The 57671-nt window shown below is 67.3% G+C and carries 49 protein-coding genes (1 of these 49 running past the window's edge); 24 read left to right on the top strand and 25 right to left on the bottom strand.

The window, feature by feature from the left end; all coding sequences use genetic code 11:
• Nucleotides 1–959, top strand: the 3' portion of a protein-coding gene (locus E1263_RS05795) for an aminotransferase class I/II-fold pyridoxal phosphate-dependent enzyme (RefSeq protein WP_132166117.1). The gene continues 373 nt to the left of window position 1, outside the view; 959 of the gene's 1332 nt are visible here — the last part of the coding sequence; the start codon falls outside the window, past its left edge; its stop codon occupies nucleotides 957–959.
• Between the two features lie 16 nt (nucleotides 960–975).
• A complete protein-coding gene (locus tag E1263_RS05790) occupies nucleotides 976–1632 on the top strand; it encodes an HAD family hydrolase (RefSeq protein ID WP_165956493.1) in 657 nt (218 codons plus the stop codon).
• A 2-nt stretch (nucleotides 1633–1634) separates the two neighbouring features.
• Here the strand turns inward: E1263_RS05790 and E1263_RS05785 are convergent, their stop codons facing one another.
• Nucleotides 1635–4307: an AfsR/SARP family transcriptional regulator gene (locus tag E1263_RS05785; RefSeq protein WP_132166115.1), complete on the bottom strand. Its 2673-nt coding sequence runs from the start codon at nucleotides 4305–4307 to the stop codon at nucleotides 1635–1637.
• A gap of 135 nt (nucleotides 4308–4442) precedes the next feature.
• On the bottom strand, nucleotides 4443–5327 hold the full coding sequence (locus E1263_RS05780) for a phosphotransferase family protein (RefSeq protein ID WP_202868730.1): 885 nt from the start codon (nucleotides 5325–5327) through the stop codon (nucleotides 4443–4445).
• Between the two features lie 440 nt (nucleotides 5328–5767).
• Between E1263_RS05780 and E1263_RS05775 the strand changes: the two genes are divergently transcribed.
• Nucleotides 5768–6430 carry an HAD family hydrolase gene (locus E1263_RS05775; RefSeq protein WP_132166114.1) on the top strand — a complete coding sequence of 221 codons (663 nt, stop codon included), beginning with the start codon at nucleotides 5768–5770 and terminating at the stop codon, nucleotides 6428–6430.
• Here the strand turns inward: E1263_RS05775 and E1263_RS05770 are convergent.
• On the bottom strand, nucleotides 6326–8917 hold the full coding sequence (locus E1263_RS05770) for a YfhO family protein (protein ID WP_132166113.1): 2592 nt from the start codon (nucleotides 8915–8917) through the stop codon (nucleotides 6326–6328). The two genes, E1263_RS05775 and E1263_RS05770, sit on opposite strands and share 105 nt — an antisense overlap.
• Before the next feature lie 197 nt (nucleotides 8918–9114).
• Here E1263_RS05770 and E1263_RS05765 point away from each other — a divergent pair, with 197 nt between their 5' ends.
• From E1263_RS05765 to E1263_RS05755, 3 genes are read left to right on the top strand one after another with little or no spacing between them, the layout of a single operon-like run.
• The gene (locus E1263_RS05765) at nucleotides 9115–10275 is read left to right on the top strand and encodes an ROK family transcriptional regulator (RefSeq protein ID WP_132166112.1); all 1161 of its coding nucleotides are present in this window, start codon (nucleotides 9115–9117) and stop codon (nucleotides 10273–10275) included.
• Nucleotides 10272–11114: a sugar phosphate isomerase/epimerase family protein gene (locus E1263_RS05760; RefSeq protein ID WP_132166111.1), complete on the top strand. Its 843-nt coding sequence runs from the start codon at nucleotides 10272–10274 to the stop codon at nucleotides 11112–11114. The genes E1263_RS05765 and E1263_RS05760 overlap by 4 nt, the downstream gene beginning before the upstream one ends.
• 1 nt (nucleotide 11115) lies before the next feature.
• Nucleotides 11116–12171 (top strand): Gfo/Idh/MocA family protein, encoded by a 1056-nt coding sequence (locus E1263_RS05755; RefSeq protein ID WP_132166110.1) that lies wholly within the window; start codon nucleotides 11116–11118, stop codon nucleotides 12169–12171.
• Here E1263_RS05755 and E1263_RS05750 read toward each other — a convergent pair.
• From E1263_RS05750 to E1263_RS05740, 3 genes are all read right to left on the bottom strand, one after another.
• Nucleotides 12168–13739 (bottom strand): DUF8094 domain-containing protein, encoded by a 1572-nt coding sequence (locus tag E1263_RS05750; RefSeq protein ID WP_132166109.1) that lies wholly within the window; start codon nucleotides 13737–13739, stop codon nucleotides 12168–12170. The two genes, E1263_RS05755 and E1263_RS05750, sit on opposite strands and share 4 nt — an antisense overlap.
• Before the next feature lie 91 nt (nucleotides 13740–13830).
• Nucleotides 13831–15429, bottom strand: coding sequence for a DUF8094 domain-containing protein (locus tag E1263_RS05745; RefSeq protein ID WP_132166108.1), 1599 nt, complete (start codon nucleotides 15427–15429; stop codon nucleotides 13831–13833).
• Between the two features lie 164 nt (nucleotides 15430–15593).
• Complete coding sequence (locus E1263_RS05740; RefSeq protein ID WP_132166107.1) at nucleotides 15594–17048, bottom strand: KamA family radical SAM protein; 1455 nt, start codon at nucleotides 17046–17048, stop codon at nucleotides 15594–15596.
• A gap of 174 nt (nucleotides 17049–17222) precedes the next feature.
• Between E1263_RS05740 and E1263_RS05735 the strand changes: the two genes are divergently transcribed.
• The 3 genes from E1263_RS05735 (at nucleotide 17223) to E1263_RS05725 (ending at nucleotide 21519) form a co-directional block, all read left to right on the top strand.
• Entirely contained in the window at nucleotides 17223–18854 is a 1632-nt protein-coding gene (locus E1263_RS05735; RefSeq protein WP_132166106.1) for an amidohydrolase, read from the top strand.
• A 523-nt stretch (nucleotides 18855–19377) separates the two neighbouring features.
• Nucleotides 19378–20955, top strand: a complete 1578-nt coding sequence (gene lnt, locus E1263_RS05730; protein WP_132166105.1) for an apolipoprotein N-acyltransferase — start codon at nucleotides 19378–19380, stop codon at nucleotides 20953–20955.
• Between the two features lie 51 nt (nucleotides 20956–21006).
• Nucleotides 21007–21519 (top strand): FxsA family protein, encoded by a 513-nt coding sequence (locus tag E1263_RS05725; protein WP_132166104.1) that lies wholly within the window; start codon nucleotides 21007–21009, stop codon nucleotides 21517–21519.
• A 917-nt stretch (nucleotides 21520–22436) separates the two neighbouring features.
• On the opposite strand, the gene E1263_RS05720 is transcribed toward E1263_RS05725, so the two are convergent.
• The 4 genes from E1263_RS05720 to E1263_RS05705 form a co-directional block, all read right to left on the bottom strand.
• Complete coding sequence (locus E1263_RS05720) at nucleotides 22437–23003, bottom strand: Uma2 family endonuclease (RefSeq protein WP_132166103.1); 567 nt, start codon at nucleotides 23001–23003, stop codon at nucleotides 22437–22439.
• Nucleotides 23004–23046: 43 nt separating this feature from the next.
• Nucleotides 23047–24213 carry an SGNH/GDSL hydrolase family protein gene (locus E1263_RS05715; RefSeq protein WP_132166102.1) on the bottom strand — a complete coding sequence of 389 codons (1167 nt, stop codon included), beginning with the start codon at nucleotides 24211–24213 and terminating at the stop codon, nucleotides 23047–23049.
• On the bottom strand, nucleotides 24210–24779 hold the full coding sequence (locus tag E1263_RS05710) for a TetR/AcrR family transcriptional regulator (protein ID WP_132166101.1): 570 nt from the start codon (nucleotides 24777–24779) through the stop codon (nucleotides 24210–24212). The genes E1263_RS05715 and E1263_RS05710 overlap by 4 nt, the downstream gene beginning before the upstream one ends.
• Before the next feature lie 91 nt (nucleotides 24780–24870).
• Nucleotides 24871–25242 carry an RNA polymerase-binding protein RbpA gene (locus E1263_RS05705; protein ID WP_132166100.1) on the bottom strand — a complete coding sequence of 124 codons (372 nt, stop codon included), beginning with the start codon at nucleotides 25240–25242 and terminating at the stop codon, nucleotides 24871–24873.
• Nucleotides 25243–25478: 236 nt separating this feature from the next.
• Here E1263_RS05705 and E1263_RS05700 point away from each other — a divergent pair, with 236 nt between their 5' ends.
• The 10 genes from E1263_RS05700 to E1263_RS05655 all read left to right on the top strand — a co-directional run bounded on the left by E1263_RS05700 (nucleotide 25479) and on the right by E1263_RS05655 (nucleotide 36503).
• A complete protein-coding gene (locus E1263_RS05700; protein ID WP_165956492.1) occupies nucleotides 25479–26819 on the top strand; it encodes an efflux RND transporter periplasmic adaptor subunit in 1341 nt (446 codons plus the stop codon).
• The gene (locus E1263_RS05695) at nucleotides 26816–27508 is read left to right on the top strand and encodes an ABC transporter ATP-binding protein (RefSeq protein ID WP_132166098.1); all 693 of its coding nucleotides are present in this window, start codon (nucleotides 26816–26818) and stop codon (nucleotides 27506–27508) included. The genes E1263_RS05700 and E1263_RS05695 overlap by 4 nt, the downstream gene beginning before the upstream one ends.
• On the top strand, nucleotides 27508–28737 hold the full coding sequence (locus E1263_RS05690) for an ABC transporter permease (protein WP_132166097.1): 1230 nt from the start codon (nucleotides 27508–27510) through the stop codon (nucleotides 28735–28737). Before E1263_RS05695 ends, E1263_RS05690 begins: the two co-directional genes overlap by 1 nt.
• 14 nt (nucleotides 28738–28751) lie before the next feature.
• On the top strand, nucleotides 28752–29291 hold the full coding sequence (locus E1263_RS05685) for a hypothetical protein (protein WP_132166096.1): 540 nt from the start codon (nucleotides 28752–28754) through the stop codon (nucleotides 29289–29291).
• 168 nt (nucleotides 29292–29459) lie between these two features.
• Nucleotides 29460–30785: a sugar ABC transporter substrate-binding protein gene (locus E1263_RS05680; protein ID WP_132166095.1), complete on the top strand. Its 1326-nt coding sequence runs from the start codon at nucleotides 29460–29462 to the stop codon at nucleotides 30783–30785.
• Nucleotides 30782–31750, top strand: a complete 969-nt coding sequence (locus E1263_RS05675) for a carbohydrate ABC transporter permease (protein ID WP_132166094.1) — start codon at nucleotides 30782–30784, stop codon at nucleotides 31748–31750. The genes E1263_RS05680 and E1263_RS05675 overlap by 4 nt, the downstream gene beginning before the upstream one ends.
• A 115-nt stretch (nucleotides 31751–31865) precedes the next feature.
• Nucleotides 31866–32732 carry a carbohydrate ABC transporter permease gene (locus tag E1263_RS05670; RefSeq protein WP_132166093.1) on the top strand — a complete coding sequence of 289 codons (867 nt, stop codon included), beginning with the start codon at nucleotides 31866–31868 and terminating at the stop codon, nucleotides 32730–32732.
• A 5-nt stretch (nucleotides 32733–32737) separates the two neighbouring features.
• The gene (locus E1263_RS05665; protein ID WP_132166092.1) at nucleotides 32738–34177 is read left to right on the top strand and encodes a polysaccharide lyase 6 family protein; all 1440 of its coding nucleotides are present in this window, start codon (nucleotides 32738–32740) and stop codon (nucleotides 34175–34177) included.
• Nucleotides 34174–35040 carry an AraC family transcriptional regulator gene (locus tag E1263_RS05660; protein WP_132166091.1) on the top strand — a complete coding sequence of 289 codons (867 nt, stop codon included), beginning with the start codon at nucleotides 34174–34176 and terminating at the stop codon, nucleotides 35038–35040. The genes E1263_RS05665 and E1263_RS05660 overlap by 4 nt, the downstream gene beginning before the upstream one ends.
• An 11-nt stretch (nucleotides 35041–35051) precedes the next feature.
• Complete coding sequence (locus tag E1263_RS05655; protein ID WP_132166089.1) at nucleotides 35052–36503, top strand: polysaccharide lyase 6 family protein; 1452 nt, start codon at nucleotides 35052–35054, stop codon at nucleotides 36501–36503.
• A gap of 22 nt (nucleotides 36504–36525) precedes the next feature.
• Here E1263_RS05655 and E1263_RS05650 read toward each other — a convergent pair whose 3' ends face one another.
• The 7 genes from E1263_RS05650 to E1263_RS05620 all read right to left on the bottom strand — a co-directional run bounded on the left by E1263_RS05650 (nucleotide 36526) and on the right by E1263_RS05620 (nucleotide 42832).
• A complete protein-coding gene (locus E1263_RS05650; protein ID WP_165956491.1) occupies nucleotides 36526–37179 on the bottom strand; it encodes a DUF4241 domain-containing protein in 654 nt (217 codons plus the stop codon).
• A 31-nt stretch (nucleotides 37180–37210) separates the two neighbouring features.
• Nucleotides 37211–37852: an SMI1/KNR4 family protein gene (locus E1263_RS05645; protein WP_165956490.1), complete on the bottom strand. Its 642-nt coding sequence runs from the start codon at nucleotides 37850–37852 to the stop codon at nucleotides 37211–37213.
• Between the two features lie 49 nt (nucleotides 37853–37901).
• A complete protein-coding gene (locus E1263_RS05640) occupies nucleotides 37902–38702 on the bottom strand; it encodes a hypothetical protein (protein WP_132166083.1) in 801 nt (266 codons plus the stop codon).
• 73 nt (nucleotides 38703–38775) lie between these two features.
• Nucleotides 38776–39663 carry a hypothetical protein gene (locus E1263_RS05635; protein WP_132166081.1) on the bottom strand — a complete coding sequence of 296 codons (888 nt, stop codon included), beginning with the start codon at nucleotides 39661–39663 and terminating at the stop codon, nucleotides 38776–38778.
• 280 nt (nucleotides 39664–39943) lie between these two features.
• Nucleotides 39944–41317 carry an MFS transporter gene (locus E1263_RS05630; protein WP_132166079.1) on the bottom strand — a complete coding sequence of 458 codons (1374 nt, stop codon included), beginning with the start codon at nucleotides 41315–41317 and terminating at the stop codon, nucleotides 39944–39946.
• A gap of 41 nt (nucleotides 41318–41358) precedes the next feature.
• Nucleotides 41359–42036, bottom strand: a complete 678-nt coding sequence (locus E1263_RS05625; RefSeq protein ID WP_132166077.1) for a hypothetical protein — start codon at nucleotides 42034–42036, stop codon at nucleotides 41359–41361.
• Nucleotides 42037–42079: 43 nt separating this feature from the next.
• Complete coding sequence (locus E1263_RS05620; protein ID WP_202868729.1) at nucleotides 42080–42832, bottom strand: glycerophosphodiester phosphodiesterase family protein; 753 nt, start codon at nucleotides 42830–42832, stop codon at nucleotides 42080–42082.
• A 26-nt stretch (nucleotides 42833–42858) separates the two neighbouring features.
• Between E1263_RS05620 and E1263_RS05615 the strand changes: the two genes are divergently transcribed.
• Nucleotides 42859–43980 carry an aminotransferase class V-fold PLP-dependent enzyme gene (locus tag E1263_RS05615; protein ID WP_238161088.1) on the top strand — a complete coding sequence of 374 codons (1122 nt, stop codon included), beginning with the start codon at nucleotides 42859–42861 and terminating at the stop codon, nucleotides 43978–43980.
• Nucleotides 43977–44597: a class I SAM-dependent methyltransferase gene (locus tag E1263_RS05610; RefSeq protein WP_132166073.1), complete on the top strand. Its 621-nt coding sequence runs from the start codon at nucleotides 43977–43979 to the stop codon at nucleotides 44595–44597. The genes E1263_RS05615 and E1263_RS05610 overlap by 4 nt, the downstream gene beginning before the upstream one ends.
• Nucleotides 44598–44605: 8 nt before the next feature.
• Here E1263_RS05610 and E1263_RS05605 read toward each other — a convergent pair whose 3' ends face one another.
• On the bottom strand, nucleotides 44606–45397 hold the full coding sequence (locus E1263_RS05605) for an SDR family NAD(P)-dependent oxidoreductase (protein WP_132166071.1): 792 nt from the start codon (nucleotides 45395–45397) through the stop codon (nucleotides 44606–44608).
• Between the two features lie 100 nt (nucleotides 45398–45497).
• On the opposite strand from E1263_RS05605, the gene E1263_RS05600 reads away from it, so the two are divergent.
• Nucleotides 45498–46364, top strand: a complete 867-nt coding sequence (locus E1263_RS05600; protein ID WP_132166069.1) for a helix-turn-helix domain-containing protein — start codon at nucleotides 45498–45500, stop codon at nucleotides 46362–46364.
• On the opposite strand, the gene E1263_RS05595 is transcribed toward E1263_RS05600, so the two are convergent.
• The 4 genes from E1263_RS05595 to E1263_RS05580 are packed head-to-tail and all read right to left on the bottom strand — an operon-like array spanning nucleotide 46344 to nucleotide 52167.
• On the bottom strand, nucleotides 46344–47195 hold the full coding sequence (locus E1263_RS05595) for a carbohydrate ABC transporter permease (RefSeq protein ID WP_132166067.1): 852 nt from the start codon (nucleotides 47193–47195) through the stop codon (nucleotides 46344–46346). The two genes, E1263_RS05600 and E1263_RS05595, sit on opposite strands and share 21 nt — an antisense overlap.
• Entirely contained in the window at nucleotides 47192–48055 is an 864-nt protein-coding gene (locus E1263_RS05590; protein ID WP_132166065.1) for a carbohydrate ABC transporter permease, read from the bottom strand. Before E1263_RS05590 ends, E1263_RS05595 begins: the two co-directional genes overlap by 4 nt.
• Nucleotides 48049–49386 carry an ABC transporter substrate-binding protein gene (locus tag E1263_RS05585; protein ID WP_132166063.1) on the bottom strand — a complete coding sequence of 446 codons (1338 nt, stop codon included), beginning with the start codon at nucleotides 49384–49386 and terminating at the stop codon, nucleotides 48049–48051. The genes E1263_RS05590 and E1263_RS05585 overlap by 7 nt, the downstream gene beginning before the upstream one ends.
• A 27-nt stretch (nucleotides 49387–49413) precedes the next feature.
• Nucleotides 49414–52167 (bottom strand): alpha-L-rhamnosidase, encoded by a 2754-nt coding sequence (locus E1263_RS05580; protein ID WP_132166062.1) that lies wholly within the window; start codon nucleotides 52165–52167, stop codon nucleotides 49414–49416.
• 120 nt (nucleotides 52168–52287) lie between these two features.
• Between E1263_RS05580 and E1263_RS05575 the strand changes: the two genes are divergently transcribed.
• Entirely contained in the window at nucleotides 52288–53184 is an 897-nt protein-coding gene (locus E1263_RS05575) for a helix-turn-helix transcriptional regulator (protein WP_132166060.1), read from the top strand.
• On the opposite strand, the gene E1263_RS05570 is transcribed toward E1263_RS05575, so the two are convergent.
• The gene (locus E1263_RS05570; RefSeq protein WP_132166058.1) at nucleotides 53150–53851 is read right to left on the bottom strand and encodes a TetR/AcrR family transcriptional regulator; all 702 of its coding nucleotides are present in this window, start codon (nucleotides 53849–53851) and stop codon (nucleotides 53150–53152) included. The genes E1263_RS05575 and E1263_RS05570 overlap by 35 nt on opposite strands.
• Nucleotides 53852–53941: 90 nt before the next feature.
• Here E1263_RS05570 and E1263_RS05565 point away from each other — a divergent pair, with 90 nt between their 5' ends.
• The gene (locus E1263_RS05565) at nucleotides 53942–55189 is read left to right on the top strand and encodes an FAD-dependent monooxygenase (protein WP_132166056.1); all 1248 of its coding nucleotides are present in this window, start codon (nucleotides 53942–53944) and stop codon (nucleotides 55187–55189) included.
• Here E1263_RS05565 and E1263_RS05560 read toward each other — a convergent pair.
• Both E1263_RS05560 and E1263_RS05555 read right to left on the bottom strand, forming a co-directional pair.
• Nucleotides 55108–55569, bottom strand: a complete 462-nt coding sequence (locus E1263_RS05560; RefSeq protein ID WP_132166054.1) for a PGPGW domain-containing protein — start codon at nucleotides 55567–55569, stop codon at nucleotides 55108–55110. The genes E1263_RS05565 and E1263_RS05560 overlap by 82 nt on opposite strands.
• A 69-nt stretch (nucleotides 55570–55638) precedes the next feature.
• A partial coding sequence (locus tag E1263_RS05555) for a peptidoglycan DD-metalloendopeptidase family protein (protein ID WP_132166052.1) occupies nucleotides 55639–57671 on the bottom strand: 2033 nt, incomplete at its 5' end.

The raw sequence follows: 57671 nt of genomic DNA, 5'->3' as shown, positions 1-57671 counted from the left end.
TCAACCTTGATGTCAACCTGCTGCCGGGGCTCGTGGACGAGCAGACGACGGCCATCATGGCCGTCCACCTGCACGGGCTGCCCGTGGACATGAAGCCGCTGATGGAGTTCGCCAAGGCCCGCGGCCTGAAGGTGATCGAGGACGTTGCGCACGCTGTCGGCGCGACCTACGACGAGCAGGCGACCGGGACGTTCGGCGACGGCGCGGCGTACAGCTTCCACGGGCAGAAGCTTCCGCAGGGTTCGGACGGTGGAGCCTTCACCTGCGACGACCCCGAGATCGCGCTGGCCGTGCGCATGTTCGCCTACTACGGCGAAGAGCTGCCGGTGCTGAAGCCCGGTGAGGTGGCCACGCACTGGAGCCGCTGGTTCGGGTTCAACCTGCGGATGCATCCGTCCGCGGCGAACTGGGTGCTGCCGCAGCTTCCGCGGGTGCCGCGCTACGTGGAGACCGCGCAGGACAACGCCGAGATTCTCATCAAGGGGATCCAGGACATCCCGGGCTTCGTCCCGCCGCACATTCCGCTGGACCGCACGAGCTCGCACCACCTCGTCCGTATCCTGCTCGATCCTGAGGCGCTGGGTTGGGAGGGTGAGGTCACCGAGCTGCGCGACCGCCTGGTGCAGGCGCTGCAGAAGGAAGGCGTGCACGCCGGCTACTGGCTGACGCACCCGCAGCCCAAGAACCCGGTCTTCCGGCGCGGGGGACCTGTCGCCTGGTCTCCCGGTGCGGTGGACGAACCGCTTGAGCCCTACCGGGCAGCCGACTATGCGGTGACCCAGCACGTCCTGGACAGCTCGATCGTGATCGGGCGTGCACCGCACCCGTTGCAGGTGCAGCCGTCGAAGGTGGCCGAGCACTACAACAATGCGTTCGAGAAGGTCGCCGAGAACATGGATGCGATTTTCTCGATGCCGTTCACGGCGCCGCGTTTCGTTCCCGCGATCTCCGACAACTGAATTAGGAGAACGGACAGTGCCGAAACCTGCGGCAGTTTTCTTCGACATGGACGGAACGATCGTCAGTACTGAACGGCAGGGGCATCAAGCGCGAACCGCGCTCGCCGCCCACCTCGGCGGCGGTTTGACAATGCCTTCCTTCGAAGAAGCGGTGGGCGTGAGTGATTACCACATCATTCGCCGCGCACTGCGCGATCGCGAGCGGCCGGCGGCCACGGCAGAGATTGACGACGCCTTTGCCTGGTTCACTCAGCGGACCGCCCTGCTGCTGAGTGAAAAGCTCGAGATTCTGCCCGGCGCGCTGGAGCTGATCGAGGAGCTGCACGCGGCCGGCATCCCGCTCGGACTTGTCACCAGCACCCGGTGGGATCTGGCGAAGATCGTCATCAACCAGATCGGCCGAATCTGGTGGGACACCGTCGTCTGCGGTGACCACGTCGGCGACCAGTCGAAACCGCATCCCCGGCCGTACCTGCTCGCAGCGCAACGACTCGGGGTCGACCCCGAAGACTGCGTGGCCATCGAGGACTCCCCGAGTGGGATCGCGTCGGCCGAAGCGGCCGGATTCCGGCGAGTGATCGTCGTACCGAGTGATCTTCCGGTGGGGCCCGGGCCCGTCCGGGTCCTGTACGAGTCGCTCAAACAGGTCGGACTGGCAGACGTCGAGTTGTGAAACTACCCAAGCACCTGCTGCCGGGCACTGGCGAGGGCGTGCCGGCTGATGGCCTCGCCCCAGCTGTCACCCAGCGCACGCCGGATGTCGAGAGCTTCCCGGAAGTGCGCGATCGCGTCCTCGTAGTGCCCGGCACGCAGGCAGGACTTCCCGAGCTGATGCAGGCCATGAGCAAGCATGTGCTCGTGGCCGGTCGCCCGGACCAGGGCCACACCGCGCTGCCCTTGCACGATCGCCTCCGGGTGCCGGTCAAGGCTGGAATACACGGACCCGAGGCCGTTGGCGACACTGGCGACGACGAAGGTGCTGCCGTGCGCTTCGGCGATCTTCATCGCGTGTTCGAGCAGCGGCAGGGCATCCAGCTGGCGCCCGAGCATCGAGTAGGCGACCGCGAGGTTGGCCGCGACGGCGGGGTTGTCCTGGTCGTCGAGCGCGGTGAAGATCTTGACCGCGGCCTCGTGCCCGGCGATGGCCTCACGCTGATGGCCGAGGTGGTAGTTGGCCACTCCGCTGTCGTTGTGCAGGCGGCCTTGGGCCATCCGGTCACCGGTTCGCTCAGCGGCGGTCTGCCCGATCGCGATCACGCGCAACCACTCCGGCCAGCGGCTGGTGCAGTGATACAACGCGCCGAGACACGTCACGAGCTGCGTGGCGGACTCGTGGAGCCCACGGACGACGGCCAGCTGCACCATGTCCGCGAGCGTGGGCAGCTCGAGCCCCACCCACGTCACCGCGTCCTTGTAGTCGGCGAAGGATCGCGGCGGGCTCTCAAAAGCAGGCAGTACGACGTCAATCCGCCCCAGGCCCGGGGCGAGCACATCACGAGCCGCCAGGGCCGAGGCCAAGTACCAGTCGATGCTGCGAGTCACGGCCGCGGCCACTTCGGCCGGAGGCTCGTCGGCGAACGCGCAGTCGGCGGCGTAGATCCGGACCAGGTCGTGGAGGCGGTAGCGGTCGCGTGAGACCTGCTCCAGGAGATGCCACTGGATCAGTAGGCCGAGCTGCTGTGCCGCGACTTCGACCGTGGTCCCGAGCAACGCGGCGACCACACCCGTGCTGAAATCCACGCCGGGGTGCAGGCCGAGCAGCCGGAACGTGCGGGCCGCGCACGGTGTCAGGCCGTGGTACGACAAGGACAGCACCGAGCGGATCGCCATCAGCCTGTCGTCGGAGCGTGACAGGAGGTCGAGTCGCTGGTGTTCGACCCGTAGCTCGGTCAGGAAGTCTTCGAGCTCGCCCATCTGGCAGGTGAACTGCTCGGCGGCGATGCGCAGCGCGAGGGGGAGTTGTCCGCACAGGTCGGCCAGCTGCTCGAGTGAGTCGGTGGTGGCGCCGACCTGGTGGGCGGAGAAGATCCGGTGCAGGAGCTCGACGGACTCCTCGTTAGGCAGTACGTCGAGCCGGACGCGGATCGCGCCGTTCACGGCGACCAGGCCGGACAGGCGGTTGCGGCTTGTGACCACGGCAAGCGAGCCCGGCGTACCGGGGAGCAGCGGCCGGACCTGGTCCGCGCTCACTGCGTTGTCGAGAACGAGCAGGACCCGCTTGCCGGCCAGCAGGGAGCGGTAGAGCGCGGACTGCTCGGCAAGGTCGCCTCTGCTGGCGGCCGGATCTGCGCCGAGTGCTCTGAGCAGATGCCCGAGTGCGTCTTCGGTTGCGGTCGGCGAGTGGTGGGGGTCGAAGCCACGGAGGTTGAGGAACAGTTGGCCGTCAGGGAACGAGCCGGCGAGCTCATGCGCGAAGCGGACGGCCAGCGCTGTCTTCCCGACCCCGGCGGCGCCTTCGATCGCAGCGATGATCAGCGAGCGGCTCGCGGCTTCACCGGTGGTGGCCTCGTTGAGTCGCTTCAGTTCGTTCTCGCGGCCGATGAAGTCGGCGACCGCGTGCGGCAACTGAGCAGGTATGGGCCAGGCCGCCCGGGTCGGTGGGGTGAGCTCGTCGCCGGTGAGTACCGAGGTCTGGATCTTGCGGAGCCCTGGGCCGGGCTCGATCCCCAACTGGGTGACGAGCTGGCAGCGGACCCGGCGGTAGGTCTCGAGCGCCTCTGCCTGCCGACCATCCTTGGCGAGGGCGAGCATCAGGAGTTCATGCAGCCGTTCGCGCAGGGGGTACTCCTCGGTCAGCGCCGACAGCGCAGCCACAGCCTGGCTGACTGCTCCGGTCTCTAGCAGGGCGTGGCACCGCAGCTCCTGGAGGTCGACCTTGGCGAGCGCCAGCCGGGCACGCTCCCGCTCGACGAACGGCCCACTTGCACCAGCCAGCGCCGCACCGGACCACCGCGACATGGCCAGCTCGCTCTGATGCAGAGTCCCGGCCAGATCACCCCGGAGCGCGTGCTGCTGCGCACTCTCAGCGGCGCGCTCGAAACCCTCCACGTCGACTGCGTCCGGAGGCAGCACCAAGGTGTAGCCGCGCCGCGTGCCCGCCAGGAGCCTCGGATTGCCGATGGCCTTCCGCAGCCTGGAGACATAGGTGTAGATCGTGCCTTCAGCCGCCGCCGGCGGGGCCTCGCCCCACAGCGCCTCACTGATCTCGCTCTTGGAGACCGTCGTGTTGGCTCGCAGTGCCAGCGCAGCGAAAAGCGACTGCTGTCCAACCGTCCCCAGCGGTATCTTGCTGCCGGCCGCGAACATCCGCACCTCACCGAGCAGGTGGACAGACAACGCAGAACCCATGGCCTCACCCACAGTAATCGCCTGCTTTCATCGAGCCAGCAGTATCACTATGGGGATGGTAAACGGTTCCGCACGGTAGCGGGAGAGCGCTCTCATAATGCTGTGGTCAGCCCGCCAGTCGCTGAGTGTGAGACCTCAGGGTTTGATGCCCAGAGCAGAGAACCGCTGCTCAAGGTCTTCCACCCAAGCGTCGGCAATCCGGCAATCCGGCAGCCCAACACCCGCCTCGCTCCGCCAGAGCGCATCACCTAGCAGCGTCCGCAGATGCCAGGCCATGATCCGGTCGGTATCGAGCGGCGGGGCCGGGTAGTGGCGAAGGGTGCTGGTCAGAAGTTCCAGGCCAGGCCCGGTGCCCGGGAACAGGCGCAGGTCGTACTCGGGGTCGCCGCGACCGGCAGTCTCGAAGTCAACCACCGCGCGGAGCCGGCCGTCGTACCAGATCTGGTTCCCGCCGTGCAGGTCACCGTGCACGAGGACGGGCGATCGGGAGACAGCCAGTACGGCGTCCGCCCAGTCGCACCACTTCAGGATCATCGAGCGCTTCTCGGGGCGAACCCACCGGGGGAAGCCAGCCCGGATCGCGTCGGTCGACGCCGGTTGCAGACCGGCTGGAGGCAGGCCGTCGACAGGGGACTGGTGCAACGACCCCAGGAAGTGCGCCAGTTGCTGACCGGCCGATTCGCGGTCGATCGAGTCCACAACATCGAACAGCACCTGCCCAGGAACCAGCGCAGTCACCAGTAAAACCGGATCGGTGCTACTCGCAACCACCTCCGGCAGGAACGGCACCGACAAAGCCTCGATGACGGCGATCTCGTGGGCCAGCCGAAGCGCGGCCGGCTCCGACCACGCGAACTTGACCACGAACCGTTCCCCGACCACAGCGCTGGCCACCCACCACGTCGGATCGGCCTCAACCCGCATGGGGCGGAACTCGATCGGCAGCTCACCAAGCTTAGGCGCGACCTGCCGCAAAGCCGCTGCCACGACCTCCGGCGTACCGTCATCCAACCAGCGCACAGCGCGAGGCTACCGGCGAGGCCCCCGCAACAGCGGGTTCGGGGAGCAGCGCCGACCGATTCCGGGGCCGAGGAATCCCCAAACCGGTTTAGGCGGGCCCGCCGTACGGCGGTGCCTTGAGCACCCACCGGCCATTCCCACTCGCCCAAACGCGCCAAAGGTGGGTTGGCTGCTCCTTGTGCACGAACCCCCACTTTGAGAACCCACCAACCATTTCTGAGCGCCCTGCGTGGTTGGTGGCTACCCAAAGACGCGCTGCGTGCCCAAAGATCCGCTGCGCCCCCAAAGGTTCCCGTGCGTACGAGACTTCGTAATGTCCGAAAAACCGGAGACCCTGCCTCCGGTCGTTCGGACGTTAGGCGGAACGGGACGGGATGGGTCACCGTCCACGCCGGGCCTTTTCCTGCGCTTGCCGTGACCGGGCGACGTAGGGTCTTGGGATGCGTCGAGTGCTTTTGAGTGATCTGTTCAGCACGTTGATTCCGGGTGGGGACGCCGAGCGGGGTGTGCTGAACGAGGCGATGGCACGGCTGCTCGGGGTCGACACCGCCAGGTTCGTGCGGGAGTTCGATGCGGCTGCTTACGAGCGGTTCACCGGCGTGTACGGCGATCTGGAGACGACTGTCCGCGTGATCGCGGAGCGCTCCGGCGGTGAGCCGACGGACGAGCAGGTGCTGGAGGCAACCAACCTTCGCCGCAGCCTGACCCGCCGACTGATGCAAGCGCCGCCTTCGGCAACGCTCGGCACCCTGGCCAAGCTCCGCGCTGACGGCTGGCGGATCGGCCTGGTCAGCAACATCACCACCGAAACCCAGCTCCAGTGGCGCGACAGCCCTCTGTCGCCGTACTTCGACACCACGGCGTTCTCGTCCGAGCTCGGCGTCGCCAAACCCGAGCCCGCCATCTACCTGGCCGCCTGCGGCGCCCTCGGCGTCACCCCCGCCGAGTGCGTCTACATCGGCGACGGCAACGACAACGAACTCCCCGCCGCAGCCTCGCTAGGCATGCACGCGATCCGTACCCTTGAGCATTCCAACAGCCACCCCGCCTGGCCCGGCGACACCGTCAACACCTTCGCTGAACTCGCCAAGCTCGTCGCCTGACCGCGGCCGGCGCCGCCACGCGACCAGGGCGATCAACAGAAGCAGCCCCAGTACGGCGCCCGCCCCGACCGCGAGGCCCGTGCGGCCACCGGGGAGTTGGTAGCTGCACGCGAGCTCCGAGGCGCCAGCTCGGATCGGGACGGCGACGAGGCCGGCCGCATCGGAGCGAAGCTCTGCCGGGGAGCCGTCGACTGAGCACACCCAGCCATCGATGCCCACGACACCGACAACCGCAGTTGCGGCTGGTCCGGACGGGAGATGCGCCGTGAGCTTGTGGCCACTGACCCTGATGTCGGTCGCAGCGGTCAGCCCGGCGACCGCAGACTCCAGCCGCCCGCGGTCCAAGCAGCCGACGGTGTCTGATGGCAGCCGGCCCGGCTCGGTGAGCTGGAGCGTCACTCGGACCAGTCCGTTCGCATCGGCCGTGCCGACCCGGCGCATTGCGGCGCCGCTGTAGATGCCTGGCCGCTTGCCGCCTGAAATGGGACGCCAGACGCCGTCCACCAGCGCGTTCCCTGGGAAGTCAGGGGCCACGAGGTAGGCGTAGCTGCCCGGCCGGCAGTGCGTGACCAGGTGCACCTCACTGGGCCCCCTCCGGTCGGCCGGTGGCAGCATCCGCACTACGCCGTCGCGGATCGAGACCGAAGCGGTGGATCCGTTGCTGTGGACAAGCTTGGTCATGGTGTAGACGTCAGCGCCGAGAGCGGTCTCCTGCGCTCCGAAGGGCCCGGGGTCCGGCGACTGCCAGAGCTTGGCCGGCCGCAGCGTGACCAGGGGAGCGACATTCGCGTTCTTCACCAGCACAGGACCGCGGCCGACCCGAGCGTGGATGGCGAAGATCGCGTCCACCACTGGGTTCTCCGGATCCTCGAGCGCGCGCCCGTAGGCGGCGTACCCGAAACCCAGCGCCTCCAGAACCTGGGTCGTGCGGTACGGGATGGTGCTGGAGTAGTGCTGCGGACCCTGCCCACCAATCAGCATCGGATCGTTCTGGGTCGTCAGCGCACCAGGTGCGGTCCGATGCCGCGGCCAGTCGTTCACAGACTCCACCAGCTCCCGCGCCACGGCGTGCTCCACACCCCAGGGCCGCGTCCTGCCGAGTAGGTTCGTGCGGTCGAGGACGGCCGCCGTGAGCGTCCCCTCAACCAGCACGGCGCCGATCAGAACAGCCACCGTGCCCCGGCGCAGCCACCGCGGCACCCGCCGTTGCGTCACCAGCCACGCCAGCCCAGCCAGACACAACAGGATCGGTACGGCGACATGCGTCACCGGCGTCGAGTACTCGATGTCCCACGTCCATGTGACCAGCCCGAGCATCAGCGCCATCGGCAGCACCAGCGTGACCACCGAGCCCAACCCCGCACTGGCCGACAGCCACCCAAGGATGACGAGCATCCCCGCGATCACGAAAGCCTGCCGGAACGCATTCCCGTCCGGGGTGTCAAACCCATGCCAGACCCGATGCGTGAACGGGATCTGCAGAGTGGAGGCCGTCAGCACCACCAGCACCGTCCACACCACTCGCTGCCGCAGCGGGATCCGGCGATTCAGCGGGAAGGTCAAGGCGAGGAGGAGCATCAGCGTCCCGACCGTCAACGCCGGTGCATACCCGAGTCCCGACGTACCGGACAGCAGCCGCGCGAGAAACTGCTCCGCCCCGAGCGGGTGAAACTCCCGATCCGGGCTCGGTGTTGCCGCCTTGACCAGCGGGAACGTCGGGATCAGCAGCGGCGCGGTCAGCCCGATGCCCAGGGCAACCGCCAGCGCACACCGCAGCCCGCCGGTCAGTCGCCAGCGCCAAGCCTCTTCTCCCGCGAGCACGCGGGCGAGCGTCACAATCCCCGCAGCGATCGTCGCCATATAGACCGTGTAGAAGTGCGAGGTCCACAGCAGCGCGACGACCAGCGGAGTGACCACCGTCGCCAGCACCGACCTGCGCTGCAGCGTCCACTCGCACAGCAGACAGATCAGCGGGAACGCGATCAGCCCGCTCAACCACAGCGTCATGTATGCGCCCTCGCCGACGGCCCACGCACAAGCGCCGTACGACGCCCCTGCCGTGATCGCGACCCACACCGGACCGCTCGGCCGCAGCATCCGCAGGTACGCCGTCATGGCGCCGGCCGCGAGCCCCATCGCGGCGACCGCGATCAGGTACAGCGCAAGGTCGATCTGCGCGCGCGGGAGGATCAAGGCGATCCAGGACAGCGACGATCCGACATAGGCCATGAAGTCACCGACGAACGGCGTCCCGAAGCCGCTCTGCCAGTTGAAGATCAGGTCACCGTTGCCGCGGCCGGTCACCACATCGCGCAGATAAGCCGCCATCGGGATGAATTGATTGCCGAGGTCGTAGACGTTGCGGGTGCGCTCCCCGAACGGGAACGTGCCACGAACGATGCCCGCAGCAACGAACATCGCCGCCGAAGCCACCCCGGCCAGGAGCGACGGCCAGTGGCTCCGGAACCGGAACAGGAGTGCGCTCATGCCGGGGAGACGTGTGCCGCGGCCCAATAGCTGCACGAAACCGGTAACTGATCGTCACCACTCGGGCTAGCCCGGAATTCGCTGCCCCTCCGTACGGCGCCGGGTACGCAGCGCGAGCCCGAATCATTCCCTTGTCAGGACCAGCGGTCGTCGACTAGCGTGTTTATTAAAGCCGGTTGGATAATTGGTTGGGGTCGATGGAGACTGCACCAGGGACTGCTCATGCCGAGCGGTCGGCGAACCAAGTCGCGTGTCTGCGGTTCCTGGCCGAGGCCGGGGTCGCGCAGACGGTCGGCGTCATCAGCGCCGAGACCGGGCTGTCGCGTCCGACCGTGCACGCCGTACTGGATGATCTCGTCGCGGCCGGTCTGGTGGAGCCCAGCAATGCAGCCTCGGCCGGGCCTGGACGGCCAGCGCGCTCGTTCCGGTTCGTCCGCGAGACCGGACTCGTCGCGGGCGTCGACATCGGTCCCCGCGGCGTGCGGGCAGTGCTCTGCGATCTGGCCGGCGACAGACTCGGGTACGCCGAGCTTGGCCGCGAAGGCCGAGTCGTCGGCGACGTGGTGCGCGCCGCGGTCGAGGCTGCGGCCAAGGCCGCCGGGACCGATCTGGAACGGCTGCGCGCCGTCGGTGTCGCCGTACCGGGTGTGGTCGAAGAGAGTGGTCGACTGCGAGCAAGCCTGGTCCTGCCTGAGGTCGTCGGTGAGCCGGTCGCGGAGATCGTCGCCGCCGAGCTCGAGTGCCTGGTGACCGTCGACAACGACATCAAGCTCGCCGCCCTGGCCGAGCAGCGTGGTGGGGCGGGCCGCGGGCATTCCGACGTTCTCTACCTGCAGGTCGGTAACCGGCTGTCGCTGTCGATCGTCCTCGACGAGGAGATCCGGCAAGGACGCCACCGCCTGGCCGGCGAGCTCGGCGCCCAGCGTGGCATGCGCTGGACCCGGAATGCCGAGCGCGGCCAACTCGTCTGGACGTCACGACCGACCGGAGAGGCCGTGCTTCAGGCGGCCGCCGCCGGTGACGCCGGCGCCAAGGCCGAGATCAAGGATTTCTGCGGGCAGATCGCCGGCCGGATCGCGACCGTACTGCTAGTCGTCGACCCCGATGTCGTCGTCGTGCGCTGCGGCGGTGCCGCCGAGAGCGCGACGCTGCTCGGCCCGCTGGAAGCAGCCGTCGCGAAGGAACTCGTCGTTCCGGAGCGACCACCGTTCGTCGCCGCCGCCTTGGGCCGTGAGGCAGCGGTGCTGGGAGCCGCCGGTCATGCCTTCGACCGCTTCGGCTCCGACATCTACGGCGTACTGAACTACCCGAGTCCGTGGAACAAGCTCACGCAGGACGATGAAAGGAACTACCAGTGAAACTGGGCGTCAGTTCGTACAGCTTCCAAAAGCTCATTGCCAGCGGCGAGATGGACCTGGTCGGGGTCATCGACTGGGTGGCCGACTCACCCGCCGAGCACCTGGAGATCGCCGCCCTCGGTGACGACCTGCTCGAGGACGACAAACTCGTCGAGACCGTCGTCAAGGCCGCCTCCGACCGCGGCGTACCGATCCTGAACTACCTGATCGGCGCCGACCTGCGCGGCGGCGACGCCAAGGAGCTCGACCGCGTTCGCCGCCACATCGACGTCGGCCACCGCCTCGGCGCGCGCCTGTTCCGCCACGACGTCCTGCCGTGGGGCTGGCGCGAGGCGAACCAGGGCGAGTTCGAGCAGGTCTTCCCCGACCTGGTCGCCGGCGCCCAGGTGCTCGCCGACCACGCCGCCGAGCTCGGCATCACCACAACCGTCGAGAACCATGGCATGTCGATGAACGGCAGCGAGCGCGTCGCCCGGCTCGTCCACGCCGTCGACCGGGAGAACTTCCGCGTCACCCTCGACCTCGGCAACGGCCTGTGCGTCGGCGAGGTCCCCGGCCGCACGGTCGCCGGCCTGCTCGACGTCGCGGCCGCCGCCCACGTCAAGGACTTCCACGTACGGCGCTCTGTCCCGGGCGGCGGCTGGCTGAAGACGCTGGCGGGGGAGTACCTGGTCGGCACGATCCCCGGTCACGGCGACCTGGACCTGCGGGCGCTGCTCGCGCTCGTCCAGACCAAGCCCGACCTGCCTGTCACGCTGGAGTTCGAGGGCCTCGAAGCCGCTCCCGGCGCGGTCGAGCTCGGCCTGAAGAACGTACTCGCCCTGGCCGAAGGAGCCTGACATGACCATCAAGATCGCCGTGATCGGTGTCGGCACGATCGCGCAGGAACACATCAAGGCGTACCAGGCGAACCCGGGCGCCGAGGTGGTGGCGCTGTGCGACATCGACATCGAGCGGGTCAAGCAGCGCGGTGAGCAGTTCGGTGTGGCCCGGGTGACCGGCGACCGCGCCGAGATCCTGTCCGACTCCGAGATCGATGCCGTCAGCATCTGCGTCCCGAACAACAAGCACGCCGAGATCGCCGAGGACGCCCTGCGGGCCGGCAAGAACGTGCTGCTCGAGAAGCCGATGAGCGTCTCGGTCGCCGAGGCCGAGGCACTGGTCAAGGCCACCAAGGAGACCGGCAAGTCACTGCAGATCGGCTACGTACGCCGCTACGCCCCGAACGCGCTCGTCGCCAAACGGTTCCTCGACGAGGACGAGTTCGGCAAGATCTACGCCGCCCGGACCACGATCCTGCGCAACGCCGGCAACCCCGGCGGCTGGTTCGGCGACAAGGACGTCGCCGGCGGCGGACCGCTGATCGATCTCGGCGTCCACGTCGTCGACCTGTGCTGGTACCTGATGGGTCAGCCGAAGGCCGTGTCGGTCTCCGGCGCGAGCTTCAACCCGATCGGTGCCCGCGACAACATCCAGCACCTGTCGCGCTACCGGGCCTCCTCCGAGACCCGCGTCAACAACGTCGAGGACTACGCCACCGCGCAGATCCGCTTCGAAGGCGGCGCCATCCTGAACGTCGACGTCTCGTACTCGCTGCACACCCGCAACGAGACAGCCGTCCAGCTGTTCGGGGAGAAGGGCGGCGTCGAGATCGAGCCGGCCCTGCACATGGTCACCGAACGCCACGACACCGTGCTCCACATCGAGCCCCAGATCGACTCACTGGGCTTCGACTTCACCGTCGGCTTCGCCAACGAGATCGAGCACTTCCTGAGCGTCTGCCGCGGCGAGATCGCGGCCGACGCCCCCGCCGAACACGGTCTTGAGATGGCTCGCATGCTGACGGCCATTTATGAGTCCGCGTCGACGGGATCAGAGGTGAAGATCACCCACTAGTACCCGCCGGCCTTGAGTACCTGAGAGGTGAAGGCAACCACTCGTGGGTTGCCTTTGCCCTTGGCGGGTATCGCCAACACGACCGAGTGCAGGGTGGAGGCGGTCAGGCCGCAGCGGTAGCCGCGCGAGGCCGGGCTGAACAGTGTCTCCGCACCCTCGCGCCAGTGGATCGGCGCGCTGCAGTCGGTCGCGGTGACCTGGCTTTCGGTGAGGTTGAAGAAGGCCAGGGCCTCGCCGGAAGTCGTCTGCAACGTCGAGGGCCGAGCCGTCACGGAGAACTGGTCACCGAGCGAGACAATCATCGGCTGGCGAGCTGCCGAGGCCTTGCGACCGGCGCGGTTGGCCAGCAGCGAAGCGACCTCGGGGCTGATCGTGAACGTCTTCGCCTTGGGCGATTTGAGGCCCTCGTTGACGTATTCGGCGAAGCGGGCGGCTGTTGCGGCGGTCGCATCGGAGTTGGCCTCACGAGCGCCGGCGATCGACGGGACTTTCGCGCCGGCACCGACCGGCGCCGCCAACGCCAGCAGCCAGGGTTCACCGGCGGAACGACGATTCCACAGGCCCAACGACTTGCCGGCCGCTGCGAACAGCATCGGATAACTCCCGTACGTCGGCGCCGCGACAACCGCTTGAGCGAAGACATCAGGCGGTGCGGCCGGGCCATTCTGCGCGGTCGCTGCTTGGTACGCCCCTCGGGTCTGATCGAGCCGCGTGTCACCCTCGACCGTGCTGATCGACTTGAGATCGCGGGTGCGAGCGGCCTTCGCAGCAACCTCGTCGTACCGGGTGAGGATCTGCTTGGCAGTGTCGGCGGTGACTGCGGGGCGGCTGAGCGCCGAGACCGTGTTCTGCTCGGGTAGGCCCGAGCACCCGGTGGCCAGTGTCAGCACGGCGACCATGGGCAGCGCCGCACCGGCCTTCACATGCTGCTTCGGAGCGGCCTCCTCCTCCGGAGCAGCCCGCGGCCTGCGGCGAAGCGTCCGCCAGGACAGCGCGAGCAATGCCAGCCCGATCAGCAGCACTGTGAGGGCCGCCAGGAAGGCATGGGGGATCTCGATCCCGAACTCGAGCTGCACGTCCACCGGCGAACCGCCGTCCGCGGGCATCACGACGGCTTGATAGGGACCGTCCTGGATCGGCCAGGCGAGGGACTGCTTGCCGGGGCCGGCGGTCTGGGCCAGCCACCAGTCGAGGCCGACCGGTACGGGCAGCGGCGTCGTGGGGCCGGTGTGAGCTTCGGTACTGAAGGCAACGGGGTACTTCACTTGCACCACTGAGGTGTGGGCGTAGGTCCCGATGTAGCTCGCAACATCGAAGTTGCGTCCCACGCCGAGGAAGACCGGTTTGCCGTCCAGGGAGCGGGCCCGGACGTGGAGCGTCGGGCCGTGCTGATCGATCAGTGTTGGGCTCGTGACGAGCGCACGGCCCTGGACGGCGAGATGCTGCTCGCCGGAGTAGACGGTGTCGTCCGGCCCGATCAGCCAGAAGGCCGCGCCCGCACCCACAATCGTGACGAGCAGACCGAGCACGGCGAGCAGACCGCCGAGGACACCACGAAGAACCCGCACCACAACCCCCAGGAAGAAACAAGAAGGCGTGAGCTTAATGCCTCCGAACACTCCGCACTGACCAAATTGCACGAAGCTGCAGGATCACCCACTAGTATCCGCCGGCCGCGACCATCTGCGACTCGTACGCCGCGACCTTGATCTTTCCCTTCGGAGGAAGAACCAGTACGACGTCGTGCAGGGTCGTGTTCTTCAGCGCACTGGCGTAGTAGGTTTCCGGCGGACTGAACGCCGTCGGATCGCCGCGGTACCAGACGAATTGGTTCTTGAAACCGGCCATGACGAACAGGTACTCCTCGCGGAGCGTTGCCAGCACGAGCGCTTCGCCGCCCTTGGTGACAAATGCCGTGGGCGGCGCAGCGAGGCTGTAGGTACTGCTGATCTTCTGGACCTGCCCCTTGTAGGCCTGGCTGAAGTACTGGCGCTCGCCGGCAAGTTGCTTGAACGAGGCCGCGAACTGCGGCACGACCTCGAACGACGCTCCCTTGGGAGACTTGCCTTCCTTGGTCAGGTACTCGTTCAGCGCCGTGAGCGCTGTGTTCGGTGCCATGGCCAGGTTCTTGCCGTCGGCATCGGTTGCTGGGCGCAGACCATTCAGGTCCGGCAGCTTCGCCGACTTCTGCAAGGTTGCGGCCAAGGTCTGCATCCATGGGCTGCCGGCACTCTCGCGCTGCCAAAGGCCGACCCTCGGGCCCTCGGTCGCCAGGAAGCGCATCGGGTAGCCGCCGTACTCCGGCGCCGCAAAAGTGGGCTTGCCGTAGGTCGGCGGCTTGGGGAGTGGTCGCTTGAGGTTACGGCCGATCGCATAAGTGGCCCGCGTCTGCTTCACCAGCTCACCGCCCTCGACCTGGGCGATCTGCACCTCGTTGCGGGCGCGACCCGCAGCAGTCGCGACCTCGTTGTAGTGCTTGATAACGGCCAGCCCAGCCTCGTTGCTGACTGCCGGGCGGGTCACGCTGGTGACCTTGTCGCGCTGCGGCACCACTGAACACCCAGTGAGCAGACCCAGTACGGCGGTTCCTGCGATCACGCGGTACGTCGTACCGAACTGGGCCGGAGCCGGAGCTGGTACGGCGGGTGCCAGGGCAACCGGCCTGCGGCGGACCACGATCAGCACGATGCCGAGGGCAAGGATCAGCAGCCCGCCGACGAACACCGCCAGCGCGATGAGGAACGCGTTCGGCACCTCGATCCCCAGCCGCACCTGCAGATCAGGCGGGGTCTTCCCGTCGGCGTTCATGATCACCACGTCGTACGGACCGTCCGCGATCGGCCAGGTCAGCGACCCCGTCCCCTTCGCAACCCACCAGTCCAGGCTGCCCGGAGCCGTGAGCGGATCCGCCGCGCCCTTGGACTCCTGGGTGTTCAAAGCGATCGGATACGTCAGCTGCACCAGCTGTGTGTGCGCCACGTCCTTCAGGTAGCTCGCCACATCGAAGTCGCGCCCGACACCGACGAACACCGGCTTCCCGTTCGCCGACCGGGCGTCAACATGCAGGATCGGCCCGTTCAGCTCCAGCAACTCCGGCGTACTGGCGATCGCCAGCCCCTTGCTGACCAGATGCTGATCGCCGGACTGCACGGTGTCGTCCGGCCCGATCACGAAGAACGCGGCGATCCCACCACCGACCGCCAGGACAAGCCCCACCAGAGTCAGCAGCACACCAACAGAAACCCGAACGACCCGCACGCAGAACTCCCCGAACTAGCAACCAACCGGCTCCAGATCGTAGCGGCCGGTTAAGGGCCCAGGGCCCCGAAATCCCGCAGATTGCACGAAGCTGCAGAAACAGAGAGACGCCCCCGGTGCCATCCCCTGCATTGATGGCACCGAAGGCGGTTTGTGGGGCGCGGTCAGATCAGTGGCAGCAGCTTCTGGGCCTCGGCAGCGTTGCGCGACGCGGCGGCGCGGGCCTCGGCGTCGGCCAGCGAGGTGGGAGCGTGCTCGGTCCACCACTTCTGTCCCTCAACCGGCAGCGTGTCGATCGGGTCGTAGTACTCGTAGGTGCGGTTCAACGCGTCCGGGTCCTGCTGCTCGATCCCGGTGCGGTAGTTCTTCTTCCAGTACGAGACACCGCGGACCTCGTCGTACTCCGACAGTTGGTGCACCCACCGCTTGCCGACGTACGGGACGTCGCAGACGATGCGCGGGGTGGCGAAGCCTGGCAGGTAGCCGAGGATGCCGTGCTGCAGGTGCTGGGCTTCCTTGACCGAGACGCGCCAGTGCTCGGAGAACGGGATCATGTCGCACATGTAGAAGTAGTACGGCGTGATGGTCGCACCGTCGAGCAGTGCGAAGCACAGGTCGAGCAGCTCCGGGATGGAGTCGTTGACTCCGCGCATCAGCACGCCCTGGTTGCGGACGTCGCGGAGACCGGCCTCGAACATCGCCTTGGTCGCCTCGGCCACCAGGGGAGTGACGGACTGGGCAGCGTTCACGTGGGTGTGCATCGCGAGCATCACACCGCGCTGGCGCCCCAGCGTGGCAACCCGCTCGATGCCGGCGCGCACATCATCGGACAGCCAGTGCTGCGGCATACCCATCAACGCCTTGGTGGCCAGGCGGATGTCGCGGATGTTCTCGATGTCCAGCAGGCTCATCAGGAACGACTCCAGCCGCGGCCAAGGCATGTTCGCCACGTCGCCACCGGAGACCACGACGTCACGCACACCCGGCGTACGGCGCAGGTAGTCGAGCATGTCCTCGACCCGCGCGTTCGGCTTGGTGACGAACTTCAGCTTCTCGATGACCGGCGTCGAGTTCCCGACCAGGTCCATCCGGGTGCAGTGACCGCAGTACTGCGGACAGGTCGGCAGCAGCTCGGCCAGCACCTTGGTCGGGTAGCGGTGGGTCAGCCCCTCCGTGGCCCACATCTCGTGCTCGTGCAGCGAGTCACGCGTCGCATGCGGGTGCGACGCCCAGTCGGTACGGCGGTCTGTGAACACCGGGAGCATGTAGCGGCGCACCGGGTCGGCGTAGAACGCCTCGGTGTAATCAGCCGCGCCGTGCGGGACGATCGTGTTCAGCATCTGCGGCGGCAGCAGCATCGACATCGTCGCGCGCTCGGCCTGGTCGCGGGTCAGGTCCTCGTAGAACCGCTCGTCGACGAGGTCGCCCATCACGTCCCGCAGCTGCTTGACGTTCTTCACGCAGTGCGAGCGCTGCCACTGGACCGAGCGCCACTCCTCGTCGGTGACGTCCTTCCAGCCGGGCAGCCGGGTCCAGTCCGGCTCGACGAGCTCAGTACGGCGGTAGGCGTACGGCTGCTCGGAACGATCGATCTCTGGGGGGCTGATCAGGTCGGTCACAAGTCCTCCGGAGGTTGGAGCGAAAGTCGTCAAGTGTGAGGATAGCGATAGAACTTCCCCTCAAGGCAACAGTATCCCGCAAGAAATCCTGTGAACATCTGATTTCAGTCGTATTTTGCCTGGTCTCGCACCCTGCCTGAGGCACTCGGAGGCGGCTTGGCGGAGGATGGGTCCGTGCGCACACTGCTGACGAACGGTTCCGTCTACTCACCTGTCGACCCGCATGCGACTGCGATCGCCTTCGACGACGGGGTGGTGACCTGGCTCGGCGACGACACCGGAGCCGCCGCGTACGCCGACGGTGCGGACGAGGTGATCGACCTGGACGGCAAGCTCGTCACCCCGGCCTTCGTCGACGCCCATGTCCACACGGTCGGCATCGGCGTCCTGCTGAACGGCCTCGACCTCACCGGCGCCCGCAACCTCGCCGAGGCGCTGGACCGCCTGGCGGCGCACGCAGCCGGGCTTCCGGAAGGCGCTGTCATCGAGGGCTCCAACTGGGACGAGACTCGCTGGCCCGAACGCCGCCCACCGACAGCCGCCGAGCTGGACCGGGCCGCCGGTGGTCGCCCGGTCTACCTGTCACGGGTCGACGGTCACTCCGGTGTCGTGTCGTCAGCATTCGTCAGTGCGGTGCCGGGACTCACAGCGCGTGAGGGGTACGACGCCAGCGGGCGTGTCGAGCGCGATGCGAACCACGCCGTACGGGACGCGCTGTCGGAAGACTTAGGTGGCGCAGATATCGCAGCTACTCAGGCACGTGCGCTGGAGGATGCGCGAACTGCGGTGCGCGCCATGGCAGCCAAGGGGATCGGTGCGTTCCACGAGATGGCCGCACCGCACATCGGACCGCGCTGGGAACTCCCGCTCGTCCGCCAGGCAGCCGACGAGCTCGGCCTGCACTCCACTCTCTACTGGGGCGAGCCCGGCGCCTTCGAGGTCCTCGACCAGTACGGCGTAGTCGGCCTGGCCGGCGACCTCAACGCCGACGGCGCACTGGGCTCGCGCACCGCCGCACTGCGCGAGGCGTACGCCGACCAGACCGATCACCGCGGCCACGCCTATCTGACAGCAGAGCAGATCGCCGAGCATGTGATCGCCTGCACCGAACGGAACATCCAGGCCGGCTTCCACTGCATCGGCGACCAGGCGCTCGACAACATCGCCCGCGGCTTCGACCTGGCCGCCGAGAAGGTCGGCGTACAGGCTCTCGTGGCGGTGCGGCATCGCCTGGAACACGTCGAGATGCCAAGCCCACAAGCGATTGCGACCTTCGCCCGGTACGGCGTTGCCGCGAGCGTGCAGCCGATGTTCGACGGACTGTGGGGCGGCCCGGACGACATGTACGCCGAGCGCGTGGGGGAGCGGTGGCGCGGCATGAACCCTCTTGCGTCGCTGGCGCGAGAAGGCGTCGTACTGGCGTTCGGTTCGGACTCGCCGGTCACCGAGCTCGGCCCGTGGGAGGCCGTGCGAGCGGCTGCGTTCCATCACACCCCCGAGGAGCGCATTACCGTTCGGGCCGCGTTCCAGGCCCACACGCGGGGTGGCTGGCGAGCGGTCGGCGTCGACGATGCGGGAATGCTCGCACCGAGCTTGCCCGCGACGTACGCGATCTGGCAGAGCGAGGCGGACCTTGTCGTCCAGACGCCGGATCAGCGGGTGGCCGCGTGGTCGACCGACCCTAGGGCCGGCGTACCGGTGCTGCCCGACCTGTCCGACGATGCGCCGGTGCCGACCTGCTTGCGGACCGTGGTCGGTGGCCGCGTGGTGCACGACGTACTGGTTGCTGACGGCACCCAAATTTAAAGGTGTCAAAGGCAACCAACGCGGCTTGTGATCGGGTGCGCAAAGGGGAGTTCCGGCGTACCGGTCGGGTCACGAATAGTTGCCCTGGGTAACGATCACGTAGCGTGCCGAGATGACTCCGAGAGGTGACACCGCTGTAATTTCTGGGCCAGCAGCCGGAAGTGTTACAACGAGCCCAAGGAGCCGGCGGAGAGGTTGACAGCGTCGTCGGCAGCGAGCATCGTTTTGGGAGTCGTCAAACGCCGTTGGACCATTGGTCACACGGAGTTCGGCCACCGGAGATCCCGCGACGCTGACCACGCCAGTGCCAGGCTTGAGTCGACGGGGGCTGAGATCGCCGGTGGTTAGCCCCCCGCGGGGCAGAGGTGGAAGAGGTTCGGAGCCCAGTAGACAACAGCTGTCCGGTTCGCATCCAGTGATCCGGCGGTTGGTCCGAAGGGCACCGAGCCTCTTTCCTCTTTTCTGCCCGATACAGTTATCACCGCCGGTCGCTGCCGGTGGGTGAGGACTGAGGGAGACGGCGTTGAACCGGTTGAAGGCTCTGGGGCGGTTGCTGCCGCGTCTCGTGGTGGCTGTGGCGGCGGGCATCATGCTCGGTTTCGCCTTCGAACCGCACACCCATCCATGGCTCACCGTGATTGCGCTGCCGCTGTTCTTCGCGGCGCTGAACGGCTCGGCCCTGAAAGGTTCGGCACAGTCTTCGAAGGCCGGCTTCCTGATCGGTGCGGCTTTCGGGATCGCGTACTACGCGACGCTCGTCCCGTGGCTCAGCGTCATCGGGGGTGACGCGGCCATCGCCCTGGCGATCCTCGAGGGGCTGTTCTACGCAGTCTTCGGCGCGTTCGCCGTCCGGGTGTTCCGGCACAAGCTGTGGCCGCTGTGGATCCCGTCGCTGTGGGTGGCGACCGAGTTCGCGACGGCATCCGTGCCGTTCGGCGGCTTCCCGTGGGGGCGGCTCGCGTGGGCCTTCTCCGATTCCCCGTTGGGAAGGCTCGCGGCGTACGTCGGAATTCCGGGCCTCAGCTTCATCATCGCGGTACTGGGCCTGCTCGTGTACGTCGTCTTCCGCCAGGCAACGAAGTTCCGCATCCGCGTGCTGGCCGTGCTGGCCGGGGTCGCGATCTTCGGTGGCAGCGCAGTGATCGACCTGCCCACTGACGGCAACGGCAAGACCGTGACCGCGGCGATGGTGCAGGGCAACGTCCCGGGCAAGGGGCTGGAGTTCCTCGGCCGCGCCCGGACCGTCACCAAGAACCACCTGGCCGCGACGCTCGATCTGGAGAAGCGCGTCCAGGCCGGCACCGAGGCGAAGCCGGACGTGGTGATCTGGCCGGAGAACTCGACCGACATCGACCCGTTCAAGGACGACGAGACCCGCGCGGACATCGAGCAAGCGGTCAAGGCAGTCGACGTACCGATCCTGGTCGGCGCAGTCCTCGAGGGCCCCGGCCCGAACGAGCGCCAGACCACCGGCGTCGTCTGGGACCCGCAGACCGGCCCCGGCCAGGTCTACGCCAAGCGGCACCCGGTGCCCTTCGGCGAGTACGTCCCGTTCCGCGAGCAGCTCCTGCCCTACATCAAGCGCCTGGAGATGGTCGGCCGCCAGACCGCACCCGGCAAGACCGTCGGCATCATGCCGATCCGCGGCGTCACCTACGGCGACGTGATCTGCTTCGAGCTCGCCTACGACAACGTCATCGCCGACGTCATGAACGGCGGCGCCCAGGTCCTGATCGTGCAGACCAACAACGCCACGTACGGCGGCACCGGCCAGCCCGAGCAGCAGTTCGCGATCACCCGGATGCGCGCGATCGAAACCGGCCGCACCGTGCTCATCGCCTCCACGAGCGGCATCTCCGGCGTGATCCAGCCCGACGGCAAGGTCGAGCACAAGTCCGGCCAGTTCGTCTCCGACGTGTACGTCGCCAAGGTCCCGGTGCGTGACGGCAAGACGCTGGCAATCCGGCTCGGCGCCTGGCCGCAGTGGATCCTGACCGGTCTCGGCCTGCTCGGCATCCTGCTGGCTCTCGCCTCACGCTCCAAGCCCAAGCCGCAGGCGCCCCCAGCACCGAAGCCCGCGCGCCAGAAGGTTCCCGTCTAGAGCTTTGGCCCGACTCCGTATCCTGGGCAGAAGCAGGAGAAGGGGTTGGACATGGGCTGGTTGGTGGCTGTCGCGCTGCTCTTGGTGCCGATCGTGGAGATCTACGTGATCATCCAGGTCGGCCAGGTGATCGGCGGCTGGCCCACGGTCGCCCTCCTGATCGCCGAAAGCGCCCTCGGCGCCTGGCTCATCAAACGCGAGGGCCGGCGCGCCTGGGCCGCCCTCCAGTCGTCGTTCGAAACCGGCAAGATGCCCGGCCGCGAGCTCGCCGACGGCGCCCTCGTCCTGATCGGCGGCACCCTCCTGCTCACCCCAGGCTTCGTCACCGACATCTTCGGCTTCTTCTTCGTCCTCCCCTTCACCCGGCCGCTGGCCCGCCGCGCCCTGACTGCCTTCCTCGGCCGCCGCGTCACCCAGTTGGGTGCCACTGGTCTGGGCGGCCTCGGTGGTGGCCTAGGTGGACCAGGCCCCGGCTTCGGTGGCTTCGGTCAGAGCCCCAACAGCCCGCGCCCGGCCGACAACGTCGTACAGGGTGAAGTCATCGACCCCGAACCCCCGAGGTAGCGCGCTGTGGCCGGTGGGGATCGGCCGCTGTTGGTACGGCGGGACCGGTTGATCGCCGCTCCGGACAAGCCGGACACGTTGTCTGGGGCTGGTCGCCGCGGCGGCCGCGTTACATAAAGAGCTTGGCTGAGCCCGGCGCGGGGCTGAGGTACTGGCGAGGTCGGCGATCGCGTGACCGTTGCTTGAGCTACCCGCTATGGCTGAGGCCGAAAAGCAGCGCCAAGTGGAAACTCCACGTCGCCATTTGCACAAAACGTTCCACCCAGCTCACCGCGCGGGCTAGTGGGGTGGGGCCGGGGAGCTTTACCCGTCAATCCAGGTCAGTTTCGCTCCCCAACCCACCCGGATACCCGACGAATCAGGCACCGGGGAGTCCCACCGGCATACCCGCCCGCCGATTCGCACTACGCGGGGATTTTTCGGGTCCATACGCCGAAAAACTCACGCGTAATGAGCGCCGCCGAGGCCAGCCGGGCCAACAACCGGGGGCTTGAACAAGAAACAGTGGGCCGAGACAGGTAATTACCTGTTCACGCCCACCACCCGGCCGACAGACCCCCGACAACTGGACAGGCCGCGACGGAAAATAGGCAACCAGCGCGGCGGCCAGGGTCAGCTGGGCACGGCAGCACCCCCGGCCTCCTTGCCAGCGCTTTTCACCACAGCGGCGGGTCACGTTCAAGGCCTCCCCACAACCGGCCGCAACCATAGCGAGCACCTCAATCGGCGCGAGCGCGGTCACCGGCCTCGCCAGTACCTCAACCACCCACCGGGCCCAGCCAAGCTCTTTATGTAACGCGGCCGCCGCGGCGACCAGCCACAGGCAACGTGCCCGGCTTGTCCGGAGCGGCGACCAACCATGCACCGCCGTACCCAACCCGCAGCCGTGCCCGACCGAGAAGCGCCACCGGGCCCAGTCAGAGGACGGCTAGGTCTACCGAGATGTGGAAGGGGACGGCGGCTTTGACTTCGCCGGCGAAGACTTCGGTGTCGCGGTAGGTGCGGCTGGCGGGGTCGAGCACGTAGGTGTAGACGATCGGGAGGCCGGTGACGGCTTGTTCGATGCGCCAGTAGAACGCGATGCCGGCTTGGGCGTACTGGTCGACCTTGACGATGCGGTCGGTGGTCTCTGAGCCGGGGGAGACGACCTCGACGACGAGGAGCACGTGCTCGGGGCGGGTGGGGGAGATGTCGATGGTGTCGGCGCGGTAGACGACCACGTCCGGCCTGCGGTTGGTCAGCGGGCTGTCCTGCAGGCGGACGTCGAAGTCCGTGTCGGCATTCCACTCCGCACCGGCCGCCTGGTCGAGGGCGTTGGCCAGCAGGCGGGCGATGCGGTTATGGCGTTTGGAGGCACTCGGTGCCACAGCGACTATCCCGTCCACGATCTCGATGCCGGCACACTGCTCGGGAGTCCACGAGTCGTACTGCTCGGCAGTGATCTGCGAGTGCATCCAGGCCGGAGCGACCATGTCTACGGCCATGGCCTACCTCCCTCGAATCCGCGACGGAACCGCGCTGCCCTTCTTAGCGTACCTGGGCAGGTGCCGCGAAGGGGCCTTTGCCGGTGAAGGCGAGGGTGCTGAACCGGTCGGCGATGAGGCGGTGGGTGTCGGCGTCGGGGTGCAGGTTGTCGAGCAACGGGTGTGCGGCGGTGTCGGGCTCGCCGTAGAGGTCCAGGCCGTCGAGGTAGTGCAGGTTGGGGTCTTCGGCGGCGCGCTGGGCGACGATCTTGGCCAGTTCGGTGCGGATGACGGCGAGGGTGAGCTTGCCGTCGGCGACCTCGTCGGGGTTGCCGCGGGCGGCGAAGGTGAGTTTGCCTTCGGCCAGCTCGGCGAAGTCCGGGCCGGTCGGGCCGGGGGTGTCCTCGTGGATCGGGGCCAGCAGTGACGAGATGACCAGCAGCGGAGTGGTGGGGTGGCCTTCGCGGATGGTGTCGAGGAAACCGTGGACGGCCGGACCGAAGGCGCGCAGGCGCATGGCGTCGCTGTTCAGCAGGTTGATGCCCAGCTTGATGCTGATCAGGTCGGCGGGAGTGTCGCGGATGGTTCGCGCGATGAACGGCTGCAGCAGCGCCGTACCGCTGAAGCCCAGGTTGACCAGCTGAACGCCGGACTTGGCGGCGACGATCGCCGGCCAGGTGCCCGTCGGGTGGGTCGCGTTGGAACCGTGGCTGATCGAGCTGCCGTGATGAACCCAGACCGGACCCGCAGAAGGCACCGGCTCGACCGGAGCATCGGTGCGCAAGGCAACGAGCTCGGTCGTCTCGTCATGCGGCAACCAGATCTCCACCAGCTTCGAACCAGCCGCCAACTCGAACCGCTGGGTCGCCGACGAGCCCTGAGTCACCTCGGCCCCACCAGTGGCGAAATCGATCGTGATCACGTCGCCGCCGTCGGCGGTCCCCTGAGCGAACAACACACCGTCGACCAGTACGTCGTACACGCCGTCCGGACGCGTCGGGGCGCCGACGTAGGTCCGCTTGGTCGGGATCGTCTCCAGCTCGATGACGGTCGCGTCGGTGCGGAACACGAGCCGCAGTCCGGAGGACTGGGACTCGGCCATGGCGAGCAGCGCGTCGTCGTTCTGGCGCCGGGCCCAGGCCGGGAGCCGGTGCGGCAGGATGCCGCGCTCGGTCTGCTCGAGGTCGATCGCGCCCCGGAGCAGGTCAGTGGTGATGGGGATCGAGATCATATTTGCGTCCAGTTCCGAAGGAGTGAGTCGATGGCGTCGAGGATCCGCGCCCAGCTTTCGTCGCTGCTGGGCGCCGAGTGGGCGAACGAACCGCCGAGCTCGAGGCCGATATAACCGTTGAAGAGGCTGCCGAGCAGCCGGATCGCATCGGTTTGCGCCGGCTCGCCCAGGTCGTAGCCGCGCAGGACCGCCCGGGTCAGCTCCGAATGCCGCCGCCCGGCCTCGACGGCCACCGAGCCGGGATCAACCCGGTACTGCGAAGCGGCGTACCGGCCAGGGTGCTCACGGGCATACGAGCGGTAGACCGAGGCCAGCGCGACGAGCGCATCCCGCCCAGCACGCCCGGCGACCGCGTCAGCGGCCTTGTCGGCGAGCTCGTCGAGAGCAACCTGCGCGATCCGGGTCTTCAGATCGTGCGCGCCCCGAACATGTGAGTAAAGACTCGCGACCTGTACGCCGAAGTGCCGGGCCAGCGTTGATGGGCTGACCTGCTCGAAGCCGATCTCATCAGCCAGTTCCGCACCGGCGCGCGCCAGCCGATCAGCGGTCAACCCTGCACGTGCCATAACTAATTGTGCGCATACCTAAAGGTGTTAGGCAAATGAGCGCATGAGAAAACCCGGACCGCGCCGTTGCGGTCCGGGTTCACTCAGTGAATCAGGCGGTGCGCTTGGTCCGGTGCAGGTGCGCCGGGCCGATCTGACCCTTGCGGAGCAGGTCCAGGCGCTCAGCCAGCAGCTCCTCGAGCTCCGAGATGCTCCGGCGCTCACGCAGCATGTCCCAGTGCGTACGGGCCGGCTTCTCCTGCTTCGGCTCCGGCTTCTCACCGGTCGAGCGAGCGGCCTCGCTGCCGCAGTGCGGGCACTCCCAGATAGCGGGCACCTCGGCGTCGTGCGCCATCGTCACCTCGACCACGTGACCGCGCGGGCAGTCGTACGTGATCATCTGGCGCGGCGCGAACTCGACACCACGGTCATCCTCGAAGCTGACCCCACCCAGCCCCGAACCACGCAGTACGCGATTAGACATGTCATACCTCCGAGATCGTCATCCGTGCCAACGGTCGGTCGGCCCGGATCATTCCCATTTTGGCATGCCCGAGCCGTATGTACGCACCTGACAGCCCGGTCGTGACCCCCTGTCATGGGGCGTACACAGATCACGGTGTGTCGCGAGCTGCCAGGGATATGGACGTTTCAAGTTCACAGTCAGTTGCCAGGAAGCAAGGACCACTTCCTCAGCAATCATCTCTACGTTCAGGTCCCATGGTGCTACCCCGCCACAAACTCCGTGGCCTCAGCTTGCTCAATGTGGCCCTGGTGGCCGTCGTCGCTGCGATCGCCGTCACGGCGTACTTCCTCTTCTTCCGCGGTGCCGAACCGTCGGCGGCGGCCGCCCGCCCGAGCGTGGCGGTGACCCGCGGCGACGTGGTCGCCAGCGTCAGTTCCAGCGGCACGCTCGCCAGTTCGCAGACCGCCTCGCCACAGTTCGAGACCTCCGGCACAGTGACCCAGATCCTGGTCAAGGTCGGCCAGGTGGTCGCCAAAGGCGCCGCGATTGCCAAGATCGATCCGGCCGCGGCCGAGCGGCAGCTGCGGATCGCCGAGCAGAACCAGATCGCCGCCGCGAACTCCGTGAGCGCGGCCGACGAGTCACTCGACGACGCCGAAGACGCCAAGGAAGCCGCCGATGACGCGTCGGCCTCACCCACGCCGACAGGTCAAGCTCAGGCACAGGGTCAGACTCAGACCCAGAACCCGGAAGTTGCCGTCAGCAACGCCGAGGCCTCGCTGGCCCGGGCGAAAGCCGACAAGGAACAGGCCGACCAGGACGTCATAGCCGCCAAGTCGGCCGTCGCCGCGACCACCCTCAAAGCGCCGATCGCCGGCACCATCACCGCCATCAACGGCTCGGTCGGCTCCGCCGCAGGCTCCAGCAGCGGTTCAACCTCCGGCACGACCGGCGGCTCAGGCTCGACCTCAGGTCAAGGTTCAACCTCCACCAGTACGACGTCCGCCGCGGGCACCGGCTTTGCCGACATCTCCGACCTGAAGGCGCTCCAGGTCTCGGCCGCCTTCCCCGAGGCCGACGCGGTCAAGATCAAGGCCGGCCAGTCGGCGACCGTCACGTTGAACGCCGAGCCGGGCACCAACCTCACCGCGACCCTCGCTTCGGTCGCGCCGACCCCGACGACCACCAACGGAGTGGTCGCCTACTCGGCCACCTTCTCGCTGGCCAAGCTTCCGGCGAACGCCCGGATGGGCCAGACCGCGAACGTCACCGTCCAGACCGCCAAAGCCACCAACGTCCTGAATGTGCCGAGCACGGCTGTCGTCACCAGCGGTACGACGAACACCGTGACGATGGCCGACGGCACCAGCCGCGAGGTCACGATCGGCATCAAGGGCGGGAGCTTCACCGAGATCAAGACCGGCCTCACCGAGGGCGACCAGGTCGAACTCCTCCAAGGCACGATCGGCGGCGGCACCGGCCAGACCGGTCAGGGCCGGACCGGGCAAGCCCCCGGCGGTGGCCAGCTCCCTGCCGGTGGCGGACAGTTCCCCGCCGGCGGCGTCCAGCAGCGCAACGCCGGTGGCACCCGGTGAGCAACGACGCTCTGATCGACATCCGCGGTGTCACGAAGACGTACGGTGCCGGGGAGACCGCCGTACATGCATTGCGGGGTGTCTCGCTGCAGGTCGAGGCCGGTGAGTACGTCGCCGTGATGGGCTCGTCCGGCTCAGGCAAGTCGACCCTGATGAACATCCTCGGCTGCCTCGACGTACCGACTCGTGGTGAGTACTTCCTCGACGGCAGTGATGTCGCACGCCTGTCCGAGGACCAGCAGGCACTCGTTCGCGGCCGGAAGATCGGCTTCATCTTCCAGTCGTTCAACCTGATCCCGCGCACCAGCGCCCTGGCCAACGTCGAACTCCCGCTCACCTACGCACACCTGCGCCGTACCGAGCGGCGCGCCCGGGCCAACCGCGCCCTGGAGCTGGTCGGCCTCGCCGACCGCGCCGGCCACCGGCCGAACCAACTGTCCGGCGGTCAGCAGCAGCGGGTCGCGATTGCCCGCGCGCTGGCGACCGGTCCGCGGATCCTGCTGGCCGACGAGCCGACCGGAAACCTGGACGCGCACTCGACCGACGAGGTGCTCGGCATGTTCGACGAGCTCAACGCCGAAGGCCGCACGGTGGTCGTGATCACCCACGAGAACGACGTCGCCGCGCGTGCGCGGCGCCTGATCCAGGTCTCCGACGGCCAGATCGTCCGCGACGAGGTGACGCGCTGATGACACCTCGCGATCTGTTCGGGGCCGCCCTGCGCGGCCTCAGCGCCAATAAACTGCGCTCGCTGCTGACCGTGCTCGGCGTCTCGATCGGTGTCGGTGCGGTCATCGTGCTGGTTGCGGTAGGCAACGGCTCCGGCAAAGCCGTGCAGACCCGGCTGGAGGCGATGGGCACCAACCTGCTCACGGTCTCGACGACCGGTGGCGGCGGCGGTTTCGCCCGCGGCCAAGCCGGCCCGTCGTCCCAGCAGTACGCCCTCACCCTCGACGACGTGAGCGCACTGTCCGACCGCCGCCTCGCCCCGGACGTGGCCTCGGTCGCCCCAGTGATGACAAGCTCCGGTACGGCGACCAACGGCGACACGAGCTACACCATCAACCAGGTCATCGGTACGACGCCGGCGTACCTTCCGGCGACCAACACTCCGGTCGGAACCGGCCAGTCGTTCACCCAGGAAGACGTGGACGGCGCCGAACGCGTCATCGTGCTCGGCCAGACCACGGCGACCGAACTCTTCGGCCGCGCCCAAGCCGCGATCGGCCAGACCGTCAAACTCGGTGCCGTCGATTTCGTGGTCCGCGGAGTGCTCGCGAGCAAGGACAGCACCGGGTTCAACGACCCGAACGCGACCGCGATCGTCCCGATCAGCACACTGCGCGCCACGCAGGCCGGGTACGGCGCACTGAGCCAGATCGTCGTACAAGCCTCCGACAAGGATCGCGTCGACCTCGCCCAGGCCGAGGTCACCCAGCTCCTGACCGCGCGGCACCAGGTTCCGGCCACGACGACCTCGCCGTTCCGGATCACCAACTCGGCGCAGATCCTGCAGACCAGCCAGGACACCGCGGCGACCTTCACCGCGCTGCTGGCCACGGTGGCGGCGATCAGTCTGGTGGTCGGCGGAATCGGGGTCACCAACATCATGCTCGTCACCGTCACCGAGCGGACCCGCGAGATCGGGATCCGCAAGGCACTCGGGGCGCGGCGGCGAACGATCCTCGGCCAGTTCCTGATCGAGGCGACCCTGCTCAGCCTGATCGGCGGTGCCGTCGGAGTCGGCGCCGCACTGATCGTCACCCAGTTCCAGCTGGCCGGGGTCACCCCGGTTCTGGTCCCGTCGTCGATCGCGCTCGCCCTCGGGGTGTCCGCCGCGGTCGGCCTGTTCTTCGGCAGCATGCCGGCGCACCGAGCCGCCGGTCTTCGTCCCATCGACGCACTACGTCACGAGTGAGAGGCACCACCGACATGTCTAACCAGACGCCCGACGAGTTCGCCCAGATCGGGTCCGACGAAGAGGTCGATGCGGCGCTGAAGCCGAAGAAGACACTCAGCCTTCCGACAGCGACCGCCGTACTGGCTGCTGTGGTGGTTCTGGCGATCGGCCTGGCCGGTGGCGCGGGTCTGCACGCTGCGTTCGCTTCGGACAGCACTCCGGCAGCGGCTCAAGGCCGGCCCTCAGGCGGGTACGGCGGTTTCCGGGGCGGCCAGAACGGCCAGGCGCCAGGCGGTACCGGGGGCGCGGCGGCCACGGTCGGCACGGTGGTGTCGGCGACCGATTCCCAGCTCGTCGTGAAGACGCAGAACGGCGATGTGACGGTGAAGCTCACCGGGGAGACCGCCATCGAGATCACTGCCAAGGGCAAGGCCAGTGACCTCAAAGCCGGCGAGCAGGTCGTGGTCACCGGGCAGAACACCGATGGCTCGGTGACTGCCAATTCTGTCCGTCAGGGCGGCACTTTCCCCGGTGGCGGCTTCCGTACTCCGAGCGCGACGCCGACGAACTGATCCCGCTGTCGAGCGCCCGGCCACACCCCGGCCGGGCGCTCACTCATGTCACAGCCCGGCAACAGACATCCGATGAATCATTGACCGCTCTCGTTGGAAAGCGCTATCTTCCGACGAAATGAGTCCCAAAAAGTACAAATGGGGGCTCTCAGGTGAGGAGTGGGCGGGATGTCGAGGACGTTGAAGTGGGTAGCGGTCGGGCTCGGAGCAGCCCTGGCCGTCGGGGGTTGTGGCACCGCTGGTGCACCGAAGGCAGAGCAGGACTCGAAGGCTACGTTGGAACTGTGGACGCGGACCACACCTGGTGGTGACGGCGAGAAGGGCATGAAGAAGCTCGCGGCCGCGTTCGAGCAGGCGACCGGCCAGAAGATCGAGGTCACCGCGATCTTCGACGACTTCGAGACCAAGCTGTCCCAGCGCGCCGCGCAGAAGGATCTGCCGGACATCGTCATGAACGACTCGTCCCAGCTCGGCACGATGCTCACCCAGGGCATCGTCCGCGAGGTCGACCCGGCCGCGGTGAAGGGCACCGACCAGCTGCTCGAGTCCGCGCTGGCCGTGGCCAAGTCCGGCGACGGCAAGATGTACGGCGTCCCGTACTCGGCCCAGGCCTCGGCGCTGCTGATCCGCAAGGACTGGCGCGCGAAGGTCGGCCTGCCGGTCCCGACCGACCTGACGCAGTTCGCCGCGCTGGCCAAGGCGTTCACCACCAAGGACCCCGACGGCAACGGCAAGAACGACACCGCCGGACTCGCCGTACCGGGCTCGACCAAGCGTGGTTACGCCTCCTGGTACTTCTCCAACTTCCTGTGGGGCGCCGGCGGCGACTTCATCGCGAAGGGGGCCGACGGCAAGTACAAGCCGGCCATGTCCACGCCGGAGTCCGTCGCCGCGACCAAGTGGTTCCGCGACCTGGCCTGCACCGACAAGGTCATCCAGCCCGGCGCCGCCACGATGGACACCCCGCCGACCAACGAGACCTTCGAGTCCGGCAAGGCCGGCATGTACGTCGTCGGTCCGTACCTGATGCCGCGGTTCGACGGGAGCCTCGGCAAGGACAAGTACGAGGTCGTCCCGGTCCCGAAGGGCGCCAAGGACTCGACCGTGCTGGCCGAGGGCGGCAGCGCCTACCTGATGGCCGGTTCCAAGAACGAGGCCGGGCAGAACGCCTGGGCGTCGTACATCATCTCGCCGGAGGCGCAGACGCTCGGCATGCAAGGCGAGAAGGCCTTCAACGTGCAGCTTCCGGTGAACAAGACCGTGGATGTCTCCTCGGTGCGCAAGGACCCGCGGTGGAAGGTGTACGCCGAGGTCTACCGCGACCACAGCCGCTACGCGCCGAGCATCCCGAACTGGACGCCGATCCGCCAAGCCAGCGCCGACACCGTGAACGCCCTGATCGCCGACTGCGGTCTGGACGTCGCGGCCGAGCTGACCAAGCTGGACGGCAAGCTCGCCGAATCCCTCAAGCAGCAGGGCATCGGCGCGTCGTGAGTGTCCGTGAGGCGGAAGCCCGACCGGCGGGGCGGGAACCGCAAGCGGCAGCAGAGGGGGCGCGGCGGACTCCGTCGCGCCGCCTCGGCCGCAACCGGCGCGCCGCGGGGAAGTGGTGGGTCCCGTGGCTGTTCCTGGCCCCCGCACTGATCCTCTTCGCGTACTTCAAGTTCCTCCCGATGATCCAGGCGATCTCGATGTCGGTGCAGGAGGTCCGGCCCTACCTGGGCAACCTGTACGTCGGCGGGGCGAACTACAGCGAGATCCTGTCCTCGGAGGGGTTCCGCTCGGCGACCTGGAACACGATCGTGCTCGCCGTCGGCCAGACCGCCGGCTCCATGATCCTCGGGTTCGGGCTGGCGCTTCTGGTGGAGGGCCAGACCCGGAAACTGACCTTCATCCGGTCCGCGGCGTTCCTGCCGGTGGTCGTGCCGATCGCCGTCGTCGCCGAACTGTGGCGGATCATGTACCACCCGACCGGCGACGGTCTGCTCAACCAGATCCTCGGACTGGTCGGGCTCGGGCCGTCGGGGTTCATCAACGACCCCGATACCTCGCTCGCGTCGATCGTCGTCACGGGCATCTGGCGTGGGGCGCCGTACGACATGATGATCTTCCTCGCCGGACTGGCCGGGATCGACCGTGGGCTTTATGAGGCCGCGGTCGTGGACGGCGCCTCGACCAAGCAGCGCATCCTGCACGTCACACTGCCGGGGCTGCGGCCGGTGTTCGCGATCTTGTTCGTGCTCGCGGCGGTGCGTGGATTCCGCGCCTTCACCGAGGTCTTCCTGCTGACCAACGGCGGGCCGAACGGCTCGACCGAGGTCCTGATGACCTTGATCTACAAACTCGGCTTCGAGCAGAACAGGCTCGGCATCGCATCCGCCGGCGCCGTACTGCTCTTCCTGGCGACGCTCGTCCTGACGGTGTGCGTCCAGTTGCTCCGAAGGAAGAAGGTCGCATGAGCTGTACATATTGCGACGCTCCGCGCCGCGGCTCATGGGGCTGTAACTCCAGTCCTTCCCTCGTCACTCCAGTCGCTTCGCTCCCTACGCTCCTCAGTCCAGGCCAGGAGGCCCCATGAGCGCCGCTACCGACACCGCGCTCGGGCTCACCGAGAGCACGAGCGTGGGCGCCCGGATCGCCAAGACGGTGATCTACAGCCTGCTGTTCATCGTCTTCGCCGGGCCGCTGCTCGCACTGCTGGTCAGCTCGTTCAACCACGTGTCGGACCCGACCCAGCTCAGCATCATCCCGCGCAGCCCGACGCTGGACAACTTCAAGATCGCCTTCGACCACGGCGTGCTGAAGTACCTGGCCAACTCGTTCTTCGTGGTCGGCTTCGGGCTGCTGCTCCAGGTCGCCGTCTCAGTGCTCGCGGGGTATGCACTGGCGCGGAAGATCTTCCCGGGGATGACGCTGGTGATGGTCGCGATCCTGGCCACGATGATGCTGCCCGAGGAGATCCTCGCGCTGCCATTGACCTTGGTCCTCGCTGACGTACCGCTGGTGCACCTGAACCTGATGGGCACTCTGGCCGGGATGATCGTGCCGCTCGGCGCCTGGGCGTTCTCGATCCTGGTGATGACCGAGTTCATGAAGGACGTGCCGCGCGAACTGGAGGAGGCGGCCCGGATCGACGGCGCCGGCGAATTCCGGATCTTCGCCCAGATCGTCCTTCCGCTGTGCAAGCCGGCCCTCGGCGTGATCGGGGTCTTCGGCTTCACGATGATCTGGGACCAGTACCTGCTGCCGTTGCTGGTGGCCACCAACTCCGACTCGTACACGCTGCCGCTGGCACTGCGCACGCTGCGGATCGACCCGATCGTGACCCCGGGTGTGGTGATGGCGGCCTCGTTGCTGGCCCTGCTGCCGTCGGTGACGGTCTTCCTGTTCTTCCAGCGTTCCTTCGCCCGCGGCCTGACCGCGGGCGCGTTGAAAGGGTGAGGTTCATGAACCGCCGTACATTTCTGGCCACTGCCACTGCTGGAGTTGCTTTGACTGCGTCCATTTCTGGCGCCGCTGTCCGCCCTGCAGCGGCGATGACCCTGGACCGCCGGCACGTCCGCTCGCTCGACGAACTCCGCCGAGCCCTCGGTACGGCGGTGCCGGGCACCGTGATTACCGTTGCCGACGGCATCTACCAGGTACCGGCCGGCCAGCCGATCGCGATCACCGGACTCCGCGGCCGCCCGCACCGGCCGATCGTCATCCGAGCCGAGTCGACCGGTGGCGTCGTACTGACTGGTGAGCAGAGCTTCGTGCTCACCGGCTCGTCCGACATCACGCTGCAGGGATTCGCGTTCCGGCAGAGCACGACGTTCGAACTGTCGGCCGACAACCGCCGGATCCGGCTCACCCGCAACGACTTCCAGCTGGCCGACATCGCCGGGGTGCACTGGGCGATGATCCGGGCCGACCACACGACGCTGGACCACAACGCCTTCCACGGGAAGACGACGCTCGGGATCTATCTCGGCATCGAAGGCGCCGGGACCGACCAGATGGCGCAGGGTGTGCATGTCTACCGCAATCATTTCAGCGACCACAGCTTTCCTGGTGACAATGGCGGTGAGCCGATTCGGCTGGGCGTTAGCCCGCGGGCGCTGTCGACGGCGGGCGCGATCATCGAGTCGAACCTGTTCGAGCGCGCCAACGGCGACCCCGAGGCGATCTCGGTCAAGTCGTCGGGCAACGTGATCCGGCACAACACGATCCGCAACAGCCTCGGCGGGATCGTGCTGCGGCACGGCAACGGCAACCGGGTCGAGGGCAACTACCTGCTCGCCGGCCAGAACGGCATCCGGATCTACGGCAACGACCACCAGATCGTGAACAACTACATCTCCGATATCGCTGGGACCGCGGTCGTCCTGGGCAGCGGTAGCGTCCGCGACCACTTCCCGGGGGAGGCGCCGACCTCGCGCACCGGTAACGATGCGCCGGACGGCGTCCAGATCGCGCTGAACACGATTCTGGACTGCGACAACGCGGTCGCCGGTGAGAGTAAGCGGACCCTGCCGCCGCTCGGTTGCACGATCACCGACAATCTCCTGATGGGCGATCGAGGGCAACTGATGAACATGCCGTTCCAGGACGGCGTCACCTGGTCGGGCAACCTGCACTGGGGCGCGGCTACCGACGGGAACGCGCCGGCCGGTGGATTCCGCCGAGCTGATCCGCGACTCGTGGCAGGGCCGGATGGGATTCGGCGGCTTGCCAAGGGAAGCCCGGCGATCAACGCGGCCACCCGCAGCTACCCCGATATCGACACCGACCTCGACGGCGATCGCCGTACCGGGCGGGCCGATGTGGGCGCCGACGAGTACTCTCGCCGGCCCAACTGCCGCCGTCCGCTGACCGCGGGCGACGTTGGACCGCACGCGTCATGACTACTCCCGACGTCACGACCGCCGCCTTGCCGAGCCAGCGTGAGGAGGAGCTGATCCGGACGCATCTGGATCGGCTCCGGCTGGATCTCGTGGTCGCGGCCCGGATCACCAAGGTGCATCGGGAGTGGTCGCGCGCGTTGCTGCCCGATCCGTTCTCGCGGCTCTACCTGATCCTCGAGGGTGAGGGCCGGCTGGTGGTGGGGGATCAGGAGTTCTTTCCGAAGCCGGGGGAGCTGTGTTACCTGCCGGCCGAGGTCCCGGTCTCGTACGAGACGATCAGCGCGAACGTGTTCCGCAAGCACTGGCTGCACTTCTCGGCGCTGATCGGTGACCGTGACATTGGCGAGGTACTGACGCTGCCGAACATCGTGCAGAGCAAGTCGCCGGACGAAGCGGCGGTTCTGTTCGAGCAGGTCGGTGCCGCAGACCGCGACCCGCCCGGGCTTGCGACACCGCTGCGGGTCCGGTCGGCGCTGACCGCGCTGTTCGCGCACTACCTGGACAGCGCACCGCCCGGATCGGTCCGGCTCGCCCAGCAGTCGACGAGCGAGACCAGCGTCGTGCGGTACATCCAGGAGAACCTCGACAACGCGCTGACCGTCGAGGTTCTCGCGGCGCACTTCGGTCAGGACCTCGCCACCTTCGTACGGCGGTTCCGGACCGAGTTCGGGTTGTCGCCGAAGCAGTACATCAAGCGCACCCGGATCGAATGGGCCCAGCGCGAACTCACCACCACGAACCGCCCGATGGAGGAGATCGCCGCCGCGGTCGGGATGGACCAGTCCTACTTCTCGAAGGTCTTCCGTCAAGTCAGCTCGGTGACCCCGAGCGAGTACCGAAAGCTGTACCGCCCACGCAGTTGAGGAGACACGGAATGAAACGTCGTACCCTTCTGGCCGGAGCTGTCGGCGCCATCGGCGCCACGGCCGTCGCCGTCAGAGCCGCGGACGCTCGTGAGTCCGCCGTAGTGACATCACTGTCCCAGCTCCAGTCCGCCATCAACTCCGCGACCGCGGGTACGACGATCACGCTGGCCAACGGCTCGTACGCCGTCGGGTCCAGCGGCATCACGGTCACCGGCCGCAACGGCACCACCACTTCGCCGATCACGATCCAGGCCGAGACCAAGGGTGGAGTGACGCTGACCGGGTCGAAGAGTTTCGTGTTCTCGAACTCGTCGAACATCACCATCAGCGGGTTCATCTTCAAGCAGACCGCGACGCTGGATCTCGCGGCGTCCGCTAGCCGAATTCGGTTGACGCGGAATGAGTTCGCGCTCGGATCGGCGGCCAGCCACTCGGTCGTCGTACGGGGTGATGACGTCAAGATCGACCGGAACCTCTTCCGGGACAAGACCACCGTCGGGGTGTACCTGGTGATCGACGGACCGGCCAACAATGACCCGCAGAACGAAACCATCGCGAAGCGCACCTACATCCTGCGCAACCACTTCCGTGACCACAGCTTCAGCGGCAAGAACGGTGGTGAGTCGATCCGGCTCGGTGTCAGCAGCCGCGCCCTCGCCGACGCCGATGCGACGGTCGAGTACAACCTGTTCGAGCGCGCGAACGGCGACCCCGAAGCGATCTCGGTGAAGTCGTCGGGCAACACCATCCGCTACAACACCGTCCGCTCGTCGTTCGGCGGCATCGTGCTGCGGCACGGCAACGGCAACCGGGTCGAGAGCAACTACATCCTGTCCGGCAACAACGGCATCCGGATCTACGGCAACGACCACCTGATCGTGAACAACTACGTCGACAGCGTCCACGGCACCGACGGCTCCACCAGCGCGGGCATCATCCTCGGCAGCGGCTCCGAGCGCGACCACACCCCCGGCGAGTCCGAGACCGACCGCAAGGGCAACGACGCCCCGGACCGCGTCGTCATCGTCCTCAACACCGTGCGCAACAGCGACAAGGGCATCGCCGGCGAAAGCAACCGCACCGTCCAGCCGCTCAGCTGTCAGATTCGCGACAACCTGCTGGTCGGTACCAGCGGCAACCTCACCGACCTGCCGTACCAGTCCGGCGTCACCTTCTCCGGCAACATCCTCTGGGGCTCAGCCTCCAACGGCACCATCCCGTCCGGCGGCTTCACCCGAGCCGACCCGAAGCTCACCGCAGGCACCGACGGCGTCTACCGCCTGGGTAGCGGCAGCGCCGCCATCAACGCGGTGAGCGCGAACCACTCAAGCCGTGTCACCGACGACCTGGACGGCCAAGCCCGCACCGCGCCATACGACGTCGGTGCCGACGAGTACTCGACCGCCGCCCCGGTCCGCCGCCCGCTGACGTCGGCCGATGTAGGCCCGAACGCCGCCTAGTAGACCCTGGCGCCGACCGTGTTCACCCATGTCCGCGGTCGGCGCCAGTGCTGTGGGACAGCAACTCCAAATCGACGAGAATCTCCGCGACCTGCCTATCGGAATTCAGCCCGAGCCAGACCTCGTATACCCCGTCACCCATACCGCACTCATAGACGATGGCATTAAACCCGGTCGCTTGATCTTCAACCAAGACATAATGGTCGCGCAGGAGCAGGTCGGAAATCTCGTCGTACCAGTCGTCTGCAGCCTGCCGCGCGGTAAGCCAGTCTTTCGCGGAAAAGTCGAAGAAACTCGCCGTTCCGCTATCCACTGCGAAGCCGAGAATCGCGCCGTCATCGGATCCCGACGGAAAAGCGGGCACCCATTGAGTCACTGGATCATTCGAGACGTGAAGCTTGGCGACACAGACCTTGCTCCGCGGAACAACACCGGACGCGGGCGTTTGCTGCCAGACCGACACCAGGAGAGAGACCGGGTAACTTCCGGGCGGCACGTTCGCCGCTACCGCATCCGATTCTTCCAGCGGATTGATCGACCAGGCAGGATCGGCAGCGACAACCGCGCCGGTCAGAAAATGCACCACACCTGCAGAAATGATCTCTGTTTCACTGTGCGATCCGCTTGACCATGAGTATCGGTCTCCCGCCCGGAACGGAAAATCATAACCTGTCACGGCGCGACCTCCATAGCTAGCCAGGAAACGGTCAAGTCAGCGGACCAGTGCGCAGAGCTTGCTCCTTCAGAAACTCGAGGAAGGAACCTTCAGCATGCTTCAAGAAGACGCCGTCCGCTTCGTTCACAACTTCGACCCGCCCGGCCTCCGCTACGACAAATTCCATAAGTGCGCCTAAGGACACCGAAAGGACGATCTTGACCTCCTGATCCCGGCCGAAAGTTATCACCTGGCCGGCATTGCCACTCGGTCCCGGCGTCATGTCGATGCCGATATAGTTCGCCGCCATCTCTTCGCGCCAGACCGGGATCCATCCGGGCGATGAATACGTGTGCAGGATGGAGCCTTCGGGCACCGATCGTGCGGACTCGCTGAAGACGGCGAATTCATGAGGTGCCGCCCGGAGGCGAACGTCCTCCCATACCTGCCACTCTCTTGCCGTCTGCGCCGGGCCCAGAAAGTCGAACCCGGGAAGAACGCCGACGCCCTCATCAATGGTCGTTTGACCTCCACAGACACTCCACAGAGCGCGGAGCTCGTCGGGCAGCGACTGCTTCACGCTCCGCTCACAGTCGGCAATCTCAACCTCGGCCGCCGGTCCGACCAGCTCCGCGTGGAGAAGGTCGGAGGCCGAGGACAGCCAATGCTCATAGCGGTACCAGGAGTCAGCCAACCGACCGCTGTCTCCATCTCCCGTCCACCGACGTAGGCCCGAACGCCACTTAATCGGTCGTCGCCCTTCCAAAAGCCGCCAAAATGCTGGTACCGAATGCAGCCGCATCCCGCCAGTCCGGTACCAGCACCGGTTCCTCCGGCGAGTGGCTGATGTGTGAGGTCCCATAGCTCGACTTGTGGATGGTGTAGAGCAATGCCTCGTACGAGTCCGGGCCACCTTCCAGCGCGATCTCAAGTGACTCCCGGTAGAAGGTCGTCCAGTCGATGCCACCCGCGAAGGCGAGAAACCTTTCCGGCTCGTGCCGCAGTTCGTCGTCGTACCCGGTCGAGTAGGAACTCAACGCCTTCGCCAACGCCACTCCCATTTCGTAGGCCCCAGCCTCCGACGGCATCCTGGCGAAAGGCTCGGTCGTAGCGATCCCGCTCCGGTCCGCCAGGTACCGGCCGGAATGCCAGAGGAACTCACCCCGGAAGAGATACCCAGCCATCATCACGACCGCCTCGGGCTCGGGCTCGTCCGGCCCGAACCCCCCAACCTGCTGCCGCCAGGACGTTCCCACCCTCCGATCCAGACTCGTCCTCAGCAACGGACCAGCCAACTCCTGCGTCGCCCGCGCCCGCCCATCCGACGACAGCGCAGCCCACCCGACATGCTGGTCCACGATCTCCCGGAGCACCTCATCGGAGCTCCCCAGCCCAAGCTCGGCAAGCTCGAAGCAGTCCGCGAGCACAGCCCGGTCGCCAGCCTTCACCGCGTCCGTGAAGATGTGATCGACGAACACCTCGGGGATCAGCAGATCTGCCGTGACGGCCGGCGGATGATTCTGCACACGAACTTCCCAGACCATGGCCAGATAGTCGGGAAACCGCTGCTCCAGGTAGCCAGGAAGCGATCGGCACGTCAGCGGTTCCCCCAGGTGCTCACTCAAGCTCAGTCCAGCCCGTCGTCGACGAACGCCGAAGAGCCGCGAGAACGGCGGCGCCCAGTTCTTCGGGCTGGTGCCAGTTGGCGGCGGCGGGTTGATCCATCGGCTGACTGACGAAGAGATCACCTCGCTGTTCCCCTTCATGGGCCCACACGCGGACGTCGCCGCCGAGCGAGCGGATCTCGACCGTCACGATCAGCGACCCGGTGTACAGCGTCCGCCAGTCGACCTGCGCGAACTTCAGGAACTCGTCTAACTGCTGCTGAACCTCGGAAGTGTCCGCCGCGAGCTCCGACAACAACCCGGCGACCGCCTCACCGATTGTGACCGGCCGGACTTCGACCGGGAGCCGCGCGAACGGTCTGGACGTCGGATACGTGCTCTCGACGGCGTCGTACCGTCTGCCATGCGCGAGCAACTGACCGCGGAAGCTGTAGATTGCGAGCGAGGCACCGTGCGGCAACTCCTCGACCGGCTCATCCAGCCAGTCGGTCTTGGTTCGCCACGTGGCATCCCCGTAGTGATCGTCGATCGCACTCGCGAGCAACGGCCCTGCCATCAACTGACTCGCCCGCGCCCGAGCCGCCGTCTGCCACACAGCGTTCGGTGCCCCGTGCAACACCGCATCCCTGAGATCGTTGTCCGCACTGGCCAGCAATACTTCTACCGCCGCGAACCAGCGCCCGAGTTGTTCATCGTCCCCGGACCCGACAGCATCGTCGAGGGCGTGCCCAGTGAGCACATTCCTGGTCAGGTCATGTGCCACCAACCAATCACCTGCCACGCCCGGCCGGACGCCCTCGTCGACCTTGTCCCGACGCTGCGGAAATGTCTGCCGCAAAAAATCGGGATAACTGGCACAGGTCACCTGCTCGAAATTCACGGGAGCTTTCCTCACGAAACGGGTGGTTGACAATTGAATACGTTGGGTGTCGAGTCACCCCGGCTTGGCTAAGCGGCTCGGGGTTGACCCCTCAGGTGGTGGGTTGCACCGTCAGATTCCGAGGAGGCAACCCACCAACTCAGGGGTTGACCCCTGAGACGTTTCGAGGCCGGCTGCAGGTGGAGCGGCGAGCGACCAGCCCGCCGTACCGGATCGGACACATCCGACCGGCGCCCGACCTGCGTCCGCCTGGTGTCCGACCGTGGCGGGAGCGGGAGGGTCAGACCATGGTGGGTTGGGTGTTGCCGGCTTCGTCGATGCCTCGGCGCATGTCTACGCGGCTGAGGAGGATGAGGCCGACCAGGAAGAACAGGCCTAGGGCGACGATGGCTGGGCGGTAGGAGCCAGTGATTTGGTGGACCAGGCCGAAGACGAGGGTGCCTAGCCAGGAGGTGCCGCGTTCGCCGGCTTGGTAGAGGGAGAAGTACTCGGCCTCGCGGCCCTTCGGGATGAGCTGGCTGAAGGCTGAGCGGGACAGGGCTTGGGTGCCGCCTAGGACGATGCCGATTGCGGCGCCCATTGCCAGGAACGGGAGGATCTGGCCGGCGGGGAGCATGAAGCCGGCGATCACGATGAGCATCCAGACGACGAGGCCGCCCATGATCGTGCGCTGGGTGCCGAACCTGCGGGCGAAGCGGCCGAAGGCTAGGGCTCCGAAGAAGGCGATGAACTGGACGAGCAGGATCGTCATGATCAGGACTTGCGTCTCGAAGCCGAGCTGCTTCTCGCCGTACGTCGAGGAGACCGAGATGACGGTCTGGATCCCGTCGTTGAAGAACAGATACGCGACCAGGAACAGCAGCGTCACCGGGTACGCGCGGATGTGGGTGAGCGTCGCGGCCAGTTGCCCGAAGCTCTGCCGGATGATGTTCCCGCTACGAACCTGTACGACGTTCGTCGGCGGCCGGTTGCGTAGTCGCACGAACGGGACGAACGTGAACGCGCCCCACCACAAGCCCGCGCTCAGCAGACTGAGCCGGACGGCGGTTCCCTGGCTGAGGCCGAGGGCATCGTGCGCGGTGACGACGCCGAGGTTGATCGCGAGCAGGATGAAGCCACCGAGGTACCCGAAGGCCCAGGCGCGTGACGAGACGTCGTCGCGGGCGTCCGGTGGCGCGATGTCGATCAGGATCGAGTCGTAGACGACCAGCGACGACCCGAGACACAGGTTGCCGATGAACAGCAGGAGCGCGCCGAGCTGCCAGCTCCCGCCCTCCACGAACACCATGCACGACGCCGCCAGCGCACCGGCCCACGCGAAGCCGCACATCAGCAGCTTCTTGCGTTCGAGCCGGTCCGCGATCGCACCGACGATCGGCAGGAAGAACGCCGAGAACAGCGTCGCGACGGTGACGACGTAGAAGGCGAGCGAGCCGGGGGAGATCCCCAGCCCCAGGACTTCGAGATTCGTGTGACACGGCTTGTCCGACGTACCGACGTAGCCGCACGCAGCGGTTTCGGCGACCGAGGTCAGGTACGGCGCGAACAGCACCGTGCCGACTGTCGTGACGTAGCCGGAGTTGGCCCAGTCGTAGAGGCTGAAGCCCCAGTACTCCCGCTTGTCGACTCCGGCGGGGGCGGAGAGAAGTCCCATGCGCAGAGTGTGGCAGCTCAGAGGGACTAAAGGGCGTCTTGTCAGGAACCTGTTATCGCCGCGTCGGCCGCCGCCAGCCCAGCCATCAACTTCTCCTGCGCACCCGGCTCCCACGGCCCCGACGACGTCAACGGGATGTCCGCCATGAACCGCCGCTCCGGCTCAGGAATCCGCGCGACCACGAGCTGCGGGTCCTCGGCCGCCGTACGGTAAAGCTCCGGGCCCGCCGCTGAGAACACATCGGCGATCACCAGCCGCCCGTCCGCGGTGCGCATCACGTTGTCCGGGTTGACGTCCAGCGGCCCACACCATGGCAGTTCCGCCTGCGCCCGCTCGTGCACGCGGCGGATGACCTCAGCAACCTCAGCCACCTCCGGTGCGCGCTCCGCGATCGCCCGATGAAACGCGACCGCCTCCGGCTCCGGTACGGCGCTCAACCACTCCATCACCGACAAGTCGCCACCCCCGGCCAACCGCCGATGCACAAACAATCGCGGTACCTGCCGAGTGTGAGCCGCCTGCCGATAGATCTCCGCGACGTACGGCCCCGCAGGATCAAACGGACTAATCCGTACGGCGCGCTGCCCGTCCGGCGACCGCAGCGCAAACGCCCAATCGCCAACCCCGCATGGAGTCCACCCCGCCGCCAGAAACGCCCGCTCGGCGTCCCGGTAGTCGGCGTCAGCCCCCACCAACGCGTCGACCTCGTCCACCGTCATACCGCCGGACCCTAGCTGCGGGACCGGCGCGGCCGCCTCTGAATTACGACCACTGACCTCGTTCGACCAATACGTCGCGGAGGAGGTCAGTGCGGTCGGTGATGAGGCCGTCTACGCCCGCGTCGAGGAGGCGGCGCATCTCGGCGGGGTCATCGACGGTCCAGACGTGGATCTGTTTGCCGGCGGATTTGGCGCGGTCGATCAGGCCGGGGGTGAGGACACGGAGGGCCTTGAACTTCTCGGGGATCTGCAGGCACCCACCCGCGGACGGGAGCGCGATCGGCAGGAACCGCATCAGCACGATCTCGAGGTCGCCGTAGCCGGTGCACAGGCTCGGGCCGAGGAGCTTGCGGATGCGACGGACGCGGGACTGGGAGAACGACGAGACGCAGATCCGGTCGATCGCGTTCGCCGCGCGCAGTACGTCGGCCGCCGGCGCGAGGCCGCCTTCGGCTTTGATATCGAGGTTGAAGCGGATCTCGGGGAAGTGTTCGAGCAGTTCGTCCAGCCGGGGGATGGGCTCGTGGCCGTTGATCCGCGCCTTGCTCACCTCCGACCAGGGCAGCTCGGCGATCACCCCGGTACGGTCGGTGACCCGGTCCAGGACGTCGTCGTGGAACGCGACCACCACGCCGTCGCTGGTCGCGTGCAGGTCGGTTTCCAGGTAGCGGTAGCCGAGGCCGACGGCGTGCTCGAAGGCGTGCAGCGAGTTCTCGTAGCCGATCAGGTCCGGGTGCTTGGCGCCGCCACGGTGCGCCATGGCGATCGGACCGTCGTGGTCGAGGTAGGGGTACACGTCAGGAATTATGTACCGTTTGGCTGGTGACGGTACTCAGCCCCCGCCCAGACCTGTGGACCCTCGACCCTGACGTGGTGCATCTCAACCACGGTTCGTGGGGCGCGGTCCCACGCCGCACCCAGGAGGTCTTGGCCTCGCTGCGGGCCGAGGCCGAGGCGAACCCGATGGTGTGGTTCCGCTCCGTCCCCGAGCGCCTGACCGCCGCGCGCCTCGAGCTCGCAGCGTTCCTCGAGGCGGATCCGGCCGGCTTCGCCCTCGTCCCGAACGCGAGCGCCGGCATCACCGCTGCCTTCGCGACCGTGCCGATCAGCAGCCACATCGTCACCACAAGCCACGTGTACGGCGCCTCGCGTTTCGCCGCCGAACGGGTCGCCCGCGCCAGCGGCGCCGAGCTGCGCGTAGTCGACCTGCCCATGCAGGCGGACGACGCCACGATCGTCGCGCTGATCGAACCGCAGCTGACCGGCGCCTGCGCGCTCCTCGTCGACCACGTCAGCGCCGCGACCGGCACGATCCTGCCGATCGCCCGGCTCGTCGAGCTCGCCCACACGTACGACGTACCGGTGATCGTGGACGGTGCGCATGCGCCCGCGCTCATCGATGCGCCGACCGGCGATGGCGCCGACTTCTGGACCGGCAACTTCCACAAGTGGCCGTCCGCTCCGCGCGCCACGGCCGGGCTGGTCGTCGCCGAGAAGTGGCGGACGGCGGCGTACCCGCTGATCACTTCGTGGTCGGAGTACGACGAGCGGCTCCCGGAGCGCTTCGACATGCAGGGCACGCAGGACTACGCGGCGTGGATCGCGGCCCCCGAGTCGCTGCGCGTCCTGGCCGACCTGGAATGGTCCGTACGGCGCCCGCAGATCACCGCGATGCTCGAAGAAGGTGCTCGGTTGGTCGCCAAAGCACTCGGTACGTCGGTGGGTGAGGTAGCGAACCCGGCCCCGACGCTGCGTCTGGTCGAGCTGCCGATATTTGTCGCCGACGCCGAGCCTTTCAAGCAACACCTGTCGCGTGAGCTGCAGATCGAGATCACTCTGACCGGCTTCGAAGGCCGCTCCTTCATCCGGCTCTCGGCGCATGCCTACAACACCCCGGAGTGCTACCAAAAACTGTCGGAGGGCCTTCCTAGAGTTCTCGCATGAACGACATCGAGGGCTCCTACAACGCCGCTGCTGCCGACTACCACTCCATGCTGAAAGACCTTGTCGGCAAGGGTGTTGCCGAGCGCTTGATGCTCATGTACTTCACCGAGGTCGTGCCGCCTGGACCGATCGGTGATCTCGGCTGCGGCACCGGCCGGGTGACTGCGTACCTGGCGGCGGCCGGTGTCGACGCGTTCGGCGTCGACCTCACACCCGGCATGATCGATGTCGCCCGCGAGAGCTATCCCGATCTCCGGTTCGAGGTCGGCTCGATCTTCGGCCTCGACCTCAAGGACGGCGAACTGGCCGGTGCGCTGCTGTGGTACTCGCTGGTCCACACACCGACCGAGGAGCTCCCGGCCGCCTTCGCCGAGGCCTTCCGGGTGCTGCAGCCCGGCGGTCACCTCGTGCACGGATTCAAGGTCGGCAGCGGCAGCTACCACGTCGCCAGCGCCTACGGGCACGACGTTGACCTCGAGGTGTTCTTGCAGGATCCGGCCGTCGTGGCGACGCTCCTGGCCCAAGCCGGTTTCGAGGAGGTCGCCACCCTGACCCACGCTCCGGAGTGGGGCGAGAAGCAGCCGCAGGCGTACTTGCTGGTCCGCAGACCGGCGTGATCAGGACGTCAGCTCATGCGGGTGGCGGTGATGCCGCCGTCGACGTAAAGGGTGACGCCATGGACCATTGCCGCGTCGTCGGACGCTAGGTAGAGGACGCCTTTGGCGATGTCTTCGGGCCGGATCACGGTCCCGGCGGGCGTTGCGGCAGTGATGGCGTCGAGCCCCGCGCGGGCGTATTCGTTGCCAGGTGTGAGGGTCACGCCAGGTGCGACGGTGTTCACACGGACACCGCGGGGTCCGTATTCGGCGGCCCAACTGCGGGTGAGCTGCTCGTCGGCCGCCTTCGTGGCGGTGTACATGGCGGCGAACGGGCTGCCGACCTGCGCCATCCAGGAGCCGATGGTGACGATCACTCCGGTGCCGCGCGTCGCCATCGCGGGCGCCAGGGCACCGACCAGGACGTGCGGTGCACGGATGTTGACCGCAAGCATCGCGTCGAGGTCGTCGTCGGGCAGGTCCTCGGTGCTGGTCGCGGGATAGATACCTGCGTTGTTGACGAGGATATCGACCCGGCCTCCGAGCACGGCCGTCGTTTCCGCGGCGAAGGCGCGGATTTGCGCGTAGGTGCCGGCGAGGTCGGCCTCGACGACGTCCGCGCGGCCGCCGGCCGCCCGGATCTCCTTGGCGACGGAGTCGCCTCGAGCCGTGTCCCGGCCGCTGATCACGACGTGGGCACCCTCGGAGGCCAGGATGCCGGCGATGGCGGCTCCGATACCGCTGGTGGATCCGGTGACGAGTGCTGTGCGGCCCGCCAGGCGGCTGGTGGAGGGGATGACAGTGGTAGCCGAAGAGTTCATGAGTCCTTCTTAGGCCGCGACCCGGAGTCGAACCAGGTCAGGACGAGCCTGGTCACGCCATGACCACCCAGGACCTCTCGGGTCTGGCTACCCTGGGGTGATGCCACCGGACCGCGCCGCACTGGGACAGTTCTTGCGCTCCCGCCGCGACAGGCTCAGCCCGGCCCAGGCCGGTCTCACGGCGTTTCCAGGTGCGAGACGGGTACCGGGCCTGCGCCGCGAGGAGCTGGCGATGCTGGCCGGGCTGAGCCCTGACTACTACAGCCGTCTCGAGCAGGGACGTCAGGCGAACATCTCCGATGAGGTGCTCGACTCGCTCGCGCGGGCGCTGCGGCTGGACGAGACCGAGCACGCTCACCTGCGCGATCTCGCTGCGCCGACCTCGCGTCGTCGCCGGCCCGGGCCGGACGTCCCGCAGCGGCCCGACCCCGGCCTGCTTCGGTTGATGACCATGCTCGACCACGTGCCGGTGCTGTTGCTCGGGCGTCGTGGTGAAGTCCTGGCACGCAACGCGCTGCTGCCGGCTGTGCTCGGGCGGCCGCTGGAGCCGGGGACATCCTTCTTCCGGTTCCTGTTCCAGGATCCGGTCGCCCGGACGCGCATCGTCAACTGGTCGGACTTCGCCTCCGTCTCGGTCGCCGCAATGCGCCGGGAAACCGGCCGGCGCCCGCATGACCGGCAGTTGGTGGCGCTCATCGACGAGCTGCGCGCCACGGACTGCGATGTCGCCCGCTGGTGGGACGATCATGCGGTCCGCGACTACGCCTCGGTAGCCAAGTACATCCAGCATCCCGATGCCGGGCCCCTGCGATTCGACATCGAGATCGTGGCCTCACCACAGGAACCGGATCAGACCCTCGTCGTGTACACCGCCGAGCCCGGTTCGGCGACAGCTCGCATGCTGCCCATCCTCGCCAGCTGGGACGCCGGTATCTCGATCGACATTTCAGCCTTTGACCGCTCCTGAGGTCATTCCGGCGACGATCTGCCGGTTGAAGAAGAGGAACATGATCAGCGGCGGAATCGTGATCAGCAGGATGTTCATGAACAGCAGGTTGTACTGCGTCGAGTACTGGCTGGAGAAGTTGTAGAGCGTCAGTTGCACTGTCGCGTTCTTGTCACCGGGCAGGAAGTACAGCGGATTGACGAAGTCGTTGAACACCGCCACCGACTGCACCACCACAACCGTCACCACCACCGACCGCAGCAGCGGGAAGATCACCCCGAAGAACAACCGCAGCGGCCCCGCCCCGTCGATGATGGCCGCCTCGTCGAGCTCCCGCGGGATCGTCGACACGAACGCCCGGAACAACAGAATGCAGAACGACAACCCGAACGCGATCTCGATCAGGATCAGCCCGGGCATCGTCCGGAACAACCCGAATTTCTGCAGCACCCAGATCGTCGGTACGACGGCCGGCGGGATGATGAGTCCGGCCAGCACCAGGAAGTTGATGAACCCGTTCCAGCGACTCTTGCGTCGCTGCAGCACGAACCCGGCCATCGCTGCCAGCACGACCATGCCGGTCACACTGGCCACGGTCAGGATGGTCGAGTTGATGAACGCGATCACCAGCATGTAGTCGCGGGCCTGGACCACCTCGATGAAGTTCTGCACGAACCGGAACTGGTGCGGCCACGAGAAGTCCAGCAGCGCGGACTGCTGCCGGTCCTTCACCGCCGTCAGCACGATGAACGCGAACGGCACCAGGAACACCACCACCGAGGCGACAATCGCCACCGCGCTCAGCGCGAGCTTGCGACCAGACCGGTGGTTGACCAACTCCGCCGTACTCACATCTCCACCTCCCGCCGGTTCAGGAACCAAGACAGCGGCAGGATGACCGCGGTAACGACGACGAACAGTACGACGTTCCCTGCCGTCGACAGCCCGTAGAAGCCGGCTTGGTACTGCTTGTAGATCACCGACGCGATCACGTCCGAGGTGAACCCGGGCCCGCCGCGCGTCATTGCCCAGATCAGGTCGAACGACCGCAGCCCGCCGATCAGCGACAAGATGATCACTGTCACGGTCGCCGGCCGGGACAGCGGTAGCACGATCCGCCGGAAGGTCTCCCACGAACTAGCGCCGTCGACGCGCGCAGCCTCGACGTACTCGCGGGGAATCGAGACGATGCCGGCGATGTAGATCAGGGTGGCCAGGCCGACGCCCTTCCAGACGTCGACCGCGGCCACCGACAGCAGCGCCCATTTCGGATCGGTCAGCCAGCCCGGGCCGTCGATGCCGATCACGCTCAGCGCGCCGTTGATCAGTCCGCGCTCGGGGTTCATCAGCACGGTGAAGGTCAGCCCGACCCCGATCGTCGAGACCAGGACCGGGAAGAACACCACCGAGCGAAGGTAGCCGCGGGCAACGATCTGCGACGTGAGCAGGACCGCGAGCAGCAGCCCGAGCACCACCTTCGACCCGGACGTGACGAACGCGTAGATGAGCGTGTTGACGAAGCCCTTGACCAGCGCCGGCTCCTGGAAGAACAACTTGAAGTTGTCCAGCCCGATGAACTTCGACTCGAACAGGCTCCACCGGGTCAGGCTGAAGTAGAGCGAGGCGAACGTCGGGACCAGGAACAGCACGCCGTAGATCAGGGCGGTCGGCAGGTAGAACCAGTTCGAGTAGGGGCGGTACACCCTCACCATCCCGCCAGTCCCAGCTGCTGGGCTTGCTTCTTCACGTCCTCGTCGTACCGGGCGGCACCGTCCTTGGCCTTCCGGATTCCCGAACCGACCTCCACGGTGATCTGCTCCAGCGACGGGCCCTTGACCGGTGAGACGAACTCCAGCGCGAGGCTCGATCCGCCCGGCTTGTCCAGATACGGCTGCATGTCCTTGATCGCCTGCGGTACGTCGTCCGGCAACGTGCACCCCTTCACGGCGTACGGGCCGGTCGGGGGCGCGGCCTTCGACAGCGAGGCGCATCCGTCGGGGCTGGCGAAGAAGGCGAGGAACTTCTTCGCCGCTTCGAGCTTGTCGCCGGTCGTGGTCTTCGGGATGTAGTTGCCGCCCGGCGTCCAGACGGTCAGGCCGTTCTTGCTCGCGTCGTCACCAGGCAACGCGAACAGGCCGACCTTCGAGGCCGCGTCCGGGTAGGTGTCGACCATGTTCGCGATCACCCCGGACAGCATCGGGTAGTGCGCACCCTTGCCCTGGGCAAGCATCCGCAGGCCGTCGGGGAGTTTGGCCGAGGCGAAGTCGGTGTTCTCGTAGCCGGCGTCGTGCACGGCCTGGGTGTGCTCGAACCCCTTCACCGCGGCCGCCGACGTCGCGTACTTCGCCTGGTTCTTGGTGTAGCGATCGGCGAAGTCGGGCTCGGCCGCGGCCACGTTGTGGAAGTCGCCGAGCACGAACAGCTGCGAGGTCCAGGTCTCGCCGTACGTCTGGATCACCGGTGCGACCCCACCGGCCGCCTTGATCTTGGCGTTGTTGGCCATGAACTCGGCCCAGGTCGTCGGGACCTTGAGCCCGAGCTTGGTGTAGACGGGGATGCTGTAGAGCACCCCGCCGCCCATGAAACCGCCGCCCGGTACGCCGTACACCTGGCCGTCGGCGGTCACCGTCTTGGTGAAGTTCTCGTCGAGATCCTTCACGTACGGCTGGTCGCCGAGCGGGACCAGGTTCTTCTGCGGCGCGATCGCCTGGAACAGCGAGCCGGTGTTGTAGTTGAACACCTCCGGCATGTCGCCGGTCGACAGCCGGGTCTTCACCAGGTTGTCGCCCTCGGTCCCGGCCGGCCGGGTCTCGGTCTTCACCGTGATCCCGGCGTTCTTCGCCGTGAAGTCCTTGACGATCTGATTGGCCGTCTTGATGTCCTGGTCCTGGTTGCCGATCAGGTAGGTGATCGTGACCGTGCTTGCTCCTGGGCCCCCGCCCGAGTCGTCACTGGAACCGAGACTGCCCGCGCTGCACGCGGTCAGGGCAAGGGTGCCGGCCGCAAGTACGGCGAGTCCTCGCATGTCTGGGCGGAACGTCATCATGACCTCCTAGGGGATGGTTCGTGCTCAGTGGTTGAGGAGGGCTTCCAGGGCGGCGCGCATCGCGCCGGAGTCGCCGGCCACCTCCTTCAGCCGGGTCGCGGGCTGGTTCAGGTACGGCGCGAGCCGGTTGGCGAGCTCAGCGTCGTCGGCTGCGAAACCGCTCTCTTGCGCTCCCGCGACGACGGCGTTCCAGCTCGGTTCGTGGTCGATGACCTGCCGCACGGTCGGCGACGAGTCGAGCTCCGGAGCCTCGATATCGGCGGCCGTCCACTCGTGCGTGCCGTGGCAGACCTCGACCGGCCCGTCAGATCCCGGTACGACGACCTGCGCCCGGGCGCCGACCGGAACGGTCACGGAGAGCGCGATCTCACCGTTGCTGCGGGACCACGAGACCGCGGCCTCGCCGTACGGGGTGAGGTGTTTGGCGGAGGCGCTGGTGAGGTGGCTTGAGATCAGCGGATCGACGACGAGAGAGCGGTATCCCGGCTCTCCCGGCGCGAGGCCCGCAACGCGGCGGTGCATCCAGTCGGCGACCGCGCCCAGGGCGTAGTGGTTGAACGAGGTCATCTCGCCGGGGTTGATGCTGCCGTCGGGGAGCATGCTGTCGTAGCGCTCCCAGACGGTGGTCGCGCCCATCGTCACGGCGTACAGCCAGGACGGGCAGTGCGTCTGCAGCAGCAGCCGGTAGGCGACGTCCGGGTAGCCGGCGTCGGTGAGCGCGTCCGCGATCAGCGGCGTACCGACGAAGCCGGTGCTGATCCGGAAGGCCGCTGAGCGGACGAGATCAGCGAGCCGCGCACCGGCTCGCTCGCGCTGGTCGTCGTCGGGAAGCAGTGCCCACTGCAGAGCGAGCGCGTACGCCGTTGGTGCGTCGCTGAGGACTCGACCGCCTTCGGTCACGTACTCGTTGGCGAAGGCCTGCCGGACCCGAGCGGCCAGATCGCGGTAGTCGGCGGCGAGATCGCGCTCTCCGACGATCTCGGCGGCCTGGGCGACCACCTCGGCCGAGCGAGCCAGATGCGCGGTGGCGATCACATCAGGGTTGGCCTGCGCCTTGGCCGCGTTCTCTGGGGGAGCGGTCGGGTCGAGCCAGTCGCCGAACTGGAACCCACCCGCCCACAACAGGTCGTCCCCGGCCAAGGCAGCCATCTTGTCGACCCACGCCCGCATGCTCGGTAGTTGACGGGCGAGCAGCCCGGCGTCACCGGTCCGGCTGTAGACCACCCAGGGCACGATCGTTGCCGCGTCACCCCAAGCGGCTGTCGCCGGCTCGGCGTTGCGCAGCACATCCGGAATGACGAACGGCACCGAACCGTCCTTGTGCTGCTCGGCCGCCAGGTCCGCCAGCCAGTTGGTGAGGAACCCGGCCGTGTCGAACAGGAACGTCGCGGTGGGGGAGAAGACCTGAATGTCTCCGGTCCACCCGAGCCGCTCATCACGCTGCGGACAGTCGGTCGGCACGTCGACGAAGTTGCCGCGCATGCCCCACACCACGTTCTCGTGGAACTTGTTCAGCAGCTCATGCGACGAGTCGAACCACCCCGTGCGCCGGAGATCGCTCCCGACGACGACCGCGGTCAGGTCCTCGAGGCGAAGATCCGGTACGCCGGTCACTTCGGCGTACCGGAAACCGTGGAAGGTGAGCTCGGAGTCGAGCACGACCTCCTCCGGCCCGGCGAGCACATACGAGTCGGTCGCCTTCGCTGTGCGCAGTGGACGGACGCCGAGCTCGCCGTTCTCCAGTACCTCGGCATGCCGGATGACGACCTCATCCCCGGCCACGCCACCGCGGACAGTCAGCTGGACGCGGCCGACCAGGTTCTGGCCGAAATCGACGAGTGTCTTGCCGGTGGGAGAACTGGAGAGCGCTCTCGCCGCGACTCTCTCGGTGATCTGGACCGGCGGTCCGTCGGGTGCGACCAGGAGGCCGAGATCGGCGTCGATCACGTCCACCGGCTGTGCGGATCCCGGCGATCGCCGCAGGTCGGTGACCTGGCCGTCGTACAGGTCGTCGGCCAAGATCGCGCTCTCTCGCGCGTTCCAGGTCTCGTCGGTGCCGAACGTGTGCACCTCACCGTCGCCGGTGGTGACCTCGAGCTGCGCCAGAACAGCGAGGCGATCGCCATAGACCGCTTTCTGGTCCCGGAAGCCGAGCCGGCCGCGGTGCCAGCCGTTGCCGACCAGGAACTCGAGGTCGTTGGCCCCGGCATGGACGAGGTCAGTCACGTCATAGGTCTGATAGCGAAGACGCTGCTGGTACGTCGTCCAGCCCGGAGCCAGCTCGTCGTCACCGACCCGGCTGCCGTTCAGCTCCGGCACGTAGATGCCGTGGGCAGTCGCGTACAACCGCGCCTTCACGATGTCGCCCGGCAGGTCGAGAGCAGCGGAGAGCAGGGGAGCGGGCGACCCGTGCGGGTTCTCGAGCGGGCTGATGAAACGTGCGGTCCAGTCGTCGGGGCTGAGCAGCCCGACCTCGACGACCGCGGATTCACTCCACGCACTCCAGTCGCCATCAGCACGAACGCGGACCCGCACCCGGGCCTGAGCGCGCGAGGCCAGTGGCTCACCAGGCCACGGGACCAGCACCTGCTCGGCGGACTCGACGGTGAACGACTGCGTCGTCGTACTGGTGATTTCTACTTCGTACGCCGACTGGAGATAAGAGTCGGGTGCGGTGGCGACCTGCCACGACAGGCGGGGCGTAGCGGTACCAAGGACGGGGGCCGCATCAGTGCGGTGTTCGAAGCGGATGCTGCTCGGTGCGGCGAGGTTCGGCATGGGGCTCCAACCGTTGCGAATGAAACGATTCAGGGCCAGCTTGCTGCGCGACGGCGCCGAGCAATAGTCCGGAGTGCACGAGTCCTAGCACGAAATGAACCTTGGCCCCTATCGTGAGGCATGGTCGACGAGCCGGTACGGACAGAAGGCACGCTGCTGCACTTCGTCGACGGCACGATCGTGTACGCCGGACCCCACGTGCACGTCGATTCCCACCCCGTGCACACGCACAGCTTCTTCGAGGTCGCGCTCGTTCTCAGCGGCGAAGGCGTGCACCACAGCCAGGCCGGCCGGCAACGGCTGACCGCCGGTGATGCGGTCCTGCTGCGACCCGGCGTGTGGCACGAATACGAGGACTGCGACGACCTCGAGATCTACAACTGCTGTTTCTCAGCAGACCTGGTACGGCGTGAGCTCGCCTGGACCCGCGAGGATCCGCTGCTCGGGTATCTGCTGTGGACCGGCCCGTTCTCCGCGCAGCGTCGCGGCGTGCTCAGCACTCATCTCGACGAGGAATCATTCGCCGAGGCGCGACGCCATCTCGACGGACTGCGCTCGCTGCGCGACCAGCCGATCGGGCTGCATCGCGGCGAACTGATCGGCTGGCTGTCGCTGTACCTGAGCTGCTTGGCCCGCGCGGTGGCCGAGCGCGACGACCTCCGCACGCAGGCGCATCCCGCCGTACTGGATGCGATGCGGTTGCTCGAAGCAGACCCGGCGCGGCAGTGGACCCTGACCGACCTGGCCCGCGCGCTGCACCTCGCGCCGGGCTACCTGGTCCGCATCTTCAAGTCGGCCACCGGCCTGCCGCCGATGGCCTACCTGTCCCGGCATCGCGTCGAGCTGGCCGCCGTGCAACTGCTGAATACGGACCTGCCGGTGAGCCGGATCGGCGAGTCTGTCGGTTGGCCTGACCAGAACTACTTCGCCCGCCGCTTCAAGTCGCACTTCGGGTTGAGCGCCAGCACCTACCGGCAACGTTTCAATACCCCGAAGCTGAGCCCTTCCGGCTCGTGATCAGCAGTTCGAGCCCGTCGAGGATGCGCTCCAGCCCGAACTGAAGCCCCTGGTTGTCGGGCTCGGCGGTCTGCAGCGCCGTCGCCAGGCTGGGGTAGCGGTCGGCGTGGTCCGTCAGCATGGCCGTGAAGGAGCTGAGGAGCGCCTCCTCGGTGAGCCCCGCGCGACCGCCTGGCATCGTCGTGGTCTGCAGGGCGAGTGTCCGGACATGGCCAGTCAGTACGACGATCGTGTCGAGCTGCTCACTGCCACTCAGGCCCGATCCGGTCAGCGCGCGGATGCCGCGATCGATCCAGCTCATCTCGTTGGGGCCGATCGGGCGCTGGCCCACGGTCGACAGCAGCAGCCACGGATGCCGGCTGAACCCGTCATAGAGATCCATTGACCAGGTGTGCAGGGTCTCGCGCCACGGCTGCTCTGGGCGCTCCGGCGGCGTGCCCATTGCGAGGTCGGTCATGACCGCGATCAGCTCGGCCTTGCCGGGCAGGTAGCGGTAGAGCGCCATCTTGGTGACCGGCAGGTCGTCGGCGACCCGCTGCATCGACACCGCGTCCAGGCCTTCGGCATCCGCGATCCGAATCGCGGCTTCGGCGATCCCGGTCAGCGTGACGGCCGGTTTCGGCCCACGGCTCGGCACTGGCGTCGAGCCCCACAGCAACTCGGTCATCCGGGGGAGGTCCTTCCCTGATCGGTTGATCTGTGTCTACCATACACATTATTGTGTCCACCGGACACAGTTAACCGTGAGGAGTGGACGATGAAGATTCTGGTGTCGGGTGCGAGTGTGGCGGGGCCGTCGGCGGCGCTCTGGCTGAGCCGGTCCGGGCATAACGTGACCGTGGTCGAGGTTGCGCCGAAGCTGCGCGAGGGTGGGTACGCCGTGGACTTCCGCGGCGAGGTGAACAAGGCGGTGCTGCGCAAGATGGGCGTCCTCGCCGACCTGCAAGCGCTGCAAACCGGCGGTACGGCGCAGCGATACGTTGACGCGACCGGTCGGCAACTGATGCGGCTCCCGGAGGACTTCGCCGGAGGTGAGCTGGAACTGCTCCGCGCCGACTTGTCCCGGGTCCTGTACGAGCACAGTCGCGAGCGGGCGGCGTACCGGTTCGGTGACTCGATCGCGAGCCTGCAAGAACACGCGGACGGGGTCGACGTTCGGTTCGAGAGCGGCCTCGCGGAGACCTACGACCTGGTGGTCGGTGCGGACGGGATGCATTCGGTGACCCGGCGGCTGGCGTTTCCGGCCGAGCAGGTGACCGAGCATCACCGCGGCTATTACGTGGCCGGCTGGGAGGTGCCGAACCGTCTCGGCGATGAGGGCGACGCGTTGATGTACAACACGCCCGGCCGCCTGATCAGTGTCGGTGTCGATCGGCGCGATCGGACCCTCGGAGGGGTCCTGGCAGTCTTCCGGTCGCCCCAACTGACCTACGACCGGCGTGACAGCGACGAGCAGAAGGCAATCGTCCGGCGAGCCTTCGAGGGGCTGGAGTGGAACGTGCCGTGGCTGCTCGAGGCGTTGCCCGCGGCAACCGAGTGGTACTTCGACGCGATCAGCCGGGTCAACGTCAGCAGCTGGTCGGCCGGGCGGGTGGTGCTCCTCGGCGACGCCGGGTACGGCGCAACCTTCGGGGCAATGGGAACCGGTACGGCGGTCGTCGCGGCGTACGTGCTGGCCGGCGAACTGGCCGCAGCGCACGGCGACCACCGAGTCGCGTTCGCTCGCTACGAGGCTCTGCTGCAGAAATCGGTGCGCAGGACTCAGCGCGGGATGTCAGCCGGAAGCTTCCTCGCACCCGCGTCCCGGCTGGGGCTCGCGGCCCGCAACCGGATCCTCGGCAGCTCGTTCGGGCTGAACTCGATGATGAAGATGGCGCAGAACTTCAGCAACCTGATCGAGCTCCCGAACTATCCCGAGCTGGATCAGTGCAGCAGCGGCAGCTTGTGCAGGAACGACTCCCACGAGTCGGGCAGCCAGCCGGGGACACCGAGGACGGCCATGTAGAGCCAGATCGCGACCACCACGCAGCAGAACAGCGCGATGGTGCCGAGCGTCTTCAGCCAGGCGGGCTGCTTGCCCGTCCAGGCGGTGAGCGCCTTCACCCAGTCCTTGACCTTGTAGAGCAGCCGCTGGGCCCACTCGAACTCGCTGGCCAGGACAGCCAGACCAGCGATGAACAGCGGGATGCCGCCGGGACCGGGCAGCCAACCGGTCAGGGGTGCCGCGATGATCAGCACACCGCCGACCACGCCCACCACGATGCGATAGATCAGGTGCTTCTTCGGATTCGCCCGGATCCGGCGCCGCCACTCCCACCGGTCGTCTTCAGCGTCCAGCGTGATGTTGTGGTCAGTGCGGTCAGGACTCTTGTGCTGCTCGGCCACGTCAACACCCTACGTGCTGACGCGGCCGAAACCCCGGAATTAACCGCTGACTCAGCAACGAAACGCAGGTCAGGCACGCGCGGCGCGACCGAACTCCCAGTGCCATGGCTCTTCGCGGCTGCCGCCCTGCTCGGCCCAGTCCGGGTGCACCCAGCCGAACGCGGGGGCGTTGGCCTTCATCCAGCGGTACTGCGAGGTGCTGAACTTGTCGATGCCACCACACAGGTCGACCGCGACACCCCAGCCGTGGTTCGACGTACCGGGCAATGCCGCCAGGGACGGCTTGCGCGAGTACAGGCTGACCTGCGCCGAGTAGGAGCGGTAGGAGTCGGTGATGCAGAGCTTCTTGCCGAAGGCCTTCTGGTAGGAGCCGGCGAGCTGCAGGTAGGCCGCGGCGGCGTCGCAGCGCAGCATGTGACCGTTGCCGATCGCGCACAGCTTGCTCGACGGGATCTGGCCGTTGCTGTAACCGCCCCAGCCGGTGGTCGCGGAGCCGGTCGCCAGGAACGGCATCGGGTTGACCGGGTCACCGCCGATCCGGACCTCGAAGTGCAGGTGCGGTCCGGTCGAGTTGCCTTCGGTGCCGACTGCGCCGATCCGCTGACCCGCGACCACCTGCTGGCCGTCGGTCACGTTGACCTGGCTGAGGTGGGCATAGAGGGTTTCGAAGCCGTTGCCGTGGTCGATGCGGATCAGGTTGCCGGCCCAGCTCGGGTGCTCGACGCGGATCGTGCCCGACGTGACGGCACGGACCGGCGTACCGATGGCGGCGGGGAAGTCCTGGCCGGTGTGGAATCCGCTCGACCACATCGAGCCGGACTGACCGAACGGCGTACCGATGTCGTAGGTGCCGTCGGCGAGCGGCCACGTCCACGCTCCGCTGCCGACATTGACCGACGTACCGGTGTTGCCGCAGCGGAAGTTGACCGCACTGGAGCCGGCCGTGGGGGAGACCTGGGCCTTGGTCGGCGCGCCGAGGGTCGGCCGGAGCGCGGCCCAGAGGTTCTGCGGGACGGGCATGACGACGACCGAACCCTTCGACTCATCCGAGGCGATCATCTCGTCGTTGTCGAGGGCGATACCGATGTGGACCAGGCCGAGTGACCGGCTGCCCATCAGCAGGAGATCGCCGGGCTGGATCTGCTCCGGCGGGACCTGCTGGTAGCCGGGGTAGACCTTGCTGATCGTGTTCGGAAGCTTCGCGTACGGCGCCCAAGCGGCGCGCGCGGCACCGAGGCAGCCGTACTGATCCGGGCCACCGGCGTCGATCGCGTACGCGCGGCCGACCAGGTTGAAGGCCTGGTTGACTGCGCGGATCGTCTCGGACGAGAGCACGCGGAGGGTCTTGAGGTTGACTGTGACCGAGGCTGCGCCTGGGACCGGCTGACCAGCGGTGACCAGCGGGCTCAGGCCGGCCGGGAGCGCAGCAGGGTTCTTGATCGTGGCGGCGGGCGGCAGGGCGACCTTCGCGGCGGTGAGCTCGGTCAGGTAGGCCTGCCAGCGCAGGAGCGCCTGCTGGTTGCGGGCGAGCTGAAGCTGCTTGGACAACTCAGACGCGCCGTCGAGCTCGGGCAGCTGGTCGATCGCGCGCGAGGCGGCGTCGGCGGCCTTCTGCTTCACGTCGTTGCCGAGCTGCTGGGCCCGCGCGGCGGCTGCCTTGGCTGCGCCACGCTTGCCGGCTGCCTCCGCCTTCGCCTTGTCGGCGATGGCACCGGCGTTCATGGCCTTGTTGTACTGCGAGGTCTGCGTGGTGCCGAGCTGCTGGATCGCGGTCTGCCGGTCGGCGATCTCCTGCAGGTTCTCCGCGACCGGCGCCAGCGACCACAAGATCGACTCGGCACCCAACTGAGTCGGTACGCCGAGTTGGTAGGCCTGCGCGGTGATGACGCCGAGCCGGCGCCGCTCCTCGTCGGCCTTGCCGGTGGAGGTGTTCGCGGCGGCTTCGGCCTTCTTCGCGTCCGCCTCAGCGGTCTCGGCGGACTTCAGCGCGTTCGTGTAGGCGATGGTCGCCTTGGCGAAGTCGGCCTGCAGCGCTGCGGCCTCGGCCTGGAGCTGCTCGAGGGAGCGCTTGACGTCCGTCACGGAGGCGGGCGGGGGTGGTG

Source organism: Kribbella antibiotica (assembly GCF_004349055.1).
GTDB classification, from domain to species: domain Bacteria; phylum Actinomycetota; class Actinomycetes; order Propionibacteriales; family Kribbellaceae; genus Kribbella; species Kribbella antibiotica.
This window is presented reverse-complemented; position numbering and strand designations above follow the sequence as displayed.

What these genes read in the sequence shown, in the direction of transcription:
- E1263_RS05785 (WP_132166115.1), bottom strand. Translation starts at nt 4,307, where the DNA reads ATGGGTTCTGCGTTGTCTGTCCACCTGCTCGGTGAGGTGCGGATGTTC.
- E1263_RS05775 (WP_132166114.1), top strand. Translation starts at nt 5,768, where the DNA reads ATGCGTCGAGTGCTTTTGAGTGATCTGTTCAGCACGTTGATTCCGGGT.
- E1263_RS05770 (WP_132166113.1), bottom strand. Translation starts at nt 8,917, where the DNA reads ATGAGCGCACTCCTGTTCCGGTTCCGGAGCCACTGGCCGTCGCTCCTG.
- E1263_RS05765 (WP_132166112.1), top strand. Translation starts at nt 9,115, where the DNA reads ATGGAGACTGCACCAGGGACTGCTCATGCCGAGCGGTCGGCGAACCAA.
- E1263_RS05755 (WP_132166110.1), top strand. Translation starts at nt 11,116, where the DNA reads ATGACCATCAAGATCGCCGTGATCGGTGTCGGCACGATCGCGCAGGAA.
- E1263_RS05725 (WP_132166104.1), top strand. Translation starts at nt 21,007, where the DNA reads ATGGGCTGGTTGGTGGCTGTCGCGCTGCTCTTGGTGCCGATCGTGGAG.
- E1263_RS05720 (WP_132166103.1), bottom strand. Translation starts at nt 23,003, where the DNA reads ATGGCCGTAGACATGGTCGCTCCGGCCTGGATGCACTCGCAGATCACT.
- E1263_RS05715 (WP_132166102.1), bottom strand. Translation starts at nt 24,213, where the DNA reads ATGATCTCGATCCCCATCACCACTGACCTGCTCCGGGGCGCGATCGAC.
- E1263_RS05710 (WP_132166101.1), bottom strand. Translation starts at nt 24,779, where the DNA reads ATGGCACGTGCAGGGTTGACCGCTGATCGGCTGGCGCGCGCCGGTGCG.
- E1263_RS05705 (WP_132166100.1), bottom strand. Translation starts at nt 25,242, where the DNA reads ATGTCTAATCGCGTACTGCGTGGTTCGGGGCTGGGTGGGGTCAGCTTC.
- E1263_RS05700 (WP_165956492.1), top strand. Translation starts at nt 25,479, where the DNA reads ATGGTGCTACCCCGCCACAAACTCCGTGGCCTCAGCTTGCTCAATGTG.
- E1263_RS05690 (WP_132166097.1), top strand. Translation starts at nt 27,508, where the DNA reads ATGACACCTCGCGATCTGTTCGGGGCCGCCCTGCGCGGCCTCAGCGCC.
- E1263_RS05685 (WP_132166096.1), top strand. Translation starts at nt 28,752, where the DNA reads ATGTCTAACCAGACGCCCGACGAGTTCGCCCAGATCGGGTCCGACGAA.
- E1263_RS05680 (WP_132166095.1), top strand. Translation starts at nt 29,460, where the DNA reads ATGTCGAGGACGTTGAAGTGGGTAGCGGTCGGGCTCGGAGCAGCCCTG.
- E1263_RS05670 (WP_132166093.1), top strand. Translation starts at nt 31,866, where the DNA reads ATGAGCGCCGCTACCGACACCGCGCTCGGGCTCACCGAGAGCACGAGC.
- E1263_RS05665 (WP_132166092.1), top strand. Translation starts at nt 32,738, where the DNA reads ATGAACCGCCGTACATTTCTGGCCACTGCCACTGCTGGAGTTGCTTTG.
- E1263_RS05660 (WP_132166091.1), top strand. Translation starts at nt 34,174, where the DNA reads ATGACTACTCCCGACGTCACGACCGCCGCCTTGCCGAGCCAGCGTGAG.
- E1263_RS05655 (WP_132166089.1), top strand. Translation starts at nt 35,052, where the DNA reads ATGAAACGTCGTACCCTTCTGGCCGGAGCTGTCGGCGCCATCGGCGCC.
- E1263_RS05640 (WP_132166083.1), bottom strand. Translation starts at nt 38,702, where the DNA reads ATGGTCTGGGAAGTTCGTGTGCAGAATCATCCGCCGGCCGTCACGGCA.
- E1263_RS05630 (WP_132166079.1), bottom strand. Translation starts at nt 41,317, where the DNA reads ATGGGACTTCTCTCCGCCCCCGCCGGAGTCGACAAGCGGGAGTACTGG.
- E1263_RS05625 (WP_132166077.1), bottom strand. Translation starts at nt 42,036, where the DNA reads ATGACGGTGGACGAGGTCGACGCGTTGGTGGGGGCTGACGCCGACTAC.
- E1263_RS05610 (WP_132166073.1), top strand. Translation starts at nt 43,977, where the DNA reads ATGAACGACATCGAGGGCTCCTACAACGCCGCTGCTGCCGACTACCAC.
- E1263_RS05605 (WP_132166071.1), bottom strand. Translation starts at nt 45,397, where the DNA reads ATGAACTCTTCGGCTACCACTGTCATCCCCTCCACCAGCCGCCTGGCG.
- E1263_RS05600 (WP_132166069.1), top strand. Translation starts at nt 45,498, where the DNA reads ATGCCACCGGACCGCGCCGCACTGGGACAGTTCTTGCGCTCCCGCCGC.
- E1263_RS05590 (WP_132166065.1), bottom strand. Translation starts at nt 48,055, where the DNA reads ATGGTGAGGGTGTACCGCCCCTACTCGAACTGGTTCTACCTGCCGACC.
- E1263_RS05585 (WP_132166063.1), bottom strand. Translation starts at nt 49,386, where the DNA reads ATGACGTTCCGCCCAGACATGCGAGGACTCGCCGTACTTGCGGCCGGC.
- E1263_RS05580 (WP_132166062.1), bottom strand. Translation starts at nt 52,167, where the DNA reads ATGCCGAACCTCGCCGCACCGAGCAGCATCCGCTTCGAACACCGCACT.
- E1263_RS05575 (WP_132166060.1), top strand. Translation starts at nt 52,288, where the DNA reads ATGGTCGACGAGCCGGTACGGACAGAAGGCACGCTGCTGCACTTCGTC.
- E1263_RS05570 (WP_132166058.1), bottom strand. Translation starts at nt 53,851, where the DNA reads ATGACCGAGTTGCTGTGGGGCTCGACGCCAGTGCCGAGCCGTGGGCCG.
- E1263_RS05565 (WP_132166056.1), top strand. Translation starts at nt 53,942, where the DNA reads ATGAAGATTCTGGTGTCGGGTGCGAGTGTGGCGGGGCCGTCGGCGGCG.